General features: G+C 55.1%; 48 protein-coding genes (2 of these 48 only partly in view). 42 read left to right on the top strand and 6 right to left on the bottom strand.

Translation table 11 applies throughout. The annotated features are described in order from the left end of the window. On the top strand, positions 1-625 hold the end of the coding sequence (gene hflX, locus FLT43_RS21995; RefSeq protein ID WP_087440579.1) for a GTPase HflX. It extends 650 nt beyond the left edge of the window; the window shows 625 of its 1,275 coding nt (coding positions 651-1,275); the start codon falls outside the window, past its left edge; it ends in the stop codon at positions 623-625. 106 nt (positions 626-731) lie between these two features. On the opposite strand, the gene FLT43_RS22000 is transcribed toward hflX, so the two are convergent. After that, the gene (locus tag FLT43_RS22000; RefSeq protein ID WP_087440726.1) at positions 732-1,592 is read right to left on the bottom strand and encodes an AraC family transcriptional regulator; all 861 of its coding nucleotides are present in this window, start codon (positions 1,590-1,592) and stop codon (positions 732-734) included. Between the two features lie 257 nt (positions 1,593-1,849). Here FLT43_RS22000 and FLT43_RS22005 point away from each other — a divergent pair, with 257 nt between their 5' ends. Then, positions 1,850-2,551 (top strand): hypothetical protein, encoded by a 702-nt coding sequence (locus tag FLT43_RS22005; protein ID WP_244194024.1) that lies wholly within the window; start codon positions 1,850-1,852, stop codon positions 2,549-2,551. A gap of 312 nt (positions 2,552-2,863) precedes the next feature. Further along, complete coding sequence (locus FLT43_RS22010) at positions 2,864-4,312, top strand: hypothetical protein (protein ID WP_087440580.1); 1,449 nt, start codon at positions 2,864-2,866, stop codon at positions 4,310-4,312. A 1,116-nt stretch (positions 4,313-5,428) separates the two neighbouring features. Here the strand turns inward: FLT43_RS22010 and FLT43_RS22015 are convergent. Next, positions 5,429-5,794, bottom strand: coding sequence for a VOC family protein (locus FLT43_RS22015; protein ID WP_087440583.1), 366 nt, complete (start codon positions 5,792-5,794; stop codon positions 5,429-5,431). Between the two features lie 358 nt (positions 5,795-6,152). On the opposite strand from FLT43_RS22015, the gene FLT43_RS22020 reads away from it, so the two are divergent. The 6 genes from FLT43_RS22020 (at position 6,153) to mtnA (ending at position 13,506) form a co-directional block, all read left to right on the top strand. After that, positions 6,153-7,118, top strand: coding sequence for a helix-turn-helix transcriptional regulator (locus tag FLT43_RS22020; protein ID WP_087440584.1), 966 nt, complete (start codon positions 6,153-6,155; stop codon positions 7,116-7,118). Between the two features lie 303 nt (positions 7,119-7,421). Then, positions 7,422-8,540 carry a sugar ABC transporter substrate-binding protein gene (locus tag FLT43_RS22025; protein ID WP_087440585.1) on the top strand — a complete coding sequence of 373 codons (1,119 nt, stop codon included), beginning with the start codon at positions 7,422-7,424 and terminating at the stop codon, positions 8,538-8,540. A 90-nt stretch (positions 8,541-8,630) separates the two neighbouring features. Beyond that, positions 8,631-10,145, top strand: coding sequence for a sugar ABC transporter ATP-binding protein (locus FLT43_RS22030; protein ID WP_087440586.1), 1,515 nt, complete (start codon positions 8,631-8,633; stop codon positions 10,143-10,145). 7 nt (positions 10,146-10,152) lie between these two features. Next, entirely contained in the window at positions 10,153-11,154 is a 1,002-nt protein-coding gene (locus FLT43_RS22035) for an ABC transporter permease (RefSeq protein ID WP_087440728.1), read from the top strand. A gap of 21 nt (positions 11,155-11,175) precedes the next feature. Next, positions 11,176-12,402, top strand: a complete 1,227-nt coding sequence (mtnK, locus tag FLT43_RS22040; RefSeq protein WP_087440587.1) for an S-methyl-5-thioribose kinase — start codon at positions 11,176-11,178, stop codon at positions 12,400-12,402. A 15-nt stretch (positions 12,403-12,417) separates the two neighbouring features. Continuing rightward, on the top strand, positions 12,418-13,506 hold the full coding sequence (mtnA, locus tag FLT43_RS22045) for an S-methyl-5-thioribose-1-phosphate isomerase (RefSeq protein ID WP_087440588.1): 1,089 nt from the start codon (positions 12,418-12,420) through the stop codon (positions 13,504-13,506). A 399-nt stretch (positions 13,507-13,905) separates the two neighbouring features. Here mtnA and FLT43_RS22050 read toward each other — a convergent pair whose 3' ends face one another. Beyond that, a complete protein-coding gene (locus FLT43_RS22050; protein WP_087440589.1) occupies positions 13,906-14,667 on the bottom strand; it encodes a DeoR/GlpR family DNA-binding transcription regulator in 762 nt (253 codons plus the stop codon). Between the two features lie 386 nt (positions 14,668-15,053). On the opposite strand from FLT43_RS22050, the gene FLT43_RS22055 reads away from it, so the two are divergent. The 17 genes from FLT43_RS22055 to FLT43_RS22130 all read left to right on the top strand — a co-directional run bounded on the left by FLT43_RS22055 (position 15,054) and on the right by FLT43_RS22130 (position 27,686). Further along, positions 15,054-15,827, top strand: a complete 774-nt coding sequence (locus FLT43_RS22055) for a class II aldolase/adducin family protein (RefSeq protein WP_244194036.1) — start codon at positions 15,054-15,056, stop codon at positions 15,825-15,827. Between the two features lie 5 nt (positions 15,828-15,832). Beyond that, on the top strand, positions 15,833-17,374 hold the full coding sequence (locus FLT43_RS22060) for an aldehyde dehydrogenase family protein (RefSeq protein ID WP_087440591.1): 1,542 nt from the start codon (positions 15,833-15,835) through the stop codon (positions 17,372-17,374). A gap of 39 nt (positions 17,375-17,413) precedes the next feature. Then, positions 17,414-17,746, top strand: coding sequence for a BMC domain-containing protein (locus tag FLT43_RS22065; RefSeq protein ID WP_244194025.1), 333 nt, complete (start codon positions 17,414-17,416; stop codon positions 17,744-17,746). A gap of 76 nt (positions 17,747-17,822) precedes the next feature. After that, complete coding sequence (locus FLT43_RS22070) at positions 17,823-18,128, top strand: BMC domain-containing protein (protein WP_087440593.1); 306 nt, start codon at positions 17,823-17,825, stop codon at positions 18,126-18,128. Next, on the top strand, positions 18,125-18,610 hold the full coding sequence (locus FLT43_RS22075) for a BMC domain-containing protein (protein ID WP_087440594.1): 486 nt from the start codon (positions 18,125-18,127) through the stop codon (positions 18,608-18,610). The genes FLT43_RS22070 and FLT43_RS22075 overlap by 4 nt, the downstream gene beginning before the upstream one ends. After that, positions 18,558-18,833 carry a BMC domain-containing protein gene (locus FLT43_RS22080; protein ID WP_087440595.1) on the top strand — a complete coding sequence of 92 codons (276 nt, stop codon included), beginning with the start codon at positions 18,558-18,560 and terminating at the stop codon, positions 18,831-18,833. The genes FLT43_RS22075 and FLT43_RS22080 overlap by 53 nt, the downstream gene beginning before the upstream one ends. 62 nt (positions 18,834-18,895) lie before the next feature. Next, on the top strand, positions 18,896-19,171 hold the full coding sequence (locus FLT43_RS22085) for a BMC domain-containing protein (protein ID WP_087440596.1): 276 nt from the start codon (positions 18,896-18,898) through the stop codon (positions 19,169-19,171). Positions 19,172-19,205: 34 nt separating this feature from the next. Next, positions 19,206-19,871, top strand: coding sequence for a phosphate propanoyltransferase (locus FLT43_RS22090; protein WP_087440597.1), 666 nt, complete (start codon positions 19,206-19,208; stop codon positions 19,869-19,871). Positions 19,872-19,888: 17 nt separating this feature from the next. Next, positions 19,889-20,167 carry a EutN/CcmL family microcompartment protein gene (locus tag FLT43_RS22095; protein ID WP_244194026.1) on the top strand — a complete coding sequence of 93 codons (279 nt, stop codon included), beginning with the start codon at positions 19,889-19,891 and terminating at the stop codon, positions 20,165-20,167. A 40-nt stretch (positions 20,168-20,207) separates the two neighbouring features. Then, positions 20,208-20,348: a hypothetical protein gene (locus FLT43_RS29455; protein WP_164776478.1), complete on the top strand. Its 141-nt coding sequence runs from the start codon at positions 20,208-20,210 to the stop codon at positions 20,346-20,348. Between the two features lie 4 nt (positions 20,349-20,352). Further along, positions 20,353-21,684 carry a CoA-disulfide reductase gene (locus FLT43_RS22100; RefSeq protein ID WP_087440599.1) on the top strand — a complete coding sequence of 444 codons (1,332 nt, stop codon included), beginning with the start codon at positions 20,353-20,355 and terminating at the stop codon, positions 21,682-21,684. A gap of 12 nt (positions 21,685-21,696) precedes the next feature. Continuing rightward, positions 21,697-22,533, top strand: a complete 837-nt coding sequence (locus tag FLT43_RS22105) for a CoA transferase subunit A (RefSeq protein WP_087440600.1) — start codon at positions 21,697-21,699, stop codon at positions 22,531-22,533. Beyond that, on the top strand, positions 22,530-23,279 hold the full coding sequence (locus FLT43_RS22110; protein WP_244194027.1) for a CoA-transferase subunit beta: 750 nt from the start codon (positions 22,530-22,532) through the stop codon (positions 23,277-23,279). The genes FLT43_RS22105 and FLT43_RS22110 overlap by 4 nt, the downstream gene beginning before the upstream one ends. A 441-nt stretch (positions 23,280-23,720) precedes the next feature. Beyond that, a complete protein-coding gene (locus tag FLT43_RS22115; RefSeq protein WP_087440601.1) occupies positions 23,721-25,070 on the top strand; it encodes a glycosyltransferase family 2 protein in 1,350 nt (449 codons plus the stop codon). Between the two features lie 18 nt (positions 25,071-25,088). Then, entirely contained in the window at positions 25,089-26,189 is a 1,101-nt protein-coding gene (locus FLT43_RS22120; RefSeq protein ID WP_087440602.1) for an acyltransferase, read from the top strand. A gap of 4 nt (positions 26,190-26,193) precedes the next feature. After that, on the top strand, positions 26,194-27,330 hold the full coding sequence (locus FLT43_RS22125; RefSeq protein ID WP_087440603.1) for a glycoside hydrolase family 18 protein: 1,137 nt from the start codon (positions 26,194-26,196) through the stop codon (positions 27,328-27,330). Further along, positions 27,327-27,686, top strand: coding sequence for a hypothetical protein (locus FLT43_RS22130; RefSeq protein ID WP_087440604.1), 360 nt, complete (start codon positions 27,327-27,329; stop codon positions 27,684-27,686). Before FLT43_RS22125 ends, FLT43_RS22130 begins: the two co-directional genes overlap by 4 nt. A gap of 58 nt (positions 27,687-27,744) precedes the next feature. On the opposite strand, the gene FLT43_RS22135 is transcribed toward FLT43_RS22130, so the two are convergent. Further along, positions 27,745-27,978, bottom strand: coding sequence for a helix-turn-helix domain-containing protein (locus tag FLT43_RS22135; protein ID WP_087440605.1), 234 nt, complete (start codon positions 27,976-27,978; stop codon positions 27,745-27,747). Between the two features lie 439 nt (positions 27,979-28,417). Here FLT43_RS22135 and FLT43_RS22140 point away from each other — a divergent pair, with 439 nt between their 5' ends. Further along, positions 28,418-30,622 (top strand): MrcB family domain-containing protein, encoded by a 2,205-nt coding sequence (locus FLT43_RS22140; protein ID WP_087440606.1) that lies wholly within the window; start codon positions 28,418-28,420, stop codon positions 30,620-30,622. Then, positions 30,594-33,023, top strand: a complete 2,430-nt coding sequence (locus FLT43_RS22145) for a restriction endonuclease-like protein (protein WP_087440607.1) — start codon at positions 30,594-30,596, stop codon at positions 33,021-33,023. Before FLT43_RS22140 ends, FLT43_RS22145 begins: the two co-directional genes overlap by 29 nt. Positions 33,024-33,043: 20 nt before the next feature. On the opposite strand, the gene FLT43_RS22150 is transcribed toward FLT43_RS22145, so the two are convergent. Beyond that, positions 33,044-33,256 (bottom strand): hypothetical protein, encoded by a 213-nt coding sequence (locus tag FLT43_RS22150; RefSeq protein WP_087440608.1) that lies wholly within the window; start codon positions 33,254-33,256, stop codon positions 33,044-33,046. 228 nt (positions 33,257-33,484) lie between these two features. On the opposite strand from FLT43_RS22150, the gene FLT43_RS22155 reads away from it, so the two are divergent. From FLT43_RS22155 to FLT43_RS22180, 6 genes are all read left to right on the top strand, one after another. Further along, complete coding sequence (locus FLT43_RS22155; protein WP_087440730.1) at positions 33,485-35,161, top strand: extracellular solute-binding protein; 1,677 nt, start codon at positions 33,485-33,487, stop codon at positions 35,159-35,161. A gap of 134 nt (positions 35,162-35,295) precedes the next feature. Further along, positions 35,296-36,201, top strand: coding sequence for an ABC transporter permease (locus FLT43_RS22160; protein ID WP_087440609.1), 906 nt, complete (start codon positions 35,296-35,298; stop codon positions 36,199-36,201). A 21-nt stretch (positions 36,202-36,222) separates the two neighbouring features. Further along, positions 36,223-37,101 (top strand): carbohydrate ABC transporter permease, encoded by an 879-nt coding sequence (locus FLT43_RS22165; protein WP_087440610.1) that lies wholly within the window; start codon positions 36,223-36,225, stop codon positions 37,099-37,101. Between the two features lie 39 nt (positions 37,102-37,140). Further along, positions 37,141-38,874, top strand: a complete 1,734-nt coding sequence (locus FLT43_RS22170; protein ID WP_087440611.1) for a sensor histidine kinase — start codon at positions 37,141-37,143, stop codon at positions 38,872-38,874. A gap of 14 nt (positions 38,875-38,888) precedes the next feature. Continuing rightward, entirely contained in the window at positions 38,889-40,556 is a 1,668-nt protein-coding gene (locus FLT43_RS22175; protein ID WP_087440612.1) for a response regulator, read from the top strand. 128 nt (positions 40,557-40,684) lie between these two features. Then, positions 40,685-41,968: a Gfo/Idh/MocA family protein gene (locus FLT43_RS22180; protein WP_087440613.1), complete on the top strand. Its 1,284-nt coding sequence runs from the start codon at positions 40,685-40,687 to the stop codon at positions 41,966-41,968. 829 nt (positions 41,969-42,797) lie between these two features. Here the strand turns inward: FLT43_RS22180 and FLT43_RS22185 are convergent. Next, entirely contained in the window at positions 42,798-43,379 is a 582-nt protein-coding gene (locus FLT43_RS22185) for a flagellar biosynthesis anti-sigma factor FlgM (protein WP_087440614.1), read from the bottom strand. 455 nt (positions 43,380-43,834) lie between these two features. On the opposite strand from FLT43_RS22185, the gene FLT43_RS22190 reads away from it, so the two are divergent. The 8 genes from FLT43_RS22190 to FLT43_RS22225 all read left to right on the top strand — a co-directional run. After that, the gene (locus tag FLT43_RS22190; protein WP_087440615.1) at positions 43,835-50,347 is read left to right on the top strand and encodes a S8 family serine peptidase; all 6,513 of its coding nucleotides are present in this window, start codon (positions 43,835-43,837) and stop codon (positions 50,345-50,347) included. Between the two features lie 267 nt (positions 50,348-50,614). Continuing rightward, a complete protein-coding gene (locus FLT43_RS22195; protein ID WP_087440616.1) occupies positions 50,615-50,878 on the top strand; it encodes an acyl carrier protein in 264 nt (87 codons plus the stop codon). Next, positions 50,871-52,406, top strand: a complete 1,536-nt coding sequence (locus tag FLT43_RS22200) for a peptide ligase PGM1-related protein (protein WP_087440617.1) — start codon at positions 50,871-50,873, stop codon at positions 52,404-52,406. Before FLT43_RS22195 ends, FLT43_RS22200 begins: the two co-directional genes overlap by 8 nt. An 82-nt stretch (positions 52,407-52,488) precedes the next feature. Continuing rightward, a complete protein-coding gene (locus FLT43_RS22205) occupies positions 52,489-53,583 on the top strand; it encodes a hypothetical protein (protein WP_087440618.1) in 1,095 nt (364 codons plus the stop codon). After that, positions 53,580-54,764, top strand: a complete 1,185-nt coding sequence (locus FLT43_RS22210) for a radical SAM protein (RefSeq protein ID WP_087440619.1) — start codon at positions 53,580-53,582, stop codon at positions 54,762-54,764. The genes FLT43_RS22205 and FLT43_RS22210 overlap by 4 nt, the downstream gene beginning before the upstream one ends. Before the next feature lie 55 nt (positions 54,765-54,819). Continuing rightward, entirely contained in the window at positions 54,820-55,866 is a 1,047-nt protein-coding gene (locus FLT43_RS22215) for an ABC transporter ATP-binding protein (RefSeq protein WP_087440620.1), read from the top strand. Continuing rightward, positions 55,829-56,944: an ABC transporter permease gene (locus tag FLT43_RS22220; protein ID WP_087440621.1), complete on the top strand. Its 1,116-nt coding sequence runs from the start codon at positions 55,829-55,831 to the stop codon at positions 56,942-56,944. The genes FLT43_RS22215 and FLT43_RS22220 overlap by 38 nt, the downstream gene beginning before the upstream one ends. A gap of 7 nt (positions 56,945-56,951) precedes the next feature. Continuing rightward, on the top strand, positions 56,952-57,671 hold the 5' portion of the coding sequence (locus tag FLT43_RS22225; protein WP_087440622.1) for an ABC transporter permease. 117 nt of this gene lie beyond the right edge of the window; the window shows 720 of its 837 coding nt (coding positions 1-720); it begins with the start codon at positions 56,952-56,954; the stop codon falls past the right edge of the window.

Genomic DNA, 57,671 nt, shown 5'->3' on the forward strand with positions numbered 1-57,671 from the left:
GAACACGCTGGTGGAGCTGTTCACGGATTCGAAGGACAAATTCGTCTTCGAGAAGGATATGCTCTTCGCCACGCTGGATACGTCTGTTCGCAGCATCGATCTGGAGGACAATAAGACCTTCCTGCTGACCGATACGGTCGGCTTCGTCAGCAAGCTGCCGCATCATCTCGTCAAGGCGTTCCGCTCGACGCTCGAGGAAGTGAAAGAGGCGGACCTGCTGGTCCATGTCGTCGATTTCTCGAATCCGGAATATGAACAGCATATCCGCATCACGAATGAGACGCTGAAGGCGATTGGAATCGAAGGGATCCCGATGATTTATGCGTACAACAAGATCGATCTGAAGGAAGGCGCCATTCCCGAATCGCAGGATTCGAGTATTTATATGGCCGCCAAGCGCAAGCAGGGCATCGATGAATTGATCGCCGCCATTCGTGCCCATGTGTTCAAGGATTATGTGAAATGCGAAATGCTCATTCCCTATGATCAGGGACAGCATGTGTCCTACTTGAACGAGCATGCGAACGTCCTCGCGACCGAATACGAGGAGTTGGGGACGAAGCTGACCCTGGAGTGCCGTCAGAGCGATTATCAGAAATTTGCGCAGTATGTGTGCGAGGCCTAAGCCTAAGCTGAACCCAAAGAGCCGCTTCCTTGACTATCGTCAGGGGCGGCTTTTTTGCGTACTTGGGTTGGGGCGAAGATGGCTGGGAGGATGAAGCGGTTCCCGTTCAGGTCCGGTTCGAACGCTGCATCTGGCGATATTTTAAGGGGGTACATCCCGTCAACTCCTTGAAACTGCGCCCGAAATGGGTCAGGCTCTCAAAGCCGGCCCGTTCCGCGATATCTCCCACCTTGGCATCGGTATCCCGCAGCAGGAGGCGCGCCTCTTTGATGCGGACGTTGTTCACGTATTCGATCAGCGTAAAGCCGGTGCTGTCCTTGAACATTTTGCAGAAATAAGAGGGACTGATATAAAACTGCCGGGAGATGGAATCCAGCGTAATGCGCCGGTTGTAGTTCTCGTTGATGAAGTTGACGATGGCGATGATTTTGGGATGAACCTGCTGTGTGCAGCCTGCAAGCTGGTTTTGGCTGCTGTCTGCTTTGCGTTTTAAATAGATGAGCAGTTCAATGAGCAATATTTTGACATAATACGCATAGCCTGGGGGCTGGCGCACTGATTCATGCAACATCCGATCGAACAGCCCCTCTACCGTGCTCTGCTCGCTGCCGTCGAGACGGAGCAGATGCGTATCGGCCTGGAAGGTGGAGAACACGTCGAACTCCCCTTCCTTCGGAAGCAGGTCCGCGATGAATTCCCGCTTGAACTGAAGCGTGATGCGTTCGAAGACCGCGCCGCTCGAATTGACCAGCTTATGAATCTCGTTGACGTTAATGAACAGCAGCATGCCGCTCACCAGATGGTAGGTCTTATCCCCGACGAAGTACGATAATTCGCCCGAGACAAGATAGAAAATCTCATAGGCATCATGGTAATGACGCGAAGGCATGCTGGAACGGACCTTCCGTTCCCGGCTAATGTCGAATATATCCGATTCATAGAAATTCGTTTCTTTGGCTTCGGTCATATCCACAGGTGCTTAGCTCCATTGGGGGGATTTGCATCAGTGTACCGTAGAATAAGAGGAAAAACAAGGATATACAAGCGGAATCAGACCCATTTTCAACATATATTATTATCCTGATTATTGTTGATTGTTCTTGTCTCCTGTCAGTTGTTGAGTCGAAAGGATTAGGAAAAATGTCATAAAATCTGAATTCTATTCTAGTAAAAAAGGCGGTCTTGGTGGTATATTTAGACATATAGAAAAAAGGGGGTCTTACCTTGAGAAAGAAATCAGCAGCCATCAGTATGGCAACACTACTACTAGGGATGACGGTGGCTGGGTGCAGCGGCGGCGATTCCGCGACGGCCGAGCTGGAGAAGAAAATAACCGCATTGGAGAAAGAAAATGCGGAATTGAAAGCAACCTTGGGCAATACCGATGCGAGCAAAGCGGACGGCGAGAAGAAGGAGAACGCGGGCAACGACAGCACCGGCAAGGCAGAGGAGAAGTCTGGCCAGGATTCTGCTCCGGCAGACAAAGCCAAAGTGATTGAAGCGAAAAAGCCGCTCGAAATCGCTGATTTTGCCGAGCTGACCATTCAAGGAGCGAAGTTCGCCAACAAGATTACGCCGCCGAACCCGGACAGCTTCTACTCCTATTATGAAGTGAAGGATGCTTCCAACACCTACTTCGACACCGTGATCAAGGTCAAGAGCTTGCTCACCGAAGGGAAATCCGCGGATGACTTCGTGTCGGTCAAGGTCATCTACGACAATAAATATGAATATAACGCTTTTTCCACGATCGAGGAGAAAGGCGGGGCGGACTTTACCTATACGAATATTACCAGCATCGAACCGCTGAAAACGGGTACGCTTCATTTCATTGCCGAGGTGCCTGCCGAAGTGGCGAAGGATAAGAAGCCGATCCAGGTCATCATCTCAAGCAACGGTGAGGATTATACATACACTTATCGGTGAATATAAGTCCATTTTGTACAATAATGTGATATCGAATTCTGCATCCAAGTGCGGGCCTCCAGAAAGTAAGTGCTTCCTGAGAGGTTCGCATTTTTACTTTATCCGGCTCTCCGGCCTGCAAGACGACAAGGTGTTCTTCTTCTGACGCGGGCTGTTATGAGCGTCTCGCCGCAGTGGGCAATCCGCTTCACACCGTGCGGGAGTCCCGGGCGCTGAACCGCTAAATTACAAGGAATGGCTGCGGCTAATGCAGGCATACAATCTATCAATCGGGAATCGGATCTGTAACCTAGAAATGGAGGAGGCCGTTGAATGAAAAAGATAGGGATGGGCCTGCGCATTGTCCTGCTGGCCGGGGTATTGGCGCTTGCCTTGGCGCCGGGCGCTGCGAGTCTGGCGGCTGCGGCGTCTGGCGGTTCTGGCGCGGCAGAGTCGGCAGACCGGATCGCGGCCATGAATCAGGATGAGCGGGCTCAGTACTTCGAGCAAACGGCGCAGAGGCTGGACGAAGCGGAACGGAAGCTCGCGCAGTCGAAGGCGCTGTACCTGGACGTCCCGTATTCCAGCATCGACAGCAAGCTGCTCGACGCGAAGCTGGCTTATGCCCGGGCCGCCTCGGACGATAGCGGGCGCGACGCCGCGCAGCTCAGTCAACAGGTTGCGGCATTGGAGCGCTTCCTGACGGAAGCGGAGCACTTGAATACGGAGTCCCGCAAGGTGGAGCTGCGCGGCATACGGCTGCGGGTGAGCCCGAGCCCGGGCGATAACGAGTCCGGGCAGGTGCGGGAGCGGCTGGAGCGCATCAAGGCCGCGCATTTCAACGCGGTCTTTTTGGAGGTTGGGGATCGGGCGGGAGCAGGCGCGGACCCGAGAGCGTCCGGGTCCGCAAATTCGGGGGCGGCCGCGAACCCGGACGTGAGCCCGAGCGAGACCGCGAACCCTAGCGCGAATCTGGACGCGACCGCGAATCCGAACGCGAACCCGAGCACGAGCCTGGACGCGATCGCGAATTGGAACGCGGGTCCGGGCGAGACCGTGCATCCGAGCGCGAGTCCCGGCGCGACTGCGGCCACGAACCCGTTCCCGGCTAGCCCAGCTTCAGCGGCACGCCCTTCGTTCGCTGCGATGCAGGTGTACATCGAAGAGGGCGCGAAGCTCGGCTTGGCCGTATATGCCGGGGAAGCCGGCCCGTTCGGCGGCAAACAGGGCGCCGCCATCGTGGATATCCGCATCGGTGCGGAGACGGAGCCGTCGGCGGTAAGGAAGCTGATTCGGGAAAATGGAGCCGATCATGGGATTGGCGCGATCATCACAGGGGAAGAGGCGTTCTTCGCCGGCGGTTATGAACGTGAACTGTGGTTCGGCCTGTACCGGAGCCAGGCGGCCCTGCCGGAGCGGGACGCCACGAAGCCGGTCCGCGTGCTGCTGGAGCAGATGTCCCGCAAGGTGGGCGCGATCTATGTCCCGTTCGGCGGGATGAGCGGGGCAGCTGCGGAACGATACCAGCCGCTGCTGGACCTGCTGGCGTCGTCGCTCTCGCGCACGCCTGAATGGAGCGGCAATGCCGCCGCCTCGATGCGGGGCACCCTTGTGCAGCTGCGGGAATACATTCGCTTGGACACGGAAGTGAAGGCAGAAGTGCGGAATCGGCTGAACGAGGATATCGCTCAATGCATTGAGCTGCTGGAGGCGCATTTGGACGCGCAACGAGCAAGTGCCAGCGCAGCGGGAAAGGAAAGTGGCAGCGGAACGGGAATGTGACAACGGCTCCTGAAGCGGGGGGATGAGGCGGCACGGGCCGGGGTATGGCAAGAGGGCGGTGGCAGTTTGGTAAAGGCCTAATTGTAAACGCTTTATTGAGAGGGCTGCGTCGCAAGAGCCTGTATTTGCACGTTTACGGCGCGCTGCAAGAAGCTGATCCGTTGCTGCTCTGTCCGTGGCCAGCGCTGCAGAAGCTGATCCGCTGCGACTCTGTGCGTGGCCAGCGCTGCAGAAGCTGATCCACTGCTGCTCTGTCCGTGGCCAGCGCTGCAGAAGCTGATCCGCTGCGACTCTGTGTGCTGCCAGCGCTGCAGAAGCTGATCCACTGCGGCTCTGCGTTCGGGCCGGCGCCAAAGCTGCAAAAGTGCAGCAATTGTTTCTGGGCGGCGACCCCCATGTGCCAATCCTGCAAAAGTACAGCATTTTTCCCCTCGGATCGTGGAATGAAGCAGAAACTAGTAGAATTGATGTACTTTTGCAGGAATTTCTACCTCAATGCGCATTTTTTGGTGAAAATCCTGCTCCTGTGCAGCAATTTTCCCACTGAACTCGCGACCCCCACACCATACGTATCACGTCGCGAAGGAGGTGGGTGCGGAGAGCGGATACGGTAAGATACGGATGGAATATAGTTGGATACGGTTGAATAATAGTAGGGTAACGGATGGAATATAGTAGGATACGGTTGAATAATAGTAGGGTAACGGATGAAATATAGTAGTGTACGGATGGATTATATTAAGGTGCGGATGGATTATAGCAGTACGGTGGATTACAGTAAGATCCGAATGGGATATGATGAGATACGAATGGAATACGGTGAGATATGGATGGCATATGGTGATATGTGGATGGAATATAATAAGAGTAGTATACGGCAAGGATACATTGAGCTGCGGTACAGGAACAGAGAAAATAGGGAAACAGTATAGTCGGGGGAAGAATGGAACGGCATGTCTGGGGCATGCCGTTCTTCGCGTTCCGGGCTTCCGTTACGAGTGCAATCGGCCCCGGCTCGGTTACGAGCGTCAGGCCTAAGCTGGCCGCTGAATCCCAACCGAGCCCTCCAGCCCTACCGAGTCCGGCCGCTGCGGCGCTTGCCCCGCCGGTCGGGCTTTATTTACCGACAAGGACGAAGACGTTGCGGTCCGGCGCCTCCATGACGGCCACATGGCCCGATTCCGTCGGAAAAGGCTTGCGAATCCAGTTGATATCCGTTCTGGCGGACAGCGCTTCATAAGTGCCGCGCACGTCTTCCACGTAGAATTCTATGTCGGCCATTTGGAGATCGGGGTTATTTTGCAGGACGAGCTCGGAGCTCTTTTCGTCCGGGAACTTCATTCCGGCCAAGGTCCATGTTTCGCCGCTGCCGAGGGGCCGCTTGATGCGCCAATACTCCGTCAAGCCGAGCGATTGGTAGAACTCGATCGAGGTTTCGATGTTTGCGGTGTACAGGGCGACGCATTCCAGTCTTTTGAACATAGTTACTTCCTCCTAGCGGTTGTTTGTTGTTGTGCCGTGCTTGTGTCTACTGTATCATCTATATACGTCATAATTTGTCGTAGTTAAAAAAGAAGGTATGCTCTGGTTACAGAACAGCAGAACCTGGCTATGTTGACGATAAGTGCGGCACAGCAGGGCTAGGTAGGACGTGTTAACGATGGTTGCAGAACAACAGAACCCGGGTGCGTTGACGATAATTACAGAACAGCAGACCCCGGCTATGTTGACGATGAGTGCGGCACATCAGGACTAGGTTGGACGTGTTAACGATGGTTGCAGAACGCGGCGCGTTCACGATGAATGTGCCGGGAACAGAAGAGGAACGAGGCAACGGCGTATGCAAAAAGCGAAACGGCTTATCGAGTTAATGATGCTCATCAATCAAAAACAGCAATTTACGGCCCGCGAATTGGCTGAGGTATGTGACGTGTCGCTGCGCACCATCCAACGAGATCTGCGCGACCTGGAGGAGCTGGGTGTGCCGCTGTATGCCGAATTCGGGTCGAAGGGCGGGTACCGGCTCCTGAAGGAGAAGCTGCTGCCTCCGCTGACATTCACGGAGAATGAGGCGGTTGCGATGTTCTTCGCCTATCAATCGCTGCACGACTACGTGTCGGTCCCGTTCGGGGAGGAGGCCGTCTCGGCACTGTCCAAGTTCTACAGTGTTCTGCCCCCGAACGCGAAGCGGACCATCGACCGTCTAAAGGATTGCATTCAGTTCTGGGTCCCGCGGAGAGAGCAGGAGGCTCCTTTTTTGCAGCAATTATTGGAGGCGGCTGTCGAGCGGCAAGCGATTACGATTCGCTACGATTCGGCGCAGGGAGAGAATGAACGGGACATTGTGCCGCTTGGCTTATATGCGCATAACGGCTATTGGTACTGCCCGGCCTATTGCTTCCGGAGGCAAGCCTACCGCTTATTCCGCGCGGACTATATCAGAGCGCTGGAGCCACGGGAGTCATTGGAGCCAGAGATGCGGAGGAAGATGAAGAAGCTGATGACGCTGGAGCAATGGTTCCTGCCGCCTGTGCGACAGCATACCGTACCGCTGCGGGTGGAATTGACCCGTCTAGGTGTGCGGAAATGCGAGGCTGATCCTTGGCTCGATAAAGCGATCACGCGGCATGAAGACGGAACGGGCACAATCGATACCCGCATAGGCGAGGGCGAAATCGAATACTACGCGGAGCGGATATGCGGCTTGGGCACGGATGCCTTCGTGAAGGAGCCTCCCGAGTTGGTTGACTTTATCGTAGCAAAGCTGGAGCAGCTCCGCAGCCGGTACCGCACCGAGAAGGCTTAGTGCATCAAGCGATGGACGGATATGGGCGAACTCCCATATCCGTCTTTTTGTATGGATTTCGTTTGAGTACAGCCAAATTATTGGTTTTCAAGTAAACAAAGCCAAAAATTTCAGTGTTACCTTTACAAATGACAAGGAATAAACAAAAAAATAATGTAATAATCAACACAAAACAATATAAAACAATAATTTTTCATTGCGATATAGGTATGAAGGTGGTAGTATTTAAGTCAACAACAGGTTCTGTGGCTCTCGGCATAGGACCTGAAGGGCTTTTGATTACCTTAAAAAGGGGTGCAGGAGATGAAGTTCAAAGTGATGACCCGAATTGTGGCCGCCGTAATGGCCGTATCGCTTGTGTTAGCAGGCTGTTCGGCCGGGGGCGATTCCGCCCAAAGCAAGCCGAATGTGGACAAGAGCAAAATCGAAAATCTTCCTCAGCCTATTGCCAGCAAAGACGTGAAAGTGATGGTTATCCGCAAAATCGGAGGCGACGATCATACGGCGCAATTTCTGGCAGGCGCCAAGCAAGAGGGCGAATCGATGGGATTTACGGTGGACACGTACTCCGCGAACGGCGACACGGCCAAATTCCATGACGCGATAGCCCAAGCCCTGGAGAAGAACTATGACGGCGTCATTATCTCGCATGGGGACGACGCAGCTACGGTGGATGATGTCGAGAAGCTGACAGGGAAGGGGATTCCGGTCGTCACCTTCGACTCCAATCCGGACCTGGCCCGAATTGACGGCGTGACGCTGACCTCGCAGGACGATAAGCAGCTGGCCCAATTGGCGTTGGACAGCATGAACAAGCAGTTAAATGGAAGCGGTAACATCATTTATTTGTGGGTGGACGGATTCCCTCCGATGGTAAGCCGCAATGGCGTATACCAAGACTTTTTGAAGGCGAATACGGGTATTAAGGAGATTGAGCGCTTCGGCGTCGCGGCATCCGATACGTCGGTGCAGACGCAGAATGCCGTATCGGCGATGCTGACCAAGCACGGCCCAGGCCAGATTGACGCCATCTTCGCCACATGGGACGCGTTCGCCATCGGCGCGGCACGGGCCGTGAAGGAAGCCGGCCGGGACGAGATCAAAATTTACGGCATTGACGTGTCGAACGCCGATTTGCAGCTGATGCAGGAAGAGAACAGCCCATGGGCCGCCACGGCCGCTGTCGATCCGAAGGTAATCGGCGCCGTCAATATGCGCCTGGTCGCGAAGAAAATCGCAGGCGAGGACACGCCGCAAACCTTCGACCTCAAGCCGACGATGATTACGCAAGAGCAATTGAATTCCTCCGGGGAGAAAGTGAATATGGAGAGCCTCAGCAAGATCATCCCGGATTGGGGCGTAAGCACAGACTTCGAGGAGGACTGGATGCAAGCACTTAAGAAAGCGTATTCATCTAAATAAGAAGGGGACGGAGGGAAGCGCGCAAGGGCCTGCGCGGCCAACGCCGGATGGACGGCGCTTGCCTCCCGATTCCGTACAGGAGGTGGAGAGATGATTGGACAGCAAGCGGTTCGCCTGGATATGAAGCAGATTTCCATTGAGTTCCCCGGGGTGAAGGCGTTGGACAACGTGGATTTTACAACCGGGACCGGAACCTCCCATGCTCTGATCGGCGCGAACGGGGCGGGCAAGTCGACGTTGATGAAGGTGTTGTCCGGAGCCTACAACCATTACACGGGTGACATATTCATCGGCGGCCAGGCGGTTCAGATTCGTTCGCCGAAGGATGCGAAGGACTTGGGCATCCAGATCGTGTATCAGGAAGTGGATACGGCGCTCATTCCTTATTTGACGGTCGGCGAGAACATCATGCTGGATGATACGGTCAACGATATGGGGAAAAAGCAGTGGATTAACTGGAAGCGGATACACAGCGGCGCGAAGACGACACTCGAACGGATGAACGTGAAGGTACCGACGAAGAAGCTGGTCAGCGAGCTGACGCTTGCCGAGAAGCAGATGGTTCTGATCGCGCGGGCGATAACGAAGGAATGCCGCTTTCTCATTTTGGATGAGCCGACAGCGCCGCTCAGCCATGCGGAGACGGAGGATCTGTTCCGCATCGTGCGGGATTTGAAACAGAACAATGTCGGGGTCATCTTCATCTCGCACCGCTTGCCGGAGCTGTTCGACATATGCGACGACATTACGGTGATGCGGGATGGGCAATTCGTCGTCAAGAAGCGGATTGCGGACACGAATCCGAACGAGATTGTAGAGCGGATGCTCGGCAAAAAAATGGATGACCAATTTCCGAAGCTCCCGATCGAGATCGGAGATACCAATTTTGAAGTAAAGGGCCTGACGGATGGCGACAAGCTGAAAAATATCGATTTCTATGTGCGAAAAGGGGAAATCATCGGCCTCGCCGGACTGGTGGGCGCCGGCAAAACGGAACTGTGCAAGGCCTTGTTCGGCGCGTCCCGCGTTGTGGCGGGCGAGCGTGTGCTGCAGAAGCGGAAGCTTTCCATTCGAAATTGCAGCGAAGCCGTGAAGCAGGGAATCGCCCTTGTGCCGGAGGAGCGGCGCAAGGAAGGTATTCTCGTGCTGGAATCGGTGGTCAATAATTTGTCGGTTGCCAATCTGGCGAAGTTCTGCGCGTACAAGACGTTCCTGCAGTTCGGCAAGGAGAAGAAGGAGGCGCAGAGGCTGATTCAGGATCTGGGCATCAAGACGCCGAATGAGCTGGCGAAGGTGAAAAACTTGTCGGGCGGAAATCAACAAAAAGTGGCGATCGGGAAATGGCTGACGACCGAGGCGGAAGTGTATATTTTCGATGAACCGACCAAAGGCGTCGATGTCGGAGCGAAAAAGGACATCTTCAAGCTGATTTCACAGCTTGCGCAGCGGGGGAAGAGCATCATCTACGCCTCCTGCGAGCTGTCGGAGATCATCGGCATCACGGACCGCGTCTACGTGCTCTATGATGGCGAGATCGTGAAGGAGCTCCAGACGAGCGCAACCAATGAAGAAGAATTATTGTTCTACTCGACGGGAGGAAAGTAGCATGAGCATGAGCACAGGGCCAGGGCAACACCATCAAGTGAAGGCGGCCAAGTCTTTCGATTTCTTCGATTTTCTATATAAATACGGAACGATTGTCACGATTCTCATCCTGATTGCCGTGTTCGGAATCATGTCCGAGAGCTTCCTGATGCCTAGTAACATCATCAACATCTTGCGCTCGATCTCCATCGTTACCGTCATTGCGATCGGGATCACGATCTCGCTCTCGGTGGGCGGCTTCGACCTGTCGGTCGGTTCCGTGGCGTCGCTGGCCAACGCCGTCGTCATCTCCATGTTCGTCTGGCATTCGCAGAATGCATTCGTCGGCATCATTACGGCGATCGCGGTCTGTCTAATCGCAGGCCTGCTGAACGCATTCATGATCGTCAAAATGAAAATTCAAGACATGCTCATGACGCTGGCGATGATGTTCATCATCCAGGGGGTGGCGCTCACGTATACGCGAGGGGCGACCGTATCGCAGAACATGGTCATGCCGGACGGCACGTTCGCCACGGGCCAGATCGGCGCCTTTTTCTCGAAAATCGGCCAGGTGCCGTGGATCATCATCATTATGCTTGTCGTCGTGGTCCTCGTCCATATTTTCCTGAACTATACGAAGCATGGCAGGTACATGTATGTCATCGGCGGCAATATGGAGGCGGCCAAGCTGTCGGGCATTCCCGTCAACAAATATCGCGTGCTCGCCTATGTGTTGTCTGCCGGATTCGCGGCTATCGGCGGCATTATGCTGGCGTCCCGCGTCATGACGGCGGAAGTCAATGCGGGCGCTCCTTATCTCATGGACGCGGTGGCGGCGGCCTACATCGGGTTCTCCGTGGCGGGCGCCGGCAGACCGAACGCGTTCGGCACCTTCGTCGGCGCGGTGCTCATCGGCATTTTGCAGAACGGCCTGGTCATGATGTCGGTTCCTTACTACGCGATGGACATCGTGAAAGGAACGGTGCTCGCTTTTGCTCTGGCATTAACCTATTACAAACAGAAATAACGGGTGCAGGAGGAGATCGAAATGAGCGAATTCAAGACGTATTTCACGATGACCGAAAGCGATGTAATTCACTACGGCCTCAGCCAGCTTGATTACTTCGACCGGGATGCCGAGCTGTCCTGCAAGGAAATCGGGGACGGCAATCTGAACTATGTGTTCCGGGTCGTGGACGCAAAGACGGGGCGCTCGCTCATCATCAAGCAGGCCGGGCCGGTCGCCCGCATCTCGGATGAGTTCAAGGTATCGCCGGACCGCAACCGGATCGAGAGCGACATTTTGCGCATCGAGCATGAACTGGCTCCGGGACTGGTGCCGCAAGTGTACAAATATGATCCGGTCATGAACTGCTGCGTTATGGAGGATTTATCCGATCATGAGATACTGCGCACCGCCCTGCTGAAGCATAAGCAGTTCCCGCTGTTCGCCGAGCATATCTCGACCTTCATGGTTAATACGCTGCTGCTGACATCGGACGTCGTCATGAATCATAAAGAAAAGAAGGAGCGGGTGAAGGAGTTCATCAACCCGGATCTGTGCGGGATAACCGAGGATCTCGTCTATACCGAGCCGTTCTATGATTGCCCGCGCAATGATGTGTTCCCGCCGCTGCTCCCGTTCGTTAAGGAATATTTGTGGGAGGATGAAGCGCTGCTCCTGGAGACGGCGAAGCTGAAGTTCGAATTCATGAGCAATGCCCAGTCGCTGATTCACGGCGATCTGCATACGGGCTCCATCTTCGTGAAGCCGGACTCGACCAAGGTGATCGACCCGGAATTCGCCTTCTACGGACCGGCCGGCTACGACGTGGGCAATGTCGTCGCGAACCTGATCTTCGCCTATGTCCATGCGGACAGCGTCATGGAGGACGGCGCGGAGAAGGAACGGCAAAGGGACTGGCTCCTGTCGGCGATACAAGATATGATTGATTTATTCAAAGCGAAATTTGTGGCGGCGTGGAAGGTATCCGCGACGGAGCCATGTGCTTCCTACAAAGGCTTCGATCAGTATTATCTGGAGACGATTTTGCGGGATGCGGCAGGGGTCGCCGGACTGGAGCTGTGCCGGCGGACGCTCGGTCTCGCGCATGTCAAGGACATTACGTCGATTGCGGACGCGAACGCGCGCGCACGGGCGGAGAAGATGTGCATCGTCATGGGCAAGCGGTTCATTATGGAGCGCCATCTGATGAAGAACGGGGCGGACTTCATGAAGGTCATTACGGCCGCTGGCGAAGTGTACAGCAGATAAGGAGGTCATGGGACGATGGGAGACAACGGCGTGACAGCGACAATGATTCAATCGGTGACGTTGGATGATGCGAACGATACGCTGGTCATTCTGGACCAGACGGTGCTGCCGAATGAGAAGGTATTTCTCAAGCTGAAGGAATTGAAGGATATTTGGGACGCGATCTACCATCTGAAGGTGCGCGGCGCGCCGGCGATCGGCATTGCGGCGGGATATGGCCTGTATCTGGGCGTCAAGGCTTCGGCGGCGGCGACGAAGGAAGATCTGGCGGAGGATTTCAAGCGTGTGAAGGACTATCTGGCTTCCTCCCGTCCGACGGCGGTCAACCTGTTCTGGGCGCTCGATCGGATGGAGGCGCGCTTCCAGCGGGAGCAGAGCGGAAGCACCGCCGAGATCAAGGAAGCGCTGCGGGAGGAGGCCGAATCGATCCGGGCCGAAGACGAGCAAGTCTGCGAGCAGATCGGCCGCCATGCCTTGTCGCTGCTGGAGCCGGGCTGGGGCATCCTGACGCACTGCAACGCGGGGGCGATTGCGACGGCCAAATACGGCACGGCGCTGGCGCCCGTCTATTTGGGCGAGGAACAGGGATACGGCTTCAAGGTGTATGCCGATGAGACGAGGCCGCTGCTGCAAGGCGCGCGGTTGACGGCATGGGAGCTGCAGGAGGCGGGCATCGATGTCACGCTTATCTGCGACAACATGTCCTCCATCGTCATGAAGGAAGGCAAGATTCAAGCCGTCCTGGTCGGCTGCGACCGCGTGGCCGCCAACGGGGACACCGCCAATAAGATCGGCACGTCGGCTGTGGCGATTCTGGCGAAGCATTACGGCATTCCGTTCTATGTGTGCGCGCCGTTGTCCACGGTCGATCTGCAGTGCGCGACAGGCGACGACATTCATATCGAGTTGCGTCCGGATGAAGAGATTACGAGCAAGTGGTATGAAAAGCCGATGGCGCCGGCAGGAGTCAACGTCTATAACCCGTGCTTCGATGTGACGGATCACGAGCATATTACGGCGATCATTACGCAGCACGGCATTGCTTATCCGCCGTTCGCCGACAGTCTGCCCGCCATGTTCGCGAAGCAAGCATCGGGCAACTAAAACGGAAACGCTCGCTTAGAGACTGTACAGATCGAAAAACGGAAGCGGGCAAAACGGTGGAAGATGGATGAAGCAGTGAAATGTTGCGTGGATGCAGCAATTTCTGCTCTTTAAGACGCTATTTGATGAAATTCCTGCAAAAGTACATTATGTTCATTCGATTTTTGTCTTTTATTGATTGGATGGTCATAAATTGATGCCGTTTTGCAGGATTCCCAGTCACGGAGTACACGTTATAAAGGAAAGGTGTATTTTTGCAGTTTTTCCGCGAGTCGAGCTTTGAGAATGAGGGGGCTGTCTCACTGTAGTGAAATACTACTTGTGCGACGACCCCCTTCTTTTCGTTGTTTGTCTGCGTTGGATTCTGTTGGACTCAACGGCATCGCCGCCTGAGCTGCCTCAGACACATTCATGCAGCGAGATATTGCGCGAATCGAGGAACTCGTGCCAATCCTCTCCCAGCTGCTTGTCGGTGACGAGCGTATGGATGCGATCAAGCGGACAAATGCTGGCGAAGGAGGTGCGGTCGAACTTCGTGAAGTCCGCGACGAGATAGACCTTGTTCGCGCGCTCGACCGCGAGCCGGCGCACCTCTGCCTGCTGCTCGTTCGAATCGGTGATGCCGTGCTGCATGCTGACGGAGCGGCATGAGATGAAGGCCAGATCGAAGAAGTAGCTGTTCATATTCAGCTCGGCGTTCCGTCCGAGCGCGGACATGGAGCTGGAAGAGATGCCTCCGCCGATCATGACGAGATGGACGTTACTGTTATCGATTAAGGCGTTGGCGATTTTGAGCGAGTTGGTGACGACTGTAATGCGCTTATTCTCCAACTGCTGCGCAATATAGAGCGACGTCGTCGACGCATCCAAAAAGATGGAGTCGCCATTGGCGATGAATTCGGCGCACCGCTCGGCCATGCGCTTTTTGCCGTCGACGTGGATATGCTCCCGCAGGTTGACGTTCACGTCATTCTGCACCCCGTCCGGAACATAAGCTCCCCCGTATGTGCGTATTAGAACGCCCTCGTCCTCCAACTGCTTCAAGTCGCGGCGGATCGTTTCTTCCGTCACGTTGAACAGGGAGGTGAGCGCGGCGACGGTTACGCTCTTCTGCTCCATAATGATTTCTTTGATCTTGGCTTTTCTGGCTACTGGTAACATGTATCTATTCGCTCCTAAAAACAGACATTTTATTGTTTTTCATTAAGTATAACATACTTTTCTTCTGATAAAAGTACTGTGTTTTATGGGTTGGTTGTCGTTTGTATTCCGATAAAGGCCTGATTCCATCTAAATATAGAATGAAAAGAAGAATGATGATGAATTTTGCACACGGAAAACAAACATAAAACAATAAGAGTCAAAATGAAACATTGACAAACAACGTATGAAGTAGGAAAATGAATGACATAAAGTACGTGTTCAAAAGCGGACTTTTTGAACAACCTCATAAGGGTATGTGCATATGTGCATTCAGGGAATTTACAGGAGGTGACATCGTGCTAACCCAAGCAACACCCTACTATTCTGATTTTGAAGCGAAGAAAATGATCTGTGAAATCGGCAGAAGAATGTACCTCAAAAACTTCGTGGCTGCCAACGACGGGAACATTACGATAAAAACCGGTCCCAACGCGATCTGGGCCACGCCGACAGGAGTCAGCAAAGGCTTCATGACCCCGGACATGCTCGTCAAGCTGGATTTGGACGGGAAGGTGCTGGCCGGCAACCGGAAGCCGTCTTCCGAGATTAAGATGCATTTGCGGGTCTATGCGGAGAATCCGGACGTGCGCGCGGTTACGCATGCGCATCCGCCGGTGGCGACCTCGTTCGCGATTGCCGGCATCGATCTCGATCAGGCCGTATCTCCGGAGGCGGTCGTTATCCTGGGAACGGTCCCGGTCGCGCCCTATGCGACGCCGGGGACGCAGGAGGTGCCGGACTCGATTGCTCCGTTCTGCAAGGATTACAATGCGGTGCTGCTGGCCAATCACGGCGCGTTGACCTGGGGCAAGGACATCATTGAGGCCTATTATCGCCTGGAGTCGCTGGAGCATTACGCGCTGATGCTGATGTACTCCGGCAAAATCATCGAGCAAGCGAATGAATTGAATTGCAGCCAAGTGTCCGACCTCATCGAGATTCGCAAGAAGATGGGCATTCAGAGCGGAGGGACGCCAAGCTGCAAGCCGGAGGGGGCCGTGAAGCCGAGCCGCGGGGAAGCCCAGCCCATGAGAGAAGCGGACAAGGAAGAAATCATCAGTCAGATTGTCGCCAGAGTGACGGACCAAGTGCTTCAGAAGCTTCAATTGAAGGGGTGAACGAAGTGGGCATCCAGCTATCGGAATCGGATATCCAGAGCATTATTCAAGGCGTGTTGAAAAATATCGAGCAGAACTTGCCGGGCGGCCGGGCCGGACAGGCAGCAACCAAGCATGGGGCCATCAGGGATGCGGACGCCGGGCAGGCGCAGCCGGAAGCGGGGTCGACGAGCGCTTCGCCCGCAGAGAAGGGCGGCGAATGGGGCGTCTTCGCTGAGGCAGAGGCAGCCATTGATGCGGCTTCCGAGGCGCAGACGGCCTATATCCGGCAGTTCAATCTGCAGGATCGGGAGCGGTTCATCGCCGCCATCCGCCGCGCGACGCTTGAGCAGAAGGACGTGTTGGCGAGCATGACCTGGAAGGAGACGAAGCTCGGCCGCTATGAAGATAAAATCGCGAAGCTGGAGCTGACCGCAACCAAGACGCCCGGCACCGAAGACTTAATTGCGAAAGCGTTTACGGGCGATGGCGGGCTGACGTTGGTGAAGGAAGGCCCGTTCGGCGTCATCGGCGCCGTGACGCCGGTGACGAACCCGGTCGAGACGGTGATCAACAACGCGATCGGGATGCTGGCGGCAGGGAATGCGGTCGTCTTCAATGTGCATCCGTCCTCCAAAGCCTGCTGCGCTTACGCGGTGCAAATGATGAACCGGGCGGTGCAAGAGGCGGGCGGGCCGGCGAATCTGGTCACGATGGTGAAGGAGCCGACCAAGGATACGCTGGACGCGATTGCGCAATCGCCGAAGGTGCAGCTGCTCGTCGGAACAGGCGGCCCCGGACTGGTGAGAGCGCTGCTGCGTTCGGGCAAGAAAGCGATCGGCGCCGGTGCGGGCAATCCTCCCGTCGTCGTGGATGATACCGCTGACATCGAGCGGGCCGCCCAAGCCATTATCGCGGGCGCTTCCTTCGAGAACAACATTCTCTGCATTGCGGAGAAAGAGGTGTTCGTCGTGGACAAGGCGGCTGACGATCTGCTCTTCCACATGCTGAACCACGGCGCATACCGGCTGGACGACCGCGAACTCGAGCAGGTGATGAGCTTCGCGCTGGAAGTGAATGAGAGCGGGACGGCCAGCGGTTGCTCGCTCGATGCGAAGCGCGAATACCACACCGCGAAGGAGTGGATTGGGAAGGATGCGGCCCTGTTCTTGGATAAAATCGGCGTCATTCCCGACAAGGAGGTCAAGCTGCTTATCTGTGAGGTTGATTTCGACCATCCGTTCGTGCAGCTGGAGCAGATGATGCCGATACTGCCAATCGTGCGCGTCAGCGATCTGGAGGAAGCGATTCGCCTGGCCGTCCTGGCGGAGCACGGCAACCGGCATACGGCATTGATGCATTCGACGAATGTGGCGAATCTCGCCGCCTTCGAGCGCGCGATCGGCACGACGATCTTCGTCAAGAACGCCTCGTCGCTCGCGGGCGTCGGTTCAGGCGGAGAAGGCTTCACGACGATGACGATCGCCGGGCCGACGGGCGAAGGATTGACATCGGCCCGCACGTTCACGCGGAAGATGCGAAGCGTTCTTGCGGAGCGCGGAACCTGATCACCTGATTTCGGGAACAATCCCGGGCAAGAGAGGTAGATGACGATGGCAGAGGGCAAAGCATTGGGGTTCGTGGAGGTTCAAGGCTACAGCGTAGCCCTGGCGGTGATGGACAAAGCCTGTAAGACGGCTGACGTGCATATTCTAGGTATTGACGCGAACAACCCGCCGGAGAACATGCAGACGTCGATCCCGCTAATGATCCAGGTGAAGTTCAGCGGGACGGTCAGTCATGTGCAGACGGCGCTCGAAGCGGCACGGGAAGAGGCCTTGACGTATTTGCGCGAGGATCAAGTGATTACGAAGTGCATTACGTCAGGCAGCCCCGGCATCGCCTCCTTGCTGTCGAAGGGCAAAGTAGCGGTGAGATAGACAGGAAGCCGGCGTCCATGTCCGGTTATGGGCAGGAACAGGCTCGGGCTTCCCGGCAGGAAGGGGAGGGGGCGGCATGAAGCGTGAAGGGAAGCAATCTCTTGGCATGATAGAAACGATAGGCATCACTCCGGCTATCCGCGCGGCGGATATGATGGTGAAATGCGCCTACATTACCGTAGTAAGCATTGAAAAGTCAGGAGCGGGCATCGTGACGGTGCTCATTCAAGGCAAGCTGGATTCCGTTCAGGCCGCACTCGAGATCGGCGCGCTTGAAGCGCAAAATACGGGGGAGCTTGTCGCCGTCCATGTCATCAACAATCCGGATGACGGGCTCGCCGGGCTGCTGCCGTGCAATGGAACGGAGGGAACCCGAGAATGACGTATGATGCGATTGGCGTAATCGAGGCCCGCTATTTCGCGACGGCGCTGGAGATAACCGACGCGATGAGCAAGGCGGCCCAGGTGGAATGGCTCGCCAGCGAGAAGGCCTTGGGCGGCAGGCTGGTGACGATCATCGTCGGCGGCGATGTCGCCAACGTGAAGGCGGCGGTGGAAGCGGCCAAGGCGGTCTGCGCCGGCAAAGCGGCCAATCCGCTCGCCCATGCGGCGGTCATCTTGAAGCCTCATGCGGAGATCATGAAGTTCGTTATGCCTGCGCAGGCGGGGGAAGAAGAGCGTGCCGGATCTGGGGCAGCGGCGGCGGCTGCGGCATGGGACGAAGCCAAGGCATCGGCAGCTGCGGTATTAGACGAAGGCAAGACATCGGCAGCTGCGGCTGAGAAGAACAAGATGAAGGAGGAACAAGGAGATGAACCAAGCATTGGCGATTGTGGAGACAAGAGGCTTGACGGCGGCGATTGAAGCGGCGGATGCGATGCTGAAGGCGGCGAATGTGGAGATTGCGGGCACGGAGAAAATCGGCTCCGGACTTGTCTCGGTTATGGTTCAAGGCGATGTCGGCGCGGTCAAGGCCGCTGCGGAGGTTGGAGCCGAGGCGGCGCAGCGCGTGGGCGAATTGGTCGCTGTTCATGTCATTCCGCGTCCGCATGGCGATGTGGCTAAGCTGATTGCCGCAGGGAAATAAGCCGGGCAAGCAGGAGCGGCGTCATAGAACTTCATTTTCATATCCACAAGGAGGCTATCCAAATGAACGAATCATTAGGAATTATCGAGACGAGAGGCTTGACGGCGGCGATCGAGGCGGCGGATGCGATGCTGAAGGCGGCCAATGTGGAGATTGTGGGCACGGAGAAAATCGGTTCCGGATTGGTGACGGTCATCGTTCGCGGCGATGTCGGCGCCGTGAAGGCTGCGACAGAGGTCGGGGCGGAAGCCGTGCAGCGGTTGGGCGAGCTGGTGGCGGCGCATGTGATTCCTCGTCCGCACAGCGATGTGCTCAAAATTCTCCCATCCCTGAAATAAGCGGGATAACCGATCCAGCATGGCGGTGATAAATATGACGGAACAGGTTAATAAGGAACTAACGGATTATATTACGCAATTGGTTATGGAAGAACTGGAACGCTGCGGCTTGGCTCCTGACCGGGAGCCGCTCCGCTTCGTGCCTGTCGGCGTCTCTGCTCGTCATGTGCATCTGTCGCAAGCGGATATGGAACTGCTGTTCGGCACGGGCAAGCCGCTGACCAAGTTCAAAGATATTTCTCAGCCTGGCCAATACGCGGCGAACGAGAAGGTCACGGTTATCGGCCCGAAGGGAACGATTGAGAACGTTCGTATTCTCGGGCCGTTCCGCAAGCATACGCAGGTGGAGATTGCGGCCAGTGAAGCGCGCAAGCTGGGCGTTCAACCGCCCGTTCGCGAGTCGGGCCGGATCGAAGGCTCCCCGGGCGTACAGCTCGCCGGTCCGCACGGTGCCGTGACGCTGGTGCAAGGATGCATCATCGCCGAGCGTCATATTCATATGACGCCTGCCGATGCCCGCGCGTATGGCGTGCGGCATGGGCAGAAGGTGCAGGTGAAGGTGCCGGGCGGCAAAGGAGGCATTATGGACCACGTATCAATCAAGGTGCGGGAGGATTACGCGCTGGAAATGCATATCGATACGGATGATTCCAATGCCTTCGGCATCAAGCAGGGAGACGCGTTAGAAATATTGCGGTGAAAGCGAGGCTTATGGCAATGAAGATGGGCAAAGTGGTGGGCAATATGATTTCCTCCCGCAAATATGACGGGCTTCAGGGCTACAAGCTTCTCCTTATTGAATTATGCTATATCGAGCCGAAGACGTATATCGTCGCCGCCGACACCATCGGAGCCGGCCTTGAGCAGCTTGTGCTGGTGGCGGAAGGCAGCAATATTCAGCAAGCGCTGACGAAGCCGGCGCCAATCGACGCGCTTGTCGTCGGCATCATCGACAGCGAGCCTGGGCTTCCCGCCGACGCCCCGTCTAGCGGGTGAGGAGGACTTTCGATGAATGAACCATTGAAGGTATTGGCGGTTGGCGATGCGGCGGGCAGGCGATATGCTGTGTGTGCTGTACGAGGAGATCGGCGCGGCGTTCCAAGGGGGGAGAAGCGCGGATGAGGCGCTGAAGCGGGCCGAAGCGCGTATTCTCGCCATGCAGCAAGGAGGAGGCTGATCCTATGAAAATCATCATTATCGGCGGAGTCGCGGCAGGCATGTCCGCCGCATCCAAGGTGAAGCGGACCTCTCCGGAGGCGGAGGTCGTCGTGTACGAGAAGGGAAGCTTCCTGTCTTACGGCGCTTGCGGCTTGCCCTATTATGTATCCGGAGCCAACGATGATTACCGGAACATGATCGCGCGCACCCGCGAGCAGTTCGAGCAAGCGGGAATCCAGACCCGCCTTCGGCATGAAGTCCTGAAGATTGTTCCCGAATCGAAGCGGATTATGGTGAAGGATCTGGACAAGAACAAGGTATTCCTCGACCACTACGACAAGCTGATGATTGCGACCGGAACCGTTCCGATTGTGCCGCCCCTGCCGGGCAAGGATGTGCCGGGGGTGCATCTGCTGAAGACGCTGGAGGACGGCATCGCGCTAAAGGAAAAGGTCGCTTCACCGGACGTGCAGGACGTGGTCATCGTAGGCGGCGGCTATATCGGCATCGAGGTGGCCGAGGCGATGGTCGAGCTCGGCAAGCGCGTCCGGGTCGTCGAGCTGGGCGATCGTATCCTGAAGACATTCGATCCGGAGATTACCGGCATCGCTTCCCGGGAATTGGCGGACAAAGGCGTTAGCCTGAACATCGGGGAGAAGGTCGAGGCGATTGACGGAACGGAGCGGGTGACCGGCATTCGCACGGACAAGGGCAGCTATCCGGCGGATATGGTCATCTTGTCGGCGGGAGTCAAGCCGGCGACCGGCTTCGTGAAGGGGACGGGAATAAGATTGGCCCGCAACGGCGCCATTATTATCGATCGCGAGATGAGAACAAGCGTGGAGGACATCTATGCGGCGGGGGATTGCGCCGAAGTATACAGCCGCGTCATGGAGGAGAACACGTATATTCCGCTCGGCACGACGGCGAACAAGTGCGGGCGGATTGCAGGCTTGAATCTGCTGGGCAAGCATGAGAAATTCATCGGCACGCTGGGCAGCGCCGCGATCAAAGTGCTGGGCCTCGAGCTCGGCCGCACCGGCATGTCGGAAGAGGACGCGCAGCGGCTGGCGATCGACTATGGAACGGTATGGGTCAGCGCCGCCGATCATCCGAAGTATTATCCCGACCCGACACCGATTCATCTGAAGCTGATCTATGAGAAAAAATCCGGCGTGCTGCTCGGCGCGCAGGGAATCGGCGAGAAAGGGGTCGTGCTCCGCATCGATATCTTGGCGGTGGCGATTCATAACCGCATGACGGCGGCGGAGATGGGCATGGCCGATCTTTGTTACGCGCCGCCGTTCGCCGGCGTCTGGGATGCCGTTCATATCGCATGCAATGCTATTAAATAGGTGGTGGACCGAATGAGTCGAAAAATAATTTCCCTCCAAGAATCTGCCGCGCTGGTGCGTGACGGCGATATCCTTGCTCTCGGCGGCAATGTGCTCCACCGTGCGCCGATGGCGCTGGTGCGGGAGCTGGTCAGACAGCGCAGGCGCCGCCTGCGGCTGGTGAAGACGGCGGGGGCGCATGACATCGATCTGCTGTGCGCGGCAGGGTGCGTGCAGTCGGTCGATGCGGGCTTCGTCAGCTACGAGACCGAATACGGTCTGGCGATGCATTACCGCAAAGCGGTGGAGCGGGGCGAGGTGCAGGGGCATGAGCATGCGTGCTATACGGTCATCTGCGCGCTGCGGGCGGCGGCCTCGGGTGTTCCGTTCATGCCGGTGGCCGGCTTGAAGGCGGGGGATCTGATCGCCGCCAACGATTATTTCGAGGTCATCCCGAATCCGTTCGGAGATGAGCCTGTCACGGTGGTCAGCTCGATCGTGCCTGACGTGGCCGTGCTCCATGTGCAGGAATGCGACGAGGACGGCAACGCCGTCATTCTCGGCCCGAAGTTCGAGGATGTGCTGATGAGCCGCGCCGCCAAGCGGGTCATCTTGACAACCGAGAAGATCGTGCCGAAGAGCAAGATGCGGATGCGTCCCGACAGCGTCGATATTCCTCACTTCCTCGTCGAGGCCGTCGTTCACGCTCCGCGCGGCGCCGCGCCATGCTCCTGCGAGAAGAGCTATGAGGCGGACTCCAAAATGCTGGAGCGGTTCGTGAAGATGAAGACAGCGGCAGAGATCGAGGAGTATGTGCAGGCGTATGAGAGCAAGGATCGAAGCGGGATGAAGGCAGGTGGTCAGTGGTGAATCAGTCGAATCAAGAGCAAGCGGCTGCGAAGCAGGCACGGGTCAGCGACATCATGGTCTGTGCGCTTGCCCGCATGCTGCAGGACGGCGAGACGGTCTTTCACGGGGTGTCATCGCAGATGCCGATGGTCGCCATGATGCTGGCCCGGCAGCTTCATGCGCCCAATCTGGTGCATCTCAACATCCCGGGGGGCGTCAACCCTTCTTCCATTAAGAAGGCATCCTACTCCTCCGCAGGGGCGGATTTGCTGGCCAGCGCGGAAGCGTATTTTCCGCTGGAGCAGGTCTTCGACCTGTCGATGCGCGGCGGACTGGATGTCGCATTTCTTGGCGGCGTGCAGTTCGATGCGCGGGGCAATGTGAACGCCTCCGTCATCGGGGATTACCGTAAGCCGAAGGTCCGCTTGCCTGGCGGCGCCGGGAGCGCCGTGCTTATCCCGACCGCGAAGAAGGCGATTATATGGCGGACGAAGCATGATCGGCGCACCTTCGTCGACAAGGTCGACTTCGTGACGACACGGGGCAATGTATGGCGAATCGTCACCCCCTTGTGCGTGTTCGCGATGAAGGACGGGATGCTGATGCTCGACAGCATTCATCCGACTTCCTCCCTGGAAGAAGTCGTGCAGAACACCGGGTTCGAGGTCAAATACGATGAGCTTCGCTTCACTCCGCTGCCGACAGCCAGAGAATTAAGCGTATTGAAGCAGATCGATCCGTTCGATTACCGCTCAAGCGAGTTTTGATGACAATCCGCAGTTGAAGTCTTCCCTTTGCCGGGAGTGCTTGCTCTGCGGATTATTTTTATGGATTAGATCCTTCCTTTCTACCCCATTCAAGAAATTTCCCCCTCGCGAAGAGAAATTTATCCCATCAATTGTGGCAAGGTACAAAAATATTTAACATTTACATTAATATTACATTTAGAGGTAAAATGACCCAAACTAAAGACTGAATTTGAAAAGCCGCTATGTATTCGTTTTCTTGGTTATTCATGCGGTTTTACTTTTGCATGCCAATTAGGATAGGTTGAATAGTAGAAATGGCGTAATCTGTAAAGTAAGGAGGCGAGAGGAGTTGTTTCCGTTTGTTGAGATCGGCGTCAAGGAGCTTGGCTCTGACCTCAAAAAACGAGCAATTGCACCCAGAAATCAGCTGAATGTGAGATAGAAAAAGGAGTGAGTGCCATGCAGTACATTTTTTATGGAACAGCTGTGACGTTTCTGGTGTTTCAACTTCTGTATACGATCATCCCGTTGCTGTGCAGCAAGGTGAAGAAGCTGAATCCCGATCTTGCGGAAAAGTCGATTTCGGTGCTCGTGCCCGCTTATAACGAGGAGCTTACGATCAAAAATTGCATCGATGCCATGGCGGGCCTGCATTATGAGAACTATGAAATCATCATAATTAACGACGGTTCCAAGGACGCCACCTTCGCCAGGCTGGACGAGCTGCTCGAATTGGAGCCGGATGACCGGGAAGCGGACAATAAGCTGGCTTATAAACCGATCAAAGGATTTTACCGTTCCCGGCAGTATCCCCGGATCTACGTTATCGACAAGCTGAACGGCGGCAAGGCGGACTCGCTCAATGCGGGCATCGATTGCGCCGCATCGGATATCGTCATTACATTGGATGCGGATAGTATGCTGGAAGCGAACGCGTTGAAATATGTGAATCAATATTTTCATCAAGACGATGTGATTGCGCTGGGCGGCACGGTCAAGATTGTCCAGGGCGCAGAGAAGCAGGACGGCGTCATCGTGGAGAGGTTCCGGGGCAGAGGGCTCATTAAGAGCCAAATCATCAACTATATTCATGGCTTCTATGTCCGCAAATTAACGCAATCCGTCTTTAATTCCATTGTGGTCATTTCAGGCGCATTCGGCGCTTTTTACAAAGATATATTAATCCAGGTAAACGGATTCCGCAGCACGGTGGGGGAAGACATCGATATTACGCTGAAAATTCATGAGTATATGAAGGCGAAGCGGTTGAAGAAAAAACTAGTATACGCGCCGGAAGCGGTCTGCTACACCGAATGTCCGGAGAACCTGCCCAACTTCTATAAGCAGCGCATTCGCTGGCAAAAGGCGTTTGTCGACTGCATCTTAATTTACTGGTCGAAGCTGTCGCACAAATTTTCCTCTGGCGTAAGCCTGTTTTTTGCGATCGATGGATTTATGCTGGGCACCTTCTCGGCGTTCACGACGCTATTTTATTTGTCCCAGGCTCTCATTGCAGGCGGAAATGTCATTCATGCGCTTATTTTTCTGCTGATCAGCCTGGTGTTCAATGCGGCCCAGATCCTCATTTCCTTATATTTATGCAAAAAGTTTGGCAGCACGTATTCTTTCAAGGACTATGTGAAAATGTTCCTATTCAGCCAATACGAATTGCTGACCTACCGGAATTTGCTGCTCTACATTAATATTGCCGGGACGTTCAAATATTTTGACAATGATGAAGGCTGGGGCTTCGTCGAGCGCAAAGGCGTCGCCGCCATTAGCCAGAACATCGCTGCCGGATCAAATTAATGGAATGGAGGAGCACGCATGAGCAGCGTTTTTCACAATAAACGGATTTTATATGTAGATATATTGCGGATTCTATCTATTATCGCCGTCATTATTTTGCATTTTACCGCGGAATTGTTGACCAGCTCGAATGATTTCAACACCGCCTCATGGTGGATCAGCAATTTGTTTAATTCGATCTCTCGCTTTGCCGTTCCGGTATTTTTCATGATTAGCGGGGCGATGATTCTGAGAACCGAGATCCGATCCTATCCGGAGTTCTATAAAAAGAGGGTCGTGCCCTTGCTGATACCGCTTGTGAGCTGGTCGCTTATCTATGGCTTGTACAATCAGTACTATATATTACAAAGCAAGATGAATGCCTATGAGTTCGTGCTGGACTTCGGCTATCGGCTGCTGACGGACAGAACCTATGTGCATTTATGGTTCCTGTATGCCATTATTGCGATTTACATGACGGTTCCCTTAATCAGCAAATTAATCAAAACATGCAGCGAGCGGGATCTTCGATATTATTTGCTGCTATGGTTCATCGTCAGCATCGCCTATCGCTTCATCTCCGATGCCTTTTTTCGCGCTACCGATCAATATATCAACATTCCGATTATGAATATCCCGTTTTTCATGGGGTTTCTGGGCTATTTTATTTTGGGATATTATCTCTTTCATTACGAGCTGCCGCCGCGGGCGAAAAATATCGTGTTCAACCTCGGCATCGTCTCCTTCTTCCTGACTCCGGTGGCGACGTATTTTGTATCGCAGCGGAGCGGCGTGCTGGATGAGATGTTCTACGGCAACTATTCCATTACCACCTTCTTCATGGCGGCCGGCATGTTTATTTATTTCAAGGAAAAGGAAGAGCAGATCAGCGAAAAAGTGAATCATAAAATCCAGAAATTAATCAGTTCCGTTTCCAAGGCCAGCTTCAGCATCTATCTAATCCATCTGCTCATCGAAATGATGGTATCCGGCCGAACAGAAGTGCAGGCGACGGTGCCGGAGGCGGCGCTCAGTTTGCTCGTCAATATTGCAGTTATCTTCAGCATCAGCTACATCACCGTCAAGGTGCTCAATCTCAATAAAGTGGTTACATACGTATTATTCGGCGGAAGAGGGTAGAGCGATGAAAGTGAGCCTGTTGACGAAATGCTTTATGGTTGTGCTGCTGGCCGGCATGGGCCTGTATTTCTATCAAATCTCGAACGCGGGGGATCGGAAAGTCACCGCGGTCTATGTGGAAGCGTGGAAGGATTACAAGAATATCAAGCTGTCGGAAAAAAATGTGGATATTGCGTTTATCGCCTTTGCCAAGATCGATGGCACGAATATTTATTTTCATGAAGACGGGACGACCAATGATCAGATCAAAGAAAATATTAAAAAGCTGAAAGAGCAAAATCCGAAGACCAAAATGGTCTTGGCGGTGGGCGGCTATGGCGCGGATGGCTTCTCTGATGCTTCCTTGGACGGCAACCGCTATCTGTTCACCGAGAGCATCATCAATATGGTGAAGGAGCTGGAACTGGACGGCGTCGATATCGACTGGGAATACCCGGCGTTCCACGCTTGGAATACGCAGAAGGCGCGCCCCGAGGATACGCAAAATTTTACGAGTCTAATGAAGGAATTACGAGAAAAGCTGTACCGGCTGCCTCACCCCAAAAACAAAAAATATCTGCTCACCTTCGCTTCGGGCACCCAGGACTGGTACTTCCAAAATGTCGAGGTCAACAAAGTCGAAAACTACGTCGATTACATCAACGTGATGACCTACGACTTCACCGGCAGATGGTCGGATACGACCGGGTATAACTCGAATCTGTATCCGGATCGCGGCAACAAAGCCAAGCACAGCATCGCTCAAGTCATCACGATGTACCTGGAGCATGAGATTGACAGCAAGAAGCTGCTGCTCGGCGTCCCGGCCTACTCCTACGGCTGGAAGGACGTGAAGAGCAAGACGGACGGATCCTTTTCCCCCGGCAAGCCGATCGATATCGACAAAACGGATCTCAGCTACAAAACAATCGAGAAATCTTACCTGAACAAAAACGGCTATAAGCGCTACTACGACGATCATGCCAAGACGGCCTACCTCTATAACGGCAGCACGTTCATCAGCTATGAGGATAAGGAGGCCCTGGCGGAAAAAGTGAAATACATCAAAGCCAAAGAGCTGGGCGGGGCGATGGTCTGGGAATACTCGCAGGACGCGGAGGACGGGATTGTGAAGTTTTTGGGGGAGAGTTTGAATAAGTGATAAGAGAAAGTACAAATGGACTAGAGGAGCGCGAATATCGTGCTCCTTTTACCGCTGGGGTTGTGGTGGTGGTGAAGGTTCTCATCAAGAAAAAGAATGCCAGACTTATGATGGAAGAGAAAATAAGACAGGCTGAAAAAGATACGATTAAGCTGGCTTCCCGGCGCAGCGGCTATCTTACGGCGGTGGACCTGACGTTGTATAGCGACATGACCTTGAAAGAGTCAGAGCTCATGCTAGAGCGGCTAAAATCTCAAGGCATTTGCGCTTTGCGGGTTGCCGGCAATGGGACTTTTGTCTATGAATTTGAATCGATCCTGACCTATGAGGAAAAGAGACAATCAGAACGGGTTTGATAGTGGGGGCCTATGGTAAAATCTTCATTTCAGAGTTTCCTCGGGGTTGCAGGATACCTTAGGAGGTACTGCCATCATTTTCTTCAATAAGATCAATTATCTCCCGAATATCGTCGATGCCCAGCGCGTTGGCGATTTTTTCGATATGAGCGAAATTGATGTTCGAGCGTTTACCATTCGACAGTTCACTTAGTGCAGCATGGCGGACATCTGCTAAGCGGGATAATTCCCGCAGCGATATTCCGTATTTTGTGGTTAGCCCAGCAATTTTTACTACGACTTTTTTGCCCATTTCGGTGTCCTCCAAGCTTACATGATTTGACTATACGCATCAACGTACCATATAATAAGTTTTGACCTGGTACGCATATGCGTATAACAAAGAGGGACAAGAAATAATGGAGGAAATATCATGCCAGACTGGGTTAAGGAAGCGCTTTGTCAGCGTCTTGAACTGCTTACAGTGAATGCCGAGATGTTACATGATGTCCTTCACCTAAAAACAAATTCAGAGCAAAGTGTTTACATAATCAATGTGCTCAATGGTCAATAGACTGTTGAGTTTTTTTATTTTCCATCATAAATCGACATGGAAAGAGGAACTTCTTCCAAAATCTCGAAACATATTATATAAGTCTTCAGATATAGTCTTACGTTCCTAGCGGGAGGAATTCTTTTATCGTAACACTCCTACAACTAACAACCAAAATATTTTCATTCAGGTGAACGCCATGACTTTACCAGTTGAACTCCAGGATATTTTCAAGGTCAAACAAAAATCATATAAAATGGTCCTAATCCTAGCGCTGTTGTCAGAAATGAAGGAATTAGGTCAAAGTAAGGTGCCGTTTGGACAAGTTAGAGAACGCTTCTTAGGTATGTTACAGGAACGCGAACGAAACGGCCAGCGTGTAGACGTGCCACCGTTAAGTGTGGGATCTCAATGGAAAGAAATAAAAGTGAGTCAAATCCATACGATTATCGAGAATCCTCTTAACGCGTTATCCCATATCCTTGAGCATGATAAATTAGAGCAAACGCTAGAGTTTAAGCACGATCTACTCAGTCAGTGGAGTGAGCAAGTGCTTGATGAGCTTCAGCAATATGCTGGACGTGAATTAGAAGAATTTTATCAAGAACCTGACCATGGCTGGTCCTTACGAGAAGCCCTTCACCACATCATGGATAATTATCTACAATCGAAGACAGAGCTGTTCAAGGGTAACCATTTAGGCAACATGGTACGTAGAACGATTCCAAGCGAGTTAAAAGGATTCTCGTTTATCTATGAACAATTAAAGGTTCAAGGCTCAGTTGGACAAGGGAACTGGGCTAATATCCCTTGGATTGCGATAATGGATAATCGTGTAACGACGACTACGCAACGTGGGGAGTACATTGTTTACCTTTTTGCAGAGGATATGAGTGCAGTCTATTTAACCTTTATGCAAGGGGTTACGATTCCTTTACGGGATTATGGGAAGGTAGAAGGTTATAAGTATCTTCGACATAGAGTTGAAGAATTACGAGAACAATTACCTTTGATTGGGATGAATAAAGATGACAATATTCAATTAACATCAGGAGGTCTTGGCTACGACTACCAGGTGTCCACTGTCGCCTACTACCGCTATGATCGAGATCAACTTCCTGACGATGAGGAACTCATAGCAGACTTACAAAATGTTGTCGAGAACTACAGGCAATACGTGGAGGAGCATATGAACCAAGAGCAATTAACTTACGATGAAACAGAGGAAGACCAGGAGCATTCTGAAAAGCCTCTTATCGTCGCTGATGAGCTACAGCGTATTCAGGCGTATATTCGCCACAAAGGCTTCTCCTACCCTGAAAACCTTATCGCGAACTTCTACTTATCTTTGAAGACGAAGCCGTTTGTTATTTTGGCAGGGGTGTCAGGTACAGGAAAAACGAAACTCGTAAAGCTGTTTGCAGAGGCGTTAGGGGCAACAGCATCCAATCAGCAGCTTACGCTTATTCCCGTACGGCCGGATTGGAACGATCCTTCTGATTTGATAGGCTATAAGGATTTGTCTGGATCATTTCGTCCAGGACCGCTTGCTTTAGCGCTGGAAGAAGCGTTGAAGCCTAAAAATTGCCGCAAACCCTATTTTATTTGCTTGGATGAGATGAACTTGGCACGGGTAGAGCATTACTTTAGTGATGTACTTAGCGTGCTAGAGACGCAGGAATGGCAAGCCGATCGTATTGTAACAACGCGCCTTCTTCAGCCGGAGATGCTATTGCAGGAGGAAGATCGGGCTCGCTTCAGTAATTTACATATACCTGATAACGTCTATTTGGTTGGAACGGTGAACATGGATGAGACGACACATCCTTTTAGCAAAAAGGTTTTAGATCGGGCCAATACCATCGAGTTTAACTATATTGCTCTTGATCAATACCCTGACCTTGAGGAATCGGCTGAGTTACTTGTAGAGCACTCTGTATCCAATGTTTTTCTGCGTAGCGATTATTTGCAGTTAGTTGATGTGTATCATGAACATCGAGAGTTCGTTCAGTTGGTTACAGAAAAGTTGGTCCGAATCAACCAAATTCTCGAGCCCATTCATGCGCAAATCGGTTTTCGGATTCGGGATTCGGTATGCTTCTATATGATCTATAATAAGCAGTTCGGATTAATGAGCGAAGACGAGGCTTTTGACCACCAGTTGCTGCAAAAGATTCTTCCCCGAATTCAGGGTAGCAGCATGTCAATTAAGCGTGCACTGCTTTTGCTTATGAAGGAGGCATTAGGGAAGGACTTCTCAATCGATGAACATATGGAGGATTCATCCCCATTGTACCTGCCACAAGATTGGGCCCAAGCACGTTATCCACGCAGTGGACGGAAGCTAGGCTTCATGTTAGGGAGGTTAGAAGAAGATGGCTTCACCTCATTCTGGCTCTCTTAAGGAAGTCGTGGAGCTCCTACGGATTGAAACGAACTTGTTTACTTTATATATTCAGGGGAAACCATTTCATCCTACGGTAGAGACGCTCCAACTGCATCGTAATTCTCATCAAGAGTGGGTTGATACTTATGTTCACGTTACTGCTGCTTCACGTGTTCAAGTTGAAGGAGTTCATCTGTATTCCCCCGTTGATGGAGAAATGCGAATCTGGCAAAAAGGTGATGCTTGGGTACCACTCTTCTATGAGACACAAGCTTATGAGTTAGTTGTAGAAAAAAAGGCTGATCTACCGCTTACCTTCTATCACGAGCACATTCAGCTTCGTCAGGCAGTCAGACCGTTAGGGAGCCGTATTTTGTCAGGTATTCTGCGGTTTACGAATGAAATCGGACTCACCGAGTTGGAACTTCAATTGTATGGAGAAACGCTGCTGCGCATCCAGCTCGAGATTTTCCCTTCCAAACTGGATTATAAACATGATTATTTGCTTATTTTGAATGAGGTGAATGCCCAAATTTCAAACCTAGCGTTTGATTTTTTGCGTAAAACCTTTCATTTCAGTGGTCTCAAGGAGACGAAGCATCAGAGCTTGACCGAGTTTTTCGTTATTCTTCAGCAGCTTTTTACTCAAATGCTGGAGGCAGTGGGGCGCATTCAGGCAGCCCCGCACACGAAGCTTCAAAGCGAGTACAGTAAAGTAGAGGCGGCTCGGATAAGAAGGGCAGACAAGGGCAATGCAGAATATGTAGCGAAGCATCCTCACTTGCTGCAACAAGCTAGTGCGAATGGAATTATCTCTATTCATGACAAACGTTATAACCCTTCACACTTGTTGGAGCAAAGGCGGCGGGTATCGTTCGATACACCTGAGAACCGATTTGTCCGGTGGGTGTTCTTACGAATGGAGCAAAAGTTGAAACAGATTCGGGTAAGTCTGCTGAACATGCAACGAACTCGTGATGAGCATCTACTCCGTCGACTTGACCAGATGCACAATCAGATTCGGCGAGTGATCCAGCAAGATTTTCTTCAAGTTGGTGAAATGAAGCATATGTCGCTTTCCCTTGTGTTGCAAATGGCACCGGGATATCGCGAGGTGTACCGGTACTATCTCATGTTGATGAAAGGGTTATCTATTCAGACTGACTTGTTCCGGTTGTCGGTGAAGGATTTAGCGCAACTGTACGAGTATTGGTGCTTCCTGAAAATACACCACTTATTAAGTGAAAAATATGAGCTTATCCAGCAGGATATTATTAAAGTAAATCGAGGCGGGCTATTCGTGACGCTGGATCGGTCGCGAAAGGCAACGGTGAAATACCGTAATCCTCGGAACGGGGAAGAATTTACTCTTTACTATAATGCCCTCCCTGCAGGAGAGGTTAGCAAGACCCTATCGCAGCGGCCAGACACGGTACTAACGTTGAAGAAAAATGAGTCAGCCACGGAGTACAAATATATTTTTGATGCTAAGTATCGCCTGAATCCGGCCTACGAAGGCACGCCCTATTGGTCTAGATACAAGCAACCTGGGCCAGAGGAAGAAGACATCAATACGATGCATCGATATCGGGATGCGATTGTATATGAGGACCCTGCTAATCAGACGTATGAGCGTAGTATGTTCGGGGCGTATGTGTTATTCCCGTATGCGAACGAGGAGAAGTTCCAACATCATCGTTTCTATAAGAGCATTGAGTTGATTAACATCGGGGCATTTCCGTTTTTACCAAATGCAACGAAGCTGATGGAGAAGTTCTTAGACGAGATAATAGAAGATAGCCCAGAAAAGGCCTATGAACGTTCCACACGGCCAAGAGGGACTGAGCAATACTATACAGACAAGCTATCGGGCAAAAATGTACTCGTCGGTGCCTTAGGCCGAACAGCCAAGCAGCAGCTAGAAGCATCATTAGCGAATCACCATTACCATATTCCGCTGCAGCAGATAACGGATCATCGCCAGCTTACCCAAATCGAGTATGTGGCATTATATCAGTCAATGAAGCAATTTGGGAGTGAAGCGGGTATACGATATTACGGCCGTGTTCAGGAATGGAAGGTTCTGCACCGTCGCGAAATTACGTACATCCAATCCAGCCGTGGGGTGGCGGATGAACTATATGTACTCTTTACCGTGGAGCAATGGGAGAAGCGGGAGCAACCAATTGTGCCGGGAGGACATTACGTGTATCACACTTTGTTTACGGCGAAGCCGCTTTTTGACCGTGCTTGCGAAGTAGCGGAGCTTCGGTTAGAAAGTGAAGCGGACATACGGCTATGGCGAGAGGCACGCCGTCAAGGCAAAGCGAAGGTCAAACTAGATCAAGAGCCCGTAGATTTAGCTACAAAGGTAACGCAAGTCATTCAAGAGGATGAAGATAGAGGTGACTCACCTTAAGGGCTCAAAGGCACAGCTTCTCAGACCAGAAAGTTCTGTAAACCAAACAGCATCATCACGATACCTGCGATTAATCCCACGACCCCGCGAATTTGAATAATTAGCAATTCGTCATCGGTTGTTTCATCGAAGATGGATTTGAATATCCACGCATCGGGTTTTTTGATAGCAAGCAAGCCCAGTGCAAGCAGACCAGCACCGAGTATCTCTATGATGATACCCTTCGTAATCATTTGATCACCTCTTTGTAGATTGATACGAAGAATATAGGGATATGTTCCATTATCCGGTAACCATCCATCCTCAGCCGTGCCGTTCCCCCGGGAACCACGGTTTTTTCGCGCTCCGCAACAGTTGTATACGTAAGTAAACACCGGTATATAGCCCGAGGCTGAAAGCGCTACCTATAATGGAGATAGAAAGAAGACATAATCATGTCATTCAAAATGGGAGGGTCAGACGTGAAGAGAGTGCGGTCATTCGGATTGATTCTTACGCTCATCTTGAGTCTCGTGGTAACGGCCTGCAGCAGTCAACCGGCGGAATCGCAGCAGCCGGCAGACAAGCCGGCGGATAATGCTTCGGCAGGCACCCCTGCAGCTTCGTCGGAAGATACCGTCTTGGAAATATCGACAGTACGTGCGCAAGACCCGTATTTGAAGTTTGATGAAGGGGAGAATTTCGATAAAAACGCCGTCTATGATGCCTACGAGAAAGACGTCGGCGTCAAAATCACGAACCAGTGGGTGGTCGATGGCGTCGTGAACGGCGCTCAATTCCAGGAGAAGCTGAAGATGGCGATTGCCACCAATGACATTCCTGATTTCTTCCCGGCGACTCCGGCGCAGGTGCAGCAGTTGATCGAGGCCGATATGATTCAAGACTTGACCAGCGTGTACGATCAATATGCGACCGATGAGACGAAGGAGTTCATGCAGAAGGACGGCGGCCTGCAGATGAAGTCGGGCACGTTCGACGGCAAGCTGATGGCCATCCCGCAGACGGGGAACCCGTTTGCGCCGCAGCTCGTGTGGGTCCGCTCCGATTGGCTGAAGGAGTTGAGCCTGCCGGAGCCGAAGACGATGCAGGATCTGATGACGATTATGGAAGCCTTCGCGACAAAGGATCCAGGCGGCACGGGGACAGCCTACGGCCTGGCGCTGAATAAGAAGTTCGATGAAGGCGCGCTGGGACTGGTCGGCTTCCTGAATGGATACCATGCCTACCTGAATCAATGGATGGAAGACGGCCAAGGCGGGTTGATGAACAGCGATATTCAGCCGGAGATGAAGGAAGCGCTGCGCGCGCTTCAGGAGATGTTCAAGAAAGGCCTGATCGACCCGGAATTCGCGGTCAAGGATATGCAGAAAGCGTCTGAATTCATCTTCAGCGAGAAGATTGGCGTGCTGTATGGCGCGGAATGGACGCCTGCCCATCTGGCCCAGGCTGCCGTGAAGGACGGCAAGGTTGTGCAGGAATGGAGCGTATACCGTCTGCCTTCCATTGACGGCACGGAAGCGTCCACGCAGATCGAATTGGGGACGGAGAGCTACTATGTCGTGTCCAAGAACGCCAAGCATCCGGAAGCGCTGATCAAGCTGCTGAATCAATGGATCGCGGTCGACAATCATCCGACACCGGAGCAGAAAGTATATGAATACGGCAAGGATCTGAAGGAAAAAGGCAATAACTACTGGCTCCTTAACCCGGTCATGGCATTCAACCTGACGACCGATAACGGAGAAGTGCTGCCGAAGGCGATTGAGACGAAGGATGAAAGCTTGCCGAAGACGAAGGACCAAAAAACGCGCTTCGAACGGGCGATGAAATACGTGAATGGCGAAGATATCAGCATGTGGTGGGAATACCTCATCTCCGGACCGAACGGCGCGGTGTCGAACATCCCTTACTTGAAGGAGCACCATCTGTTCCATCAGAACAAGTTCTGGGGCGCGCCGACACCGACGATGGTGGAGAAGCGGGAGATTTTGAACCGCAAACGCGATGAAATCTTCATGAAGATTATTATGAACCAAGTCTCTATCGATGAATTCGACAAGTTCGTCGCTGACTGGAAGAAGCTGGGCGGAGACGAGATTACGAAGGAAGTCAACGAATGGTATGCGAAAAATAAGTAATCGGTTGTGACCGGCAGTCGTGAACCAAGAACTTCCATTCAGTATGACCAAGTGACCAAGCTAACGTGCTGTGCGGGGAATCGGAAGGCTTCGATTCCCCCCTTTTTCTAATTACTCCAAGCAGGTGATGCATAATGAATCAATTGTCTCGGATGTGGAAGCGAGAATGGCCGCTGCATATCATGCTCATTCCTGGGCTCATCTTCGTCATCCTATTCAGCTACATTCCGATGGCCGGCATTTTGATGGCCTTTCAAAAGTATATCCCGACCAAGGGGCTGTTCGGCTCTCCGTTCGTCGGATGGAAGAACTTCCAGTTCCTGCTCGATTATCCGGACATCGGACGAATCGTGTTCAACACCTTGTATATTGCCACGATGAAAATTATCGCGGGCCTCATCGTCCCGATTACGATCGCGATCTTGCTGAATGAGCTGCGCAAGGAATGGGTCAAGCGGGCATTCCAGACCATGGTCTATCTGCCTCACTTCTTATCGTGGGTGCTGCTGAGCGGCATTGTCATAGACGTACTATCTCCATCTACAGGCATATTGAATCAGTTGCTGGGGCTGTTCGGCGTGAAGCCGATCTTTTTCCTCGGAGACAATAGCTGGTTCCCTTACGTGATGGTCATTACGGATGTGTGGAAGGAGTTCGGCTTCGGCACCATCATCTACCTGGCTGCGCTCACCAACATTAATCCGGCGCTGTATGAAGCCGCAGAGATTGACGGCGCGGGGCGCTGGAAGCAGACCTTGTACGTAACCTTGCCGGGGATGATGCCGATCATTGTGCTGATGCTTACGCTTAATATCGGCAATGTGCTGAATGCGGGCTTCGACCAGATCTTCAACCTGTACAGCCCGCAAGTCTATGAGAGCGGGGATATTATCGACACCTTTGTCTACCGGATGGGGATCGAGCAGGCACAGTACGGATTCGCCACGGCGGTCGGATTGCTGAAGTCGGTCGTTTCGTTTATTTTGATTTCCGTATCCTACGTTCTGGCCTACCGCTTCGCCAATTATCGCATTTTCTAGCAAAGGAGAACGGTCATACTTATGAAAAAGTCATTCGGCAGACGACTGTTTCTGGGCTGCAACTTCGTATTTCTCGCGGTGCTGTCGCTTCTGTGTCTCATGCCCATCATTCATATCCTCGCGATTTCCTTCAGCTCGGGCAATGCGGCATCTGCGGGCAAAGTACTGCTCTGGCCGGTAGAGTTCACGCCGGCGGCGTATCAGAACGTGTTCGGCAAGCCGGAATATTTGCGCGCCTTCTGGATTACGATTCAGCGCGTCGTATTAGGCACCTCGCTCAGTATGTTCTTGACGATTTTAACGGCTTATCCGTTATCGAAGGAAATAACTCAATTCCGGATGCGTACCCTTTATGTATGGGTCTTCGTCTTTACGATCCTGTTCAATGGGGGATTGATTCCGTGGTATATGACCGTCAAGGCGGTCGGGCTCATCGATACAATCTGGGCCTTGGTGCTTCCGGGCGCGATTCAAGTGTTCAACATCATTTTGCTGCTTAACTTCTACCGCAACCTGCCGAAGGAATTGGAGGAATCGTCGAAGATTGACGGGGCGGGCCATTTCACGACCTTGTGGAAAATCTATGCGCCGCTCTCTCTGCCGGCACTCGCCACGACGGGCTTATTCACCATCGTCTGGCATTGGAACAGTTGGTTCGACGGAATGATCCTGATGAACCATCCGGACAAATATCCGCTGCAGACCTTTTTGCAGTCGATTATTATCAAGATGGATCTTCGCTTTCTGAAATCCCAGGACATCGAGTTAATGCAGCAGCTGTCCGACCGGACGAGCAAAGCCGCGCAAATTTTTGTCGCCGCTCTTCCTATCCTGGCGATCTATCCGTTCCTGCAGCGGTTCTTCATTAAAGGAATTGTGATGGGGAGTGTCAAAGAGTAATAGTTCAACCCGATCAACTCACTCCTGGGGGAACGCGCGATGAAGCTGTTATTCCGATGGAAAGACTCCTCGATTTTTATGAAAATGATGGGCGTGTTCCTGATTGTGCTGCTCCCCCTCATGATGATTACATGGTTCATCAATGAACGGGGGGCGGATAGCATTCAGACGGAAATATCGCATTCGACCTTGAACACGACCAGCTTCTACCTCGATTCGCTGGATAAAGAGGTCCAGCGCATCGTGCAATATTTGCCGAACTATGTAATGGATAATGATCTGATGGAGCTGGCGGCGCTCGGCACCGATCTGACGTATTATGAGCGCGCGCACAGCATCACGCTCATTCAGAAGCGGCTTGACCTGATGAAGAATTCGAGCCCGTTCATTCGCGAAGCGAAGGCGTATGTGCCCAAGCTCGGGCGCACGCTGCTCAGCGTGCAGTACGAGACAGGGATGAGCCAGGAGGAATATGCCGCGATGCAGCATAGCGGGCCCTTCTACGACGACCCGTTCATCTACTGGAACGATCGCCTGTTCCTGACGATGCAGTATCCGACCAATACGTTCAAGGATCCGTTATATGTCGTCGGCGTGGAACTGTCTACGCGCAAGATCAAGGAAGCTTTAGAGCAAATCACCAGTTCATTGGGCGGCGAAAGCATGCTGCTGAATATGGAGCGGGGCTGGATGATTCGCAGCAATGACCGCTCCAAGCTGGAGGAGCTGGCGCTCACCGAATTCGTACGCGAGAAGCAGCTTGCGGGAATGAAGCAAGGCTATGAGATGGTCGAGTTCGGAAGCGAACGCTATCTTACCGTCTTCAAGTATTCGGACGTATGGAAGTCTTATTCCGTCACCTGCATTCCGGAATCCGCGGTCCTGGGGCCGATTCAGACATATAAGCAATGGTTCTTGTGGGCATGCGGTCTTGCGGTTGTCGTGGGAACGTTTTTTTCATATTCGCTGATGAAGCTGATGTACCGCCCGTTGATGCGATTGATTCATGGCTTCAAGCGAGTGCAGAAGCTGGAGCTGGTGCCGGTTCCGATCGATCGCAGACGCGACGAGTTCGGTTATCTGTATCAAGCCTTCAACGATACCGTTCATTCGCTGAAGACGCTAATCGAACAGAATTATGAACAGCAGATACGCAACCAGCGCTCCGAGCTGAAGCGGCTGCAATCGCAGATTAATCCGCATTTTCTGTACAACTGCTTCTTCGTGCTCTGCCGGCTGATCAAGTCCGAGCACAAAGAGAAGGCATACCAATTCTGTCTCTACATCGGTGAATATTTTCAATTTATTACCCGGGACGATGAGGATGTCATTCCGCTGGAAATGGAAGTGAAGCACTCGCGCACGTACGTCGAGATGCAGACGATCTGTTACGGCGATCGCATCCGGGTCCGCTTCCATGTCGAGACACCGCCGCTGCGGGTTCCCCGGCTGGTGCTGCAGCCGATAATCGAGAATGCCTACAAGCATGGCCTTGGCGGTATGGCGGGACCAGGCGAGCTCTGGGTGCACAGCGAGGTACGTTCGGATGGAATCACCCTCTGCGTGGAAGACAACGGCAACAATTTGGATGATGACAGACTGGAGCAATTGCACGCCCGGTTAACGCATTCGGCTGACCGGATCGAGGAGACGACAGGACTCATTAACGTGCATCGGCGGATACAGCTTCACTACGGTGCGGAATACGGGCTGGAAGTATCGCGCTCTGCGCTTGGCGGACTCAAAGTGCTTATACATCTTGGCGTAGAATAAAGGAGGAATCGGCTATGCGTCGACTGCTCATCGTAGACGATCTGCCCATCATTGTTGACGGGCTGCTGGAATTGTTCCAGACCACGAAGCATCTGGAGCTGGAAGTGATGAAAGCGTATTCAGTCGATGAGGCGCTCCAGATCATGCGCAGTCATCGGGTGGACATCGTCATATCCGATATCAAAATGCCGGGACTGGAGGGCATCGAGCTGCTGCAAATCATTCAGGAGGATTGGCCGGCCTGCAAGGTCATTTTCCTTACGGGCTACAATGATTTCCATTATATCCGGAGCGCCATGGCGTATGGCGGCTTCGATTATATATTGAAGGTCGAGAGCGACGACAAGATTATCAGCTCGGTCGAGCGCGCGATGGCGAAGCTGGACGAAGAGGGCGACCAGCTCCGGATGCTGGAGCGGGCCAATGAACGGGCGCGCCAGGCGCTGCCGCTGCTGCAGAAGGAATATATATGGGAGCTGCTCCAGGGCAAGCAGGAGACTCCGGCCGAGCGGGCGCGCCATCTGCGGGAGCTGGGCATTCCGCTGCAGGCAGAGCGGCCGATACTGCTGCTGCTGGGCCGGGTGGACACGTGGAAGGAATCGTTCACGCCGCTGGACAAGGCGCTGCTGCTGTACGGCGTGCAGAACATTGCCGAAGAGTATGCGGCATCGCAGATGCAATGCTACTCCTGCGTCTGCGACAATTCCCGCATCGTGTGGCTGCTGCAGCCCCGGGACGCAGGTTCCTCCGAGGCGGCGGCGTGGCAGAAGGGGTATGCCCATATCAGCGCGCTGCTGGAGAACATTCAGCAGACATGCCAGCGGCTGCTGCGCGTATCGGTCTCCTTCGCCCTGAGCAGCGAGCCGACGAAGTGGCCCATGATCTCGGAACGCTTCCATATGCTGAAATATTGCTTCGTCTACGGGCTTGGCCTGTCTCCCGCCGTCATTGTCACGGACTCGGATCTGCTCAAGCTGCAGGAAGGCGAGGAAGGGGCGAACGACTATTGTCACCATACCCGGCTGCAGCTCCTCCTGCAATGTCTGGAGAACAACCACCGGGAAGAGTTCAATAATCTGTATCTTCACCTGACCACGGTCTGGACGGATGACTCGCATGGCTACGGGCGCAAGATGGAACTGTATCACGCTCTCGCATCCATTTTCCTGTCCTGCATGGATCAGAATGAACCGTTCCGGCAGGAGGTGCATGCGAAGCTGGACGCGACGCTGCTGTACCAGAAGGATGAAGCGGTCTCCTGGCCGGATGTGAAGCAGTATTTCTGGAATCTGGCCGACTGCTTCTTCACGCGCCAGGCTGCCCAAGGCGGTCAGGTGCCCGCCGATCTGGTCAAGAAGGTGCACCGCTTTATCGAGGAGCATCTGTCTCATGATATTTCGCTTATCGCCATCGCGGATCATGTCGGGCTCAATCCGTCCTACTTCTCGCGGCTGTATAAGCAGCTGACGGGAATCGGCTTGTCCGACTACATCAACGAATACCGGAATTTGAAGGCGAAGGAGTGGCTGTTGAACAGTCCGATGAAGGTCAATGAGATTGCCGCGGCGCTCGGCTACAATTCCGCGCTCGCATTTATTCGTTTTTTCAAAAAGCAGAATCAGGCGACCCCGCAGGAATATCGGCTCCAACGGCAGGCCAGGGAGGTCAAGAAGAGTATATAAGTGGTAGTTTGAACACCACTGAGGCACGTCAAGAAGAGTATATGAATGTATGGAAAAGTCTCTTTCGGCTCCGCGTCCGGTGACGTACAATCAGGGCACAGCAATCACCATGACGAGGAGGAACCCTTGTGAAGACAGTAACTGCCGTATTGCTTGGAGCCGGCAGCAGGGGACGGTATATCTATGGTCCTTATGCGGAGAAGCATCCTGATGAATTGAAAATCGTGGCGGTCGCGGAGCCGAATGAGGAGCGCAGGCAGCGTATCGCGGAGATTCACGGCATCGCGCCGGAATATGTATATCGTTCATGGGAGCAGGCCTTCGAGAAGGGGCGCATCGCGGATGTCATGATTATTAGCACGCTGGATCGGCTGCACTACGTGCCGGCGATGAAGGCGCTTGAATTAAGCTATCATATCCTGCTGGAGAAGCCGATGTCGCCCGTGGCGGAAGAGTGCATCCGCATCGAGCAGGCCGCCCTCGCTCACCGCCGGGTGCTGACGGTCAGCCATGTGCTGCGGTATTCGCCGTTCTGGTCCGGCATCAAGCGCTGCATCGAAGCGGGAGAGGTCGGCACGATCGCGACGATCCAGCATTCGGAATATGTCGGCTACCGTCATATGACGCACAGCTACGTGCGGGGCAACTGGCGGAACTCGGATCAATCGAGTCCGATGGTTCTCGCCAAATCATGCCATGATCTCGACATTATCTCCTGGCTGATGGATGAGCCTTGCGTCAGCGTCAGCTCCTACGGATCGCTGCTGCATTTCCGGGAGGAGCACGCCCCCGCAGGCTCCGCGGCCCGGTGCACGGACGGCTGCCAGGCGGAACGCAGCTGCCCCTTCTCGGCGCTCAAGCTGTACAACCAGCCGCCGGAGCACCCGTGGGCGCGCTACATTACGCATGATCTGTCACCGGAAGGCATTATGACTGCATTGAAGGAAGGACCGTTCGGACGGTGCGTCTACCGCTGCGACAATAATGTGGTCGATCACCAGATTGTCAACATGGAATTCGCGAACGGGGCCAATGCCAATTTCACGCTGTCGGCCTTCGCGGAGCAAGAGATCCGGAGTGTGCGCATCATGGGCACGAAGGGCGAGATTATCGGCAATATGGAGGATGGAACGTATACGCTGAAGCGCTTCGCCACCGGCGAGCGGGTGGAGTTCCATTGCGGTGTCGCTGGCGATGGCCATGGCGGCGGGGACGAGCGAATGGTCGCCGAGTTCCTGCATCTGGTGCGCGAGCATCAGGAGGAAGCGATGGCGACGGCCCTGACCTCGGCGACGGCCTCCTTGCAGAGCCACTTGATCGCCTTCGCCGCAGAGGAATCCCGCCTCCAGGGAGGCATGCCCGTCAAGCTGGCGGATATGATCGGCCGGGTCGCGGCGGAAGCCGGCGTGTAGATATACGCGTGTGGCTGTACCTCGGGCTTCAGCCTAAGGGCGGCTTCCATGATGAAAACTTAGGCAGATAAATAGAAAGCCGGGGTCCGAGGCCCCGGCTTCTGCATGTTTATGTTGCTTTCGGAGTGTTTACCCCTGTGTCTAGTCCCTGTGTCTGCTCCCTGAGCAGGGAAATCCTGCGTAAATCTGGCTGTTGGGAAAGTCCAAAGGATTTTTGGGCACTTCATCAGGACTTGTCTCTCAGTAGTAAAATTTTATCTGATCGAAGTGCCTGAAAACTGCACGGTTTCTCAAGACACGTTGATTCAGTAGGCAAAATCCTGCTCAAATACAGCAATTCGGTAGGGACGACTTCACCAGAAAGGGAATCCTGTAAAACTGCAGCAATTTCACCCGTTTCTCTTCGACTTAGCTCAAAAGGGCCTAAAATGATGTAGCTGTGCAGCAATTCCTCGAAATATGGACTCATTGAGCCGAAACTCCTGTAAAATAGCAGCAATTCTCTCCATACGTCAAAACCCCAGGAGATTATGATGTCTCCAGAAGGCGATGACGCTCTGAATGCCAAGTTTCGATCGATTAGGTAATCACCCGTCCGAAAAAAACAGGGGTTTTCCAACAGTCTGAGTTTTGCAGGAGTTCCTGCAGCGGAGGAAACGTCATACTGGAAAACTGCACTTTTACAGTTTTTTCAGCAATGGCCGGAAGAAACGAGAGGCATCCAGCAAGCGGAGCGGTGAGAAGCAGGGGCCGGGTTATCTCGCTCCATCTAAAAAACTACTCATGGACGGCCCAGTGTTCCGCGGATGGTACGAATGAAATCCACGTTCTATTTTGTCCCGGCTTGCAGCGTGCGTACGAACAGAAGAAGATTCCGGCCCGTCTCACCGTCCATCATGGCCGGATTTTTTTTCAGCAGAGCTTGAAGCTCCGACAATACTGAGTCATCTGGCGTTATCCGGTAATCAGCGGGCTCGGGATCGAAGGCCGGCGCCGTTTTTGCCGCTGTTATCCCCAATTTTTCCTCCTTCAGATACGTGTCCATCCAATGCTTGTTATCCGGGATGCGGTGGACGAACTCCAGCAAGACGCCGAACCAGTCCCCTCCGTTCACAATGGCTTCATGCATCTGTTGGTGTCCTTCCGGATCGAACCGCTTCATCAGATCGCCAATGTTGATATAATCGTCGGGCGCTCCCGCCGGCTTGGAGGGCATCGATTCCGGCGTCGCAGGGCGATGCACGATCGCATCCTCCGCCAGCTTGCGTCCGGCCGGACTGATCTCAACCGTATCATAATTCGCGCCAATAGGACTTCCCGCTTCCAATTGCATGGTGCGTCCGGCTTGTCCTTCTGTCTTGCTCAGGTTGTACAGGTTAGGGGGAACCGGCGGGCCGTTGTTGATTTTCATCGCTTAATCTCCTTCTCCGTTAAGATAAGTGTGGTCTTATTTTTTAAGCTGCTAGATTCAGGATGTTATTTACTATATCGGCCATTCATTGAAAATGTTTGATATAAAGGAGGGGAGCTTACAGTATGATTGATTCCCCGAGAGAAGGCCGTAAAGCCGCAGAAAAACGGGCAGATGCTGAAAGCAGCAAGTTAGAATTTTAAGACATATTTCGACACAGACGCATGCCGAACCTAGTTGCCAGCCGGGCAGATTGGTGGCGATCGAAGCTCTATTTTGACGACTTGGCTCGGGAATTCTTTCTTTCAGAATAGAAAAAAGTCGATAGTGAGATCTACATCCAAAAATGGATTACAAAATTATATTTACAAAATATTTCAATTTGTGTACAATTCTATCAACTTCTTGGGCTTGTTCATCAGGTTAATAGTATACGAGACAAGGAGGAATGGAAAATGAAAGGCAAAGCTTGGCTTCGGCGATGGCTGGTTCTCGTCATCGCGCTCATTATGGGCGTTACTTCCGTACCGGGAATGTATGCGCACGCGGGAGAGCAGACCGATAATTCGGTCAGGATGGCGGAATCCAACCGGATTCGGCTGCCGTCCGCCATTGTAGATGGAGAAGTCTACAGTGAGTTCGGGCAGGAAGGGACAGGGACTTATATTGTGAAGCTGCGGGAGCAGAGTGACGTGGAGGCCGCTGCGAAGCTGGCCCGATCGTATTCCGCCTTGGGCGGGGAGACGTCCGCGAAGCGCAAGCTGACCGTGCGAAGCTTTGTCTTGAACGATTTGAAGGAGACGGCCAATCGGACTCAGACCGGGATCACCGATGAGCTGGAAATGGGCCTGAGCAATGGCTCGGTGCAGGATTACCGCTCCTACTATATCGTGAACGCCATTGCGGTGACAAGCACGCGGGAGGTGATGGAACGGCTGGCAGCCCATCCTGACGTAGAGCGCATTACCCCGAATCGCAAATACTTGCTGGAGGTGCTTGACGAAGGGCAAGCTACAACCGATTCTGAGGCGCCGCAGGCAAATGGCACGGGGGAATCGGTCCAGGATTTGACGGGAAGAGATGCGGCAGGAGTCGAGTTGCCTTGGAATTTGAGCAACTTGAATGTAGGTCAAGCGTGGGAGAAGGGCTTTGACGGCATGGGCATCGTTGTCGCCAACATGGATTCGGGAGTCGATCTCAATCATCCGGCGTTGAAGCGGAAGTGGAGAGGCTACAATGCCCAAGGACAGGTTGACCGGCCTGAGTTGAGCTGGTATGATGCGACGCCTGAAAAGAAGAAGCTGCCATTTGACGGCAACGCCCACGGAACGCATGTGATGGGCACGATGGTCGGTTCGGAGCCCGATGGCCGCAACCCGATCGGGGTCGCGCCGCAGGCGAAATGGATCGCCGCGCGCATCTTCAACTCGGCTGGCGAGGCGACGGATGCGGGTATATTGGCGGCAGGCGAATGGATATTGGCGCCGTCTGACGAATCGGGGCGCTCCTATCCCGAGCTGGCTCCGGATATTGTCAACAATTCCTGGGGGAGCGTGCAGGCCGGGAAGAATGAGTTTTTTCAGGATATTGTCCGTTCATGGCGCTCTGCCGGCATCGTGCCTGTCTTCTCGGCAGGCAATACGAGACCGCCTTATAATTACGGAGGGCCGGGATCTATCACCCCGCCGGGGAACTATCCGGAATCCTTCGCGGTCGGAGCGGTCAACAGCAGCAATGGGCTGGCTGACTTCTCGCTTCAGGGCCCGACTCCTTACGGCCAGATGAAGCCGGAAGTATCGGCGCCTGGCGTTAGTATCCGTTCCTCGGTCCCGGGCGGCTCTTACGCCCTCATGAACGGGACATCGATGGCTGCCCCGCATGTGGCCGGAGTTGCCGCGCTGGTGCTGCAGGCCAATCATTCGCTGACGGTGGATCAGGTGGAGAAGATTTTGAAGGACACGGCAATCGCATTGACGGACAGTAAGTTCCCGCAGAGTCCGAACAATGGCTATGGATCAGGCATCGTGAACGCCTTGAATGCCGTTTCCACCCAAGAAGAGGGTCTGGGCGAGCTTGAAGGGACGGTAACGGTGGATGGAGAGGATGCCGAAGAACCGGTCATCGAACATCATCCCCTGACGCTCGTGTACAATGCGCTGGATCAGGAAATATCTGCCCGAATTACGGACGACACAAGCGTCACCCGGGCGGAACTGGAAGTGAAGACAAAGGGGGAACAGGCTGGAACTGCAATACCGATGGTCCGGATGTCGGGAGATTACCGGGACGGAATGTATGAAGGCATCATCCCGTCATCGCTGCTGGACACGGCTGGAATCGAATACCGGATTCGGGCAGAGGATTTCGGAGGTAACGAGGCGGTATCCCCCTGGTGGCCCGTAGAAGTGTCGGAGGGAGTCAAGCTCGGATACGCACAGGACTTCGAGACGGACATCGAAGGCTACGGCTTCGGCGGGGAACCGGGCATCTGGGAATGGGGCGTGCCGACGAGCGGGCCGGGACAGGCGAGCTCGGGAAGCAAAGTGATGGCGACCCGGCTTGACGGCAATTACCCCACCGGGGCGGAAGAGTCCTACTTCGTCATGCCGCTTATCGATCTCCGGGACAGCGAGCATACGATTCTGAACTTCAAGCATTGGCATAAGCTCGGAAGCTGGTACTCTATTCTGCTGGATAAGGCGGAGGTTTTTATCGGGCGGGAGTCGAAGCAATTCGAATTCGAGCTGGTGAAGCAATTTGACGGGAAAAGCGGCGATTGGAAAACGGAATACATCGATTTGTCTCCGTACAAAGGAGATCGGATTTTGGTTCTTTTTAATCTCCGCGGCGCCTACGGAAGCGATGAAGGATGGTATGTCGACGATATCGAGCTTATCGGACCGACCGATTTCCAGCCTGACGCTCCCAAGGTGAAGGCGCGGAGTAACGCACCGGGCAAGGTCATCCTCGAATGGGAGCAGGAGCCGCAAGGCGATGTGAAGGAGTACGTCATCTACCGTTCGCCGGAGCCGGGCGGATCCTACGAGGAGATTGGCGTGAGCACAGGACGCAACTATGCCGACCATCCCTTGCCGCAGGAGGGGACATACTTTTATATCGCCAAGGCAAGGACATACAGCCATGTGCTCAGCGAAGCTTCGAACGAAGTGGGCTGGACCTTTACCGGCGGGGAGCTTATTTACGGGGAAAATTTCGAAGGCGGGGACAAGGGGTGGACGCGTGAAGGCGACCCGAACGAGTGGGAGCAAGGGATACCCGATCCGAAGTATGGACCGCCGCAAGCCGTATCCGGCAAGAACGTCATCGGCACGAACTTTACCGGATATGTCTCCGAAAATACGAATCAAAGCATTATTTCCCCGGAAATTGATTTGACGGGAATAAAGCATGCGTCCCTCTACTTTCAGCAGTGGTATGATCTGGAGGACGGGGATAAAGGCTACGTCGAGATTAGCGAGGATGGCGGCGCTGCGTGGCAAAGTCTGGCGGCCTATCCGAAGCCAACCTATAACACGAACCATCCCAAAAGGTTTTGGTATATGGATGAGATCGACATCGGCAAATACGCCGGCAAGAAGGTACACATCCGCTTCCGGCTAAAGACCGGAGAAGCCTCTCTGGCCAAGGGCTGGTATTTGGATGATATTCAGGTGCGGGATACGCCGCCTGTCAAAACATTCATTCCAGCCGGGGCCGGGATCAAGCCTGCTGATGAAGCAGGGATGGGAGCGGCGGACCGGGAAGAACGAATGACTGCGCGGGAAGATGCGGCGGAGAAAGCGCCAGCGGCCCCGAGCTTGTCCGCGTGGAGAAGCATGAAGCAGGAGAAGGCTTCCTTTATGGCGGCAGACGGGGAGGAGAAACCTTCTTCCGGCCTTCCGGCCGCGGCGACGGTTACGATCGTCGATACGGATCGTTCGACGAAGACGGATTCAGGCACGGGCCGCTATCGGCTGAAGCACCCGCCAGGGACGTTCAAGATGCGGGTAGAAGCGTATGGTTATCATACGGTCGAACGGACGGTGACGATAATCGATCAGGAGCGGACCGAGGCGAATATTCATTTGCAACCGCTCTCAAGCGCCACGATAAGCGGCGTCATTACCGACAAGACAACAGGACAGCCGATTGCCGGGGCGGTGGTACGGGTTCGGGAAGATGCGCATGTGCCATCCGCCGTTACGGATGAACAGGGGAACTACACGCTGGAGGTCTATGCAGGAGATTACACGCTGCTCGTCTCTGCGCGCGGGTATTTGCCTTATGAGCAGCAGATCCGTGCAGAAGGGACTGTCACGAACCCGATTGCACTGCAATCTTTCCGCGGGACGGAGGACGAACTGGCTTACGATCGGGGGAAGGGGGATAATGCGGTAGCTTTTTATGATTCAGGCAATGGTTATGCGGTGCGCATGACAACCGACGGCCCGGCCCAGGTGACCGGGGCGCGCATGTTCTTCTGGGATGAGGATTGGCCGATTCCGGGCGGAACGGCCCTCCGATATGCACTGTATGACGCATCGGGACCCGGCGGGCAACCGGGCGAGTTACTATCCGGCCCGCACGCGGGAACGGCCCGCTTGGACGGGGAATGGACCGAGCTTTCTTTTCCGAACGGTCCGTTCGTGGACGGTGATTTCTATGTAGCGTATATTCAGGACGGATCTTATCCTGATGTGCCGGGACTAGCCGTCGATGAAGAGGGCGTCAATCATGGGCGCTCCTGGAGGCTGGAAGACGGAACCTGGACACGGGCGGCGGACGAGCAAGGAAACTACATGATCCGCGCGCGCATTACGAGCCCTGATCCTAACCGGCCGGTGACGAAGATTACGGTTGAACCACGTGACATCAGCTTGCGAGAAGGGCAACAGCTTCAATTGCATGTCAAGGCGGAGGATGAGGCCGGGAACGAGAGCGACGTTACCGCTCTGTCCGCCTACGTGGCAGATGCTGAACAGGTTATTGAGGTGAATGCGCAAGGCTTGATCACGGCGCGCTCGGCGGGCGAGGCGACGGTGACGGTAACGCATGAAGGTCTGACAGATACTGTTCAGGTCACCGTGACCCCGGCTCCGGACATCCCGGAGGGTGAGATTCGTTCGATTGCCGCCCATCCGCCGGAGCTATCACTGAAGGAAGGACAAACTTCGCAATTGACGGTCACGGCCGTGGTCTATTCAGAGGGCCAGGAACAGACGCTCCCGCTGGTGAAGGGTCTGGTGTTCCGTTCGCAGGATGCCGGCATTGCCGCGGTCGATGACGCGGGGCGGGTCACTGGTATTCAAGCGGGCGAGACGGAGGTAACCGTAAGCTATGGCGAGCTGGAGGATGTTGTACCGGTCACGGTAAGGAAGTCCGGTGTGCCTCCGACGGAGGAAGTTCGCTCGATCCATGTCGAACCTGAGGAGTTGACATTGAAGGCGGGGGAAGCGTCCCGGTTGACCGTCACGGCGGCCGTCTATGCCGCGGGCGAAGTGAAGCGCGTCCCGATTACGGAAGGATTGACCTTCACTTCCTCCAACCCTCAAGTCGCCCGGGCGGAAGCGGACGGCCGAATTGCCGCCCTGAGAGAAGGGGAGGCCCGCATCGATATTGCCTATGGGGCGCTGAAGACAGAGGCGATCGTGAAGGTGAAGGGAGCGGACATCGTGACGCCGCCAACGACTCGCCCGGATCCGCCATCATCTGCTTCGGGGTCGAGCTCCTCTTCAAGCTCAAGCTCGAGCCCGGCTTCGCCAAGCGGGACCCCGATTCGGGCGGATGGCCGCTTGATCGGGACGCTGTACGTGACCGATGGCGAGGGCGGCAAGCAGGCGCGCGTGCGGATTGCTTCCGACTGGTTCGATAAGGAGCTGGACAAGGCGGAAGCCGGCGCCGCGGTTGCGCTCGATCTGTCCTCGTTGTCATGGAAGGAGTACAGAGCAGTTGTGTTGGAGATAGGAGCCTCTTCGGCCGAACGGCTGGTCAAGTCCGAAAAGGCGCTGCGTCTGAAGGGCTTCCGCTTCGCATTGACCGTACCAGCAGAAGCGATCTGGGATTTCATTGACCGGGATGGATTGAAGCTGACGCTCTCCGTCCAGGCAAGCTCCAGCTTGGGCGGCGCCCGCCAGGCTCTGGTATCGGGGGATACCGCGGCACTCGTGTCGGACATCATTGGTATTAAGACCCCGGTGCGCACCCAACAGGCACAGGAGCCAAAACCGACAGCTGCGAATCAACAGGGAGCGGGGGGAGAGACGGACGAGCCGGGCATCGGCTCGAAGAGCGCCGCTTGGAACCAGCTCCTGCTGTTGGAGCTAGAACTGGACGAACAGCTGGTCCGGCGGCCGCAAGCTGCCGGCATCTACGGACGCCATAAAGCGGAACCGTGGGTCTATGCCGGGCTGCCGGAGCGGGTAGCCAACGGGGAGGGCAAAAACGGCACGCATGTCCTGACTGTCCCGGTACGGCAGCCGGGCGAATATGCGGGACTGGAATACACGAAAACATTTACAGATATCGCGCAGCATTGGGGCCGCGCCAAGATTGAAGCGCTGGCTTCCCACCATATCGTCTCAGGACGGAATGATCATCAGTTTGCGCCGAATGATCCGGTGACGCAGGCTGAATTCATGACCTTGCTGGACCGCATCGCGGGCAAGGAACCGGATTGGAAGCGGCGTTCCAGCGAGCCGGGGGCTCATGAGCCGCTGCGGCGCGAGGATATGATCGTCCTGCTCGTGACGGCGCTCAATCCGGAGCTGCCGCAAGGTCCGGCCGAGGAGCTGGACGAGTCGGGGCTGGAGCAGGTGTCGCCGGAAGCGCGCGCAGCCGTAGCGTATGCCTATCAGGCCGGATTGGTCAAAGGCATGGGCACGGGCGGGTTCGCAGGGGATGCTCTGACGACCCGGGCGCAGGTGGCGGTCCTATTGTACCGCGTATTGCAGCAAATAGGACAAATGTAGTCATCAGATAACAGAGCCGTCCTGCAAGGGAGCAGAAGCCTTGCGGGACGGTTTTTTGCGATGAAAAGTGAAGGCAAGGGGATGGCTGCGATAAGAAAGAATGCGGGGAGCCGTAGTGTGGGAGTCTGTGGAAGGCAGCGGGCAGAGTAATGAAAAAAGGTGAAAGTGAAAGCGATATCATTGAAATCGAGTGAAATATTCCTTGTTTTGACTTCATATGTTGGTTAAGGATGTTCGATCCGACTTACAGAGAACAGGAGTGGTGGTATGCACGCAATCGACACATTGGCTCGCCTCGTCAGTGAGGTGAAGGAGGAGCCGGCCTGGGAGCTGCGGCTGACGCCGGAGACGAATCTGATTGACGATGTCGGGCTCGATTCGCTTCAGCTCATTCAGTTCATGCTGAAGGTGGAGGAGCAGTTGAAGGTGCGGATCGATTTCGAACGGTTCGAGTATGAGCATTTGCAGAGCGTGCGGGCGTTCCTGGGCTTCCTCGGGAAGCTGGATACCGGGGCGGAGCGGCATGCGTAATTCGGCGCCGGAGGCAGTGCGGCCGCTGCTGAGGCCGGTCTATGACGAGCCTCGGATCGTACTCGGAACATTCGATGCCGAAGCGTATTGGCGTCCCGCTCATCTGGCGAAGCTGCCTGCGATTCGGGCGGCTCAGGGGCGAGCGGTCGCCGGATGTATGGACGAGCTGCTGTTCCCATTCTGCGGCGAGGACGGTGTGCTGATTACCCGGCAGCCGATGAATGCCGCCCACGCGGCTTATTTGCGGGAGATTGGCTTCCGCTTCGGGACGGTATCGGCAGGCTGGGGCGGAGTGATCGGAACTGGCGGAACCAGCGGAACTAGCGAAGATGACAGAACGAGCGAAAATGATGGAACTGGGGAACATAGCGGAACTAGTGCACGCGGCGGCACTGACGGATCAGGGGCCGGCGATGTCTTCCAGGCCATCGCAAGCCAGCCGGATCAGGCGCAATGGCGCCGCCGCCTGCAGGAATTGCCCTGGGCCGTCTATGCAGTCACCCCGTCTGCCGCCGTGCTGGCCCAGCGCTATGGTATCGGGACTCGGATTCCAGCGGCACACATCGCGTCGCGGGTCAATTCCAAGGTGTATTCGCACCGGCTGGCGGCCCGCTTGGGCTGGAATCCGCCAGGGCATGTGGCCGAGGATGCCGACGAAGCGATGCGCATCGGGACGGAGCAGCTGCGGGAGGCCGGGAAGCTCGTGCTGAAGGATCCGTACGGCGTTTCGGGCAGCGGCAATTTTGCTGTCGATTCTGCGCCGCTTCTGGAACGGCTGATCGGCTATATCCGGGACCAGCAGCGGGCGGGCAAGCCGGTGCAGCTTCTGCTGGAGCCGTGGCTGGAGAAAGAGATTGATTTCTCCTGCCACCTGCAGATTAGGCCGGACGGAGCCGTCTCGCTGCTTGGCGTTCAGCAGATGATGAACCGTGGGCATAATTACGGCGGATCGCACGCGGGCGAGCCCGAATTGGCCGAGCGGCTGAACGCTTCCGGGTACTTCGCAGCGATGGAGCAATTGGCGGCATGTCTGCATGAGGAGGGCTACTTCGGCCCGGTATGCGTCGACTCGATGCTGCTCGCCGACGGCCGCGTCCATCCCGTCGTCGAGATCAACGCGCGGCATTCGCTGGGGCTGCTCAATTACAGCCTCGACACACATTGGGAGCGATGCGGACAGCGAAGCTTCCTGTCCTGCCTCCAGCTTGGGCTGCCGGACGCGTGGAAGGCCTCGCCCGGGATGAGCGGAGAAATGGAGCGGGCCGAACGGGAGGAGGGCGCTTGGAGCGAGCAGGCGGAACGGTTCGCCGAACTGCTGGCCCGGCTTGATCGGAGCGGGCTGCTGTTCACGCCGGAACGGCGGGAAGGCGTCGTTCCGCTGTCCGCCAATACGCTGTTCGCGCCGGACAGCGGGCGGGCGTCCGGACGCTGGTATGTGTCGCTGGCCGCCGGCAGCCGGGAAGCGAGCGAGCGGATAAGCCGCCGGCTCCGCGAGGCGTTGGCGGCGTACGGCTTCCGCATCTATTGAGAACGGAGGAATGAGAACGGCCGAAGTTGACTGAACCGTCATGTGAGGCTCAAGTATGAATGGAAAAAAGAAGGTGTCATCTATGGAATCCGCTTCATCTGTTACTATCCTGACCTCGGGCAATTCACTCGGCGCTTATGTACCCGGCATCCGCCTGCTGGAGCGGCTCCGGAAGCGCGGAGTTCCGGCGGAATTTGAGGTGCTGGAACGCCTGTTCCCGGAAGAGACGCGGCAGCAGCTTGTCCGGACGAAGCAGGCGTTCCACGCCAGCTTCGCCACGGCTTTGATGGGCACGCGACTGGCGCGCGGCATCGGCCCGTCGCTCGCGGACGGGGCGGTGGATGCCCTGCTCGATCGCTGGCAATTCGAAGGACGCCGCATCTTCCTGGCCGTGACGGGCTTCTGGGTGCCTATTCTGGAGCAATATGAACGGCGCGTTCATCCTGAGCCGATCCGGGCGGAATTTCTCCGGCTCGATGCGATCGACACGCCATCCTACCGCGTCTATCGGGAGACCTATCCCCGCTTCCGTCATCACTGGCTGTTCCGGCTGAAGGGAGAGCAGCTGCTGCTTCATTATCGGCTCGCAATGTCCGATGAGCCGATCCTGCCTTATTCCGACCGGGATGAACGGATCGTGGTCCATGGCGGCGGCTGGGGCATCGGCAGCTACCGCGGCGTGATCCCGGCCCTTCAGGAGCGGTACGCGCTCGATCTCGTCGCCTATGATCCCGACGAGCTAAGGGCGGCGCGGCCTGGCGATCGCGTCTATCTCACCGACCCGGAGTGGCATCCGTGGTCGGAGGAGCCGGCGCGGCCCGGGCAGCCGCCTTATCCGCCGATGGCGGAGTGGGAGGCGGGGGATGAGCCGCTCTATGAGCGGGGCCAGGACGGCCCGCGCTTATACGGCGCCATCCGCCGCGGCCTGGCCATCGTGAGCAAGCCCGGGGGCGGCACGCTCGTCGATTCACTGTCCGCGGCGACGCCGCTCGTCTATCTGGAGCCGTTCGGCGATCATGAGCGGGCCAATGCGCTGCTGTGGGAAGGGCTCGGCTTCGGCATTGCCTACGACCGATGGGCGGCGTCCGGGTTTGCGCGCAGCGCGCTGGAGCCGCTTCATCACAATCTGCTGCGACATGCGCTTTCACTATCCGATTACGGAGGGATGTATCCATGACACAACCGAAGACAAGCGCCACCCTGACCCCGGCGGAATTCCTTTCCATGAAGCAGACGCTGCACAACCGGAGCGCGGCCAGCCGCGGACGGAAGCTTGACCGCTCCTTCGCCTTCGATCTGCCGCGCGATATCGGGATCAAGCTGAACAACGGCTGCAATCTGCGCTGCAAGCACTGCTTCGAATGGAATCCCGACGGCTACCATCATGAGTTCGAGCGCCAGGAGGCTAGGCGCGAGATCGATTTTGCCCTGATCGAGCGAATTTTCGAGGAGACGAGGCCCTGCCGGTCCCGCATGTATTTATGGGGCGGCGAGCCCTTGATGTATTCCAAGTTCGACGAGCTGTGCGAACTGCTCGCCTCCGATCCGCGCATCTCGACCATTTGCACGAATGCGGTGCTCGTCGAGCCCAAGCTGGAGTCGCTGCTGAAGCTGCCGGAAGGGGTGACGCTTCTCGCCAGCCTGGAAGGCTTCGAGGCGGAGAACGACGCGATCCGCGGACGCGGCATCTTCCGCAAGGTCATGTCTGCGATCGAGCTGCTGTTGGAGCGGAAGCGCGAAGGCGAATTCCGCGGAGATGTGTCGGTCAGCCTGACCATCAATGACGCCATGGTCACCCGGCTGTACGATTTCATGGAATTTTTCGAGAAGGCCGGCGTCAATTCCGTCTACTTCGTCTTCCCTTGGTATATTCCGGAGGAAGTCGCGGAGCGGATGGACTCGTACTTCGCCGAGCATTTCGGCTGGCTTGAGGCGGCACGGCAGGACCCGGAGCCAACCCGCAAGAGCTGGCACTCCTTCACCTACCATCTGTCGCCGGACAACATCGAGCCGCTGCTCGCGGAAATGGAGAAGCTGCGTTCCCGCGTTTGGAAGAACCGCATCCGCTTCCAGCCGGCGCTGGAGCCGGACGAGGTGCGGAGCTTCGTGCTGGGAACGGACCGGCCGGGCATGGGGCGAACCGAGTGCCTGGCCTTGTCGAACCGCATGGACGTACTGCCGAACGGGAAGGTGAATCCATGCAAGTTTTTCCCGGAATTCACGATCGCCGATCTGCAGGAAGGCACCCTGAAGGATGTCTTTCACGGCGACGGCTACCAGAACCATCGCGATGCGCTCGCTTGCGGCTTGACGCCGGTCTGCTCGAAATGCGTGCTGCTGTACAACAACGGCGCCTAATCACTGGCCCCGGCCGGGAACAGGGAGGGGCTAGACAAGGGAGGAGAGAGCTGCCATGAGCGCCATCACGGTGCGGGGATTGAGCAAGACCTTCGCTTACTACCGCAAGCAGAGCGGGCTTCGGCATTCGCTGCGCCATCTGTTCCGCCGTGAGCAGCTGTACCGCCATGCCGTCGACGGCATCAGCTTCGACATTGCCCAGGGCGAAGCCGTCGGCTTCATAGGCCCGAACGGAGCGGGCAAGACGACGACGCTCAAGATGCTGTCCGGCATTCTGCATCCGTCGGCGGGAGAGGCGAGGGTGCTGGGCTATGTGCCTTGGGAGCGACAGCGGGAGTTCAAGCGCCGCTTCGCCATCGTCATGGGCCAGAAAAGCCAGCTCTGGTGGGATCTGCCCGCGAATGAATCCATTTATTTGAACAAATGCATTTATGGGCTCGGCGATCGCGACTACCGGATGACGCTGGATGAACTGGCCGCCATGCTTGACGTGAGGCATCTGCTCGGCGTGCAGGTGCGCCGCCTGTCGCTGGGCGAGCGGATGAAGATGGAGATCATCGCCGCGCTCATTCACCGGCCGCAGCTATTGTTCCTCGATGAGCCGACGCTGGGGCTGGACTTCGCCGCCCAGCAGAATGTGCGGGAATTCCTGCGGGCTTATAAGGAAGAGAAGCAGGCGACGATTCTGCTGACGAGCCACTATATGCGCGATATCGAGCAGGTATGCGGGCGGGCGCTCGTCATTCACGGCGGGAAGATCGCCTATGACGGGGAGCTTGCGCGAATAAGCGCATCCTTCAGCCGCCGCAAGCGGATGAAGGTGCGGTTCGCTGCGGACATTCCGCCGGCCGAGCTGCGGGCGCTCGTGCAGATGCTGGCGGAGGTCCGGGCCCATCACGGCTTGATGGCCGAGTTGGAGGTGGCAGCGGATGAAGTGAAGCCGCTGGCACGTCTGCTGCTTGACCATGATCTGGTCGAGGACTGGACGGTGGAGGAGGTCCCGGTCGAGGAAGCGGTCGAGCGGCTGTATACAGCCAAGTCGGAAGGTGAAGGAGAGCGAGCGGATGGATACGAGGCGCCCCGGCATGCGACGGAAGGATAGCGGCGAACAGCGGTGGCGGGAGGGCAGCGGCACGAATGACCAACCGGATGATCAGCCAGATGATCAACCGAATGTCCGAATGGGTGAGGAGGCGGGTGACCAGCCGCTGGAGAAGCCGGGGAGCAAGCAGGGCAGCGGCGGCCTGCCGGGCAACCTGCTGCATGGCAGGGCCGGATTCGATAACGGCGGCCTGCCTGCGCGCGGAACCGGGACGGCGGACGGCAAGCAGCCCGCAGCCGGGGCGGGCAGCTCCTGGGCCGGCCGCTTCCGGCTCGCTGCCGGCAAGTATGGCGCCGCGTTCAAGATCGGGCTGCAGGCCTCAATGGAATACAGGCTTCAATTCCTGATCGGGCTTGTCAGCTTGATCTTTCCTATCGGCATCCAGTCCCTAATTTGGACGGCCGTCTACCGCTCGTCCGCCGACGGGGTGTTGTACGGGTACGATTACAGCCAGATGATTCTGTACACGCTGCTGTCGGGTATCGTGACGAAGCTCGTCATGACCCAACTGGAGCACACGATTGCGGAAGATATTAAGAGCGGCGGACTGAACGCGTATCTGGTCCGCCCCATCAGCTATTTTGGTTATCGGCTCTCTGCCTATGCCGGGAGCAGGGTCATCTCGGACACTGTGCTGCTCGGCCTCGTGGCCGCCGTGCTGCTCATCGCCGTCCGCTACGGACATGCTCCGCTGCCGCCTGTCCGCCTCGCCCTGTTCGCCGCAGCCCTCCTGCTGGCCGCGGCCGTGCAATTCCTGCTGTCCTACGCGATCTGCGCCTTGGCTTTCCGGCTGGCGGAGATTTCGTATTTTTTCGTCATCACCGGGCTTATCGTGCAGATCGTCAGCGGCGGCATCGTGCCGCTCGAGGTGTTCGGCGAGACGGTGAACGGATGGTTCAGCCTGCTGCCGTTCAAATATACGATTTATTTTCCGGTCAATGTGCTGACCGGCCGAATTCCCGCAAGCGAGTCGCTCGGCGGCATTGCCATCCAATGCGGCTGGATCGTAATTCTGGCCGGGACCGCGCACATCGCATGGCGGGTTGGCCTGAAGCGGTATGTCGGGTTAGGAGGATGAGGCGGCGATGGGGGGAGAGAGACGAGCGCGCTTCCGGGACGCATGGCGCACGGGAGTGGAGTATATGCGCCTGTATGGCGTTTTTATCCGCAACTGCCTGGCAGCCAGCATGGAGTACCGCTTTAATTTCTGGATGGGCATTGCGGTCGAAATTGCTTTTTTATGCGCGAAGGCGCTGTACATTTTGATTGTATACCAGACGAATCTGCATATTGGGAAGCTGACGCCGGATCATATCCTGCTGTTCATCGGCACCTACACGATGATGACGGGATTTTATATGGGCTTGTTCTATGTCAATTTCATCCGGCTGCAGCAATATGTGCGCGACGGGACGCTCGATCTGATGCTGACGAAGCCGATTTCCCTGCAATTTCTCGTCTCGCTTCGCTATGTCGACATCGGCTTGCCGGTGCCGAACGTGCTGGCCGGAGCCGCTATGATCGCCGTCGGCTGGTCCCGCGCCGGGCTGCCGCTGAATGCGGCGAATCTCGTTGGCTTCGCCGGGCTGCTGCTGGCGGCGCTGGCTGTCACCTACGGCCTGATGCTGCTGCCGGCCTTGCTGGCCTTCCGCTTCGTGCAGACCGGGGCGGTGACGGAGATCGCGCATTCGATCTGGGATGCGAACAATATGCCGCTCGATATTTTCCCGCCGTGGCTGCAGCGCATTGGGATTTACGCAATCCCGGTGTTCCTCATCAGCAACTATGCGCCCAAGTTCGTCATG

Origin of the sequence: Paenibacillus thiaminolyticus (assembly GCF_007066085.1) — a bacterium.
In the GTDB taxonomy this organism is placed as follows: domain Bacteria; phylum Bacillota; class Bacilli; order Paenibacillales; family Paenibacillaceae; genus Paenibacillus_B; species Paenibacillus_B thiaminolyticus.

Bases quoted from the DNA above. Each gene is read 5' to 3' on its own strand.
- FLT43_RS22140 (WP_087440606.1), top strand. From the start codon at position 28,418: ATGACTTTACCAGTTGAACTCCAGGATATTTTCAAGGTCAAACAAAAA.
- mtnK (WP_087440587.1), top strand. From the start codon at position 11,176: ATGAGCGAATTCAAGACGTATTTCACGATGACCGAAAGCGATGTAATT.
- FLT43_RS22070 (WP_087440593.1), top strand. From the start codon at position 17,823: ATGAAGCGTGAAGGGAAGCAATCTCTTGGCATGATAGAAACGATAGGC.
- FLT43_RS22080 (WP_087440595.1), top strand. From the start codon at position 18,558: ATGAACCAAGCATTGGCGATTGTGGAGACAAGAGGCTTGACGGCGGCG.
- FLT43_RS22100 (WP_087440599.1), top strand. From the start codon at position 20,353: ATGAAAATCATCATTATCGGCGGAGTCGCGGCAGGCATGTCCGCCGCA.
- FLT43_RS22195 (WP_087440616.1), top strand. From the start codon at position 50,615: ATGCACGCAATCGACACATTGGCTCGCCTCGTCAGTGAGGTGAAGGAG.
- FLT43_RS22190 (WP_087440615.1), top strand. From the start codon at position 43,835: ATGAAAGGCAAAGCTTGGCTTCGGCGATGGCTGGTTCTCGTCATCGCG.
- FLT43_RS22025 (WP_087440585.1), top strand. From the start codon at position 7,422: ATGAAGTTCAAAGTGATGACCCGAATTGTGGCCGCCGTAATGGCCGTA.
- FLT43_RS22145 (WP_087440607.1), top strand. From the start codon at position 30,594: ATGGCTTCACCTCATTCTGGCTCTCTTAAGGAAGTCGTGGAGCTCCTA.
- FLT43_RS22035 (WP_087440728.1), top strand. From the start codon at position 10,153: ATGAGCACAGGGCCAGGGCAACACCATCAAGTGAAGGCGGCCAAGTCT.
- FLT43_RS22085 (WP_087440596.1), top strand. From the start codon at position 18,896: ATGAACGAATCATTAGGAATTATCGAGACGAGAGGCTTGACGGCGGCG.
- FLT43_RS22030 (WP_087440586.1), top strand. From the start codon at position 8,631: ATGATTGGACAGCAAGCGGTTCGCCTGGATATGAAGCAGATTTCCATT.
- FLT43_RS22020 (WP_087440584.1), top strand. From the start codon at position 6,153: ATGCAAAAAGCGAAACGGCTTATCGAGTTAATGATGCTCATCAATCAA.
- FLT43_RS22220 (WP_087440621.1), top strand. From the start codon at position 55,829: ATGGATACGAGGCGCCCCGGCATGCGACGGAAGGATAGCGGCGAACAG.
- FLT43_RS22105 (WP_087440600.1), top strand. From the start codon at position 21,697: ATGAGTCGAAAAATAATTTCCCTCCAAGAATCTGCCGCGCTGGTGCGT.
- FLT43_RS22150 (WP_087440608.1), bottom strand. From the start codon at position 33,256: ATGATTACGAAGGGTATCATCATAGAGATACTCGGTGCTGGTCTGCTT.
- FLT43_RS22095 (WP_244194026.1), top strand. From the start codon at position 19,889: ATGAAGATGGGCAAAGTGGTGGGCAATATGATTTCCTCCCGCAAATAT.
- FLT43_RS22000 (WP_087440726.1), bottom strand. From the start codon at position 1,592: ATGACCGAAGCCAAAGAAACGAATTTCTATGAATCGGATATATTCGAC.
- FLT43_RS22050 (WP_087440589.1), bottom strand. From the start codon at position 14,667: ATGTTACCAGTAGCCAGAAAAGCCAAGATCAAAGAAATCATTATGGAG.
- FLT43_RS22075 (WP_087440594.1), top strand. From the start codon at position 18,125: ATGACGTATGATGCGATTGGCGTAATCGAGGCCCGCTATTTCGCGACG.
- FLT43_RS22170 (WP_087440611.1), top strand. From the start codon at position 37,141: ATGAAGCTGTTATTCCGATGGAAAGACTCCTCGATTTTTATGAAAATG.
- FLT43_RS22185 (WP_087440614.1), bottom strand. From the start codon at position 43,379: ATGAAAATCAACAACGGCCCGCCGGTTCCCCCTAACCTGTACAACCTG.
- FLT43_RS22135 (WP_087440605.1), bottom strand. From the start codon at position 27,978: ATGGGCAAAAAAGTCGTAGTAAAAATTGCTGGGCTAACCACAAAATAC.
- FLT43_RS22210 (WP_087440619.1), top strand. From the start codon at position 53,580: ATGACACAACCGAAGACAAGCGCCACCCTGACCCCGGCGGAATTCCTT.
- FLT43_RS22205 (WP_087440618.1), top strand. From the start codon at position 52,489: ATGGAATCCGCTTCATCTGTTACTATCCTGACCTCGGGCAATTCACTC.
- FLT43_RS22010 (WP_087440580.1), top strand. From the start codon at position 2,864: ATGAAAAAGATAGGGATGGGCCTGCGCATTGTCCTGCTGGCCGGGGTA.
- FLT43_RS22015 (WP_087440583.1), bottom strand. From the start codon at position 5,794: ATGTTCAAAAGACTGGAATGCGTCGCCCTGTACACCGCAAACATCGAA.
- FLT43_RS22090 (WP_087440597.1), top strand. From the start codon at position 19,206: ATGACGGAACAGGTTAATAAGGAACTAACGGATTATATTACGCAATTG.
- mtnA (WP_087440588.1), top strand. From the start codon at position 12,418: ATGGGAGACAACGGCGTGACAGCGACAATGATTCAATCGGTGACGTTG.
- FLT43_RS22055 (WP_244194036.1), top strand. From the start codon at position 15,054: ATGATCTGTGAAATCGGCAGAAGAATGTACCTCAAAAACTTCGTGGCT.
- FLT43_RS22175 (WP_087440612.1), top strand. From the start codon at position 38,889: ATGCGTCGACTGCTCATCGTAGACGATCTGCCCATCATTGTTGACGGG.
- FLT43_RS22215 (WP_087440620.1), top strand. From the start codon at position 54,820: ATGAGCGCCATCACGGTGCGGGGATTGAGCAAGACCTTCGCTTACTAC.
- FLT43_RS22115 (WP_087440601.1), top strand. From the start codon at position 23,721: ATGCAGTACATTTTTTATGGAACAGCTGTGACGTTTCTGGTGTTTCAA.
- FLT43_RS22065 (WP_244194025.1), top strand. From the start codon at position 17,414: ATGACGATGGCAGAGGGCAAAGCATTGGGGTTCGTGGAGGTTCAAGGC.
- FLT43_RS22125 (WP_087440603.1), top strand. From the start codon at position 26,194: ATGAAAGTGAGCCTGTTGACGAAATGCTTTATGGTTGTGCTGCTGGCC.
- FLT43_RS22165 (WP_087440610.1), top strand. From the start codon at position 36,223: ATGAAAAAGTCATTCGGCAGACGACTGTTTCTGGGCTGCAACTTCGTA.
- FLT43_RS22120 (WP_087440602.1), top strand. From the start codon at position 25,089: ATGAGCAGCGTTTTTCACAATAAACGGATTTTATATGTAGATATATTG.
- FLT43_RS22200 (WP_087440617.1), top strand. From the start codon at position 50,871: ATGCGTAATTCGGCGCCGGAGGCAGTGCGGCCGCTGCTGAGGCCGGTC.
- FLT43_RS22160 (WP_087440609.1), top strand. From the start codon at position 35,296: ATGAATCAATTGTCTCGGATGTGGAAGCGAGAATGGCCGCTGCATATC.